This window comes from Streptomyces lancefieldiae (assembly GCF_031845825.1).
GTDB classification, from domain to species: domain Bacteria; phylum Actinomycetota; class Actinomycetes; order Streptomycetales; family Streptomycetaceae; genus Streptomyces; species Streptomyces lancefieldiae.
Genome location: NZ_JAVRFH010000048.1, coordinates 1 through 57,671, shown reverse-complemented (window position 1 = coordinate 57,671; position 57,671 = coordinate 1). Strand labels below are relative to the sequence as shown.

The window sequence follows — 57,671 nt, the reverse complement described above, 5'->3', positions numbered from 1 at the left end:
AGATGAAGGTGTGAACCCGTGACCGAAGGCAAGACCGAGACGCTGCAATACCGCTTTGACGGGCCAGAACACCTACCAGTCCTGATCCTGGGGCCGTCCCTCGGTACCACATGGCACATGTGGGACCGGCAGGTGCCCGAGCTGGCGCAGCACTGGCGGATCTTCCGTTTCGACCTGCCCGGACACGGCGGCGCCCCCGCGCACCCGGGGGGCTCCGTCGCCGAGCTCACCACGCGTCTGCTGGCCACGCTCGACGGACTCGGCGTGCAGCGCTTCGGCTACGCGGGCTGTGCGTTCGGCGGCGCCGTCGGTATCGAACTGGCCCTGCGCCACCCCGAGCGCCTCGCCTCCCTCGCGCTGATCGCCGCCTCGCCGCGTTTCGGTACGGCCGACGAGTTCCGGCAGCGCGGTGTGATCGTCCGGACGAACGGGCTCGACCCCATCGCCCGCAGCGCGCCGGAGAGATGGTTCACCGGCGGGTTCGCCGCGGCCCAGCCCGCGATCACCGAGTGGGCCGTGCAGATGGTGCGGACGACCGACCCCGGCTGCTACATCTCGGCCTGCGAGGCGCTCGCCGCCTTCGACGTACGCGGTGAACTCGGCCGCGTCGGCGTCCCGACCCTGGTCCTCGTCGGCTCCGACGACCAGGTCACCGGCCCCGCCGAGGCGCGCACCCTGGTCGCCGGCATCCCGGACGCCCGCCTCGCGGTCGTCCCCGGCGCCTCCCACCTGGTCCCCGTCGAGCAGCCCGCGGCCGTCACCGACCTGCTGGTGCGGCACTTCAGCACCGCCTGGCAGATCGCGCACGACACCTCCACGGGCCAGATCGCCGTCCCGGCCGTCCACGCCACCGCGCCCGCGGCCTCCACCGCCCCGGTCCAGCCCGCCCTGATGACCGCGCCGGTACCGCCGCAGGCCGCGCCCGTCGCCGAGATCGCCCCGGCCGTCGTTCCGGCGCCGGTACCGGGGCAGGGGCGGACCGACCCGTACGACGCGGGGCTCAAGGTGCGCCGTGAAGTGCTCGGCGACGCGCACGTCGACGGGGCGCTGGCGCAGGCGGACGAGTTCTCGGGGGACTTCCAGGAGTTCCTCACCCGGTACGCGTGGGGCGAGATCTGGGACCGGCCCGGTCTCGACCGTCGCACCCGCAGCTGCGTCGCCCTCACCGCCCTCGTCGCCGGCGGCCACCTGGAGGACCTCGCCTCCCACACCCGGGCCGCCCTGCGCAACGGTCTCACCCCGGGCGAGATCAAGGAGGTGCTGCTGCAGGCGGCCGTCTACTGCGGCGTACCCGCGGCGAACAGCGCCTTCCGGGTGGCGCAGCAGGTCATCCGCGAGGAGACCACACCGCCGGAGTGAGTCCTGTCGGCCGCGTGCCGGGGCACGGCGGCAGGATGGGGGCATGAAGCTCACCAAGAAGTCGCACGCCTGCGTCCGCCTCGAGAAGGACGGGCGGACGCTCGTCCTGGATCCCGGCGGATTCAGCGAGGAGGACTCCGCCCTCGGCGCGGACGCCATCCTCGTCACCCACGAGCACCCCGACCACTTCGACGAGCTGCGGCTGCGGGCCGGGATGGAGGCCAACCCGGCCGCCGAGATCTGGACCCTGAAGTCGGTCGCAGAAAAGATCTCGGCGGCCTTCCCGGGCCGCGTGCACACCGTCGGCCACGGCGACACCTTCACCGCCGCCGGTTTCGACGTACAGGTCCACGGCGAGCTGCACGCGGTGATCCACCCGGACATCCCGCGCGTCACCAACATCGGCTTCCTCGTGGACGGCGGGAAGGTCTTCCACCCCGGTGACGCCCTCACCGTCCCCGACCACCCGGTCGAGACGCTGATGCTCCCCGTCATGGCCCCCTGGAACAAGATCTCCGAGGTCATCGAGTACGTCCGCGAGGTCGGGCCGCAGCGCGCCTACGACATCCACGACGCGCTCCTCACCGACCTCGCCCGGCCGGTCTACGACCGTCAGATCGGCGAGCTGGGCGGCTCCGAGCACCTGCGGCTGACCCCCGGCGACTCGGCGCGTCTCTGAGGCCCCCGCCCCGGGCGGGACCGGGCTGTCAGTCCCGCCCGGTAGGTTGTGGGGCATGCGCATCGCGACCTGGAACGTGAACTCGATCACCGCCCGCCTGCCGAGGCTCCTCGCCTGGCTGGAGAGCAGCGGCACCGACGTGCTGTGCCTCCAGGAGGCCAAGGTCGCCGAGGACCAGTTCCCCTTCGACGAGCTGCGCGAGAAGGGCTACGAGGCGGCCGTGCACGCCACCGGGCGGTGGAACGGCGTCGCGGTGCTCTCCCGCGTCGGCCTGGCGGACGTGGTCAAGGGGCTCCCCGGCGATCCCGGCTACGAGGGCGTGCAGGAGCCCCGCGCCATCTCCGCCACCTGCGGCCCGGTCCGCGTCTGGTCGGTGTACGTGCCGAACGGCCGCGAGGTGGAGCACCCCCACTACGCCTACAAACTCCAGTGGTTCGAGGCGCTGCGCGCCGCCGTCGCGGGCGACGCGACCGGCAGCCGCCCGTTCGCGGTGCTGGGCGACTACAACGTCGCCCCGACGGACGACGACGTCTACGACCGCACCGCCTTCGAGGGCTCCACCCACGTCACCCCGGCCGAGCGCGCCGCCCTCACCTCCCTGCGCGAGGCCGGCCTGTCCGACGTGGTCCCGCGCCCGCTGAAGTACGACCACCCGTTCACCTACTGGGACTACCGGCAGCTCTGCTTCCCCAAGAACCGCGGCATGCGCATCGACCTGGTGTACGGCAACGCGCCCTTCGCCAAGGCGGTCACCGACTCCTACGTCGACCGCGAGGAGCGCAAGGGCAAGGGCGCCTCGGACCACGCGCCGGTCGTGGTGGACCTGGACGTGTAGGCGCTGTCCCCGCCCCGGTCCCTGCGCGCCCTGTGGTGCGTACGGCGGTACGAATGACAGTCTGGAGGTATGAACTTCCCCTTCCTGGGTAAGCGACGCGAAGATCACCGGACTCACGACGCCGAGGGCATCGGTGACCTGCTCGCCGACTGTGATCTGCTGCGCTCGCAGGCGTCGCGGGAGGGTGTCCGACTCGACGACTCCGCTCTCTCGCTGGAGCAGCTGGACCAGGTGCTGCCGCGCTGGCGGGGCGACGAGGAGATCCTGACCTGGCTCGGCAACGACGCCGGTCTGTACCTCGGCACCGTGATCGTGCGCACCGTTCCCGGCGCCGCGTGGTTCATCCGGTCCGACGGGCAGCCAGTCGTCCGGCTCTCGTCGGGCCGGGAGTTCGACGTGGTGGCGTCCGGCCACGAGTGGGCGACGGACGGCGTCCCCGAGCTCTCGCAGCTGTACGGCGAGGTCGCGGAGGTGTGACCCCTCGGCCGGGTGGTACCGGCGCGGGCCAACGCCCTCAGGCCCGGTGGGAGTTGCGGGGGACCGGGGACGGCAGCGGACTCGTCGCCGCCCGGGTCACGTCCCCGACCAGCTCGACGAGATCCGGGCCGTACGCCTGCGAGTTGACCACCTTCAGCAGCAGCACGAACGAGTTGTCGCCGTGCTTGCGCGCCAGTTTCTCGTGGTGACGGGCGAGGTAGCGGGTGGCGGCCTGGTTGGTGATCGCGCGCTGGCCGCAGAACAGGAACGCGGGCCGGGCCTCGCGCCGGTCCCCGGCGGTGAGGCGGGCCAGCAGGACGTACTCCGTGACGCCCGCGTCCATCCGGTAGCGCTCGCCGCCGATCTGGAAGGCGCCGCGGTCCGGACCCGGCTCCGGGTCGATGTTGACCCGCACCCCGGGCAGCATGGCCGCCATGTGGGCCACCATCCGGCGATTCGACCCCGGACCGCCCACGCAGAACTCCGTACGCTCGCCGAAGCCCTGGTGGACCATGTCCTGGGTGACCACCTGGACGTGCGCGCCGCAGTCCTTGACCAGTGCGGACAGCTCCAGCAGCGCGAAGACGTCGAAGCGGTGGACCGCGGGTTCCGAGGCGGCGGGGTCCCGGTTGACGACGAGCAGCGACTCGGAGCCGTCCGGCAGTCCGAAGAACGCCTGCTTGCGGCGGAGTCTGCGCTTCCAGAGATAGGTACGGGCGAGCCAGCCCAGCGTGGCGCTGATGCCCGCCGCGACCAGGCCGAGGACGATGTTGCGTACGTCGTCAGTCATGGGCGCGCATGCTAGCGGGCCCGGCGTACCGGTGTTCGACGGGCCGCGGCGAAGATGTTCCTGACGCGGCCATGACGATGAATTAAGCTGCTCGAACGGTCTTTCCCTGGAGGTGCGCATGCGTCGCCCTGTCGCACGGAAACTGACGGTCCTGGCGGTCTGGGCCGCCGTGGTGTCGGTGGGGGCGGCGGCGCCGCCGACCGCCCAGAGCAGACCCGCCGCCCCGAAGACGCCGGTCGCCGTCGGGTACGGCGGCGCGGTCGCCAGCGTCGATCCGGACGCGTCCGCCGCCGGCATCGAGGTCCTGCGGGGCGGCGGCAACGCCGTCGACGCGGCCGTCGCCACCGCCGCCGCGCTCGGCGTCACCGAGCCCTACTCCGCCGGCATCGGCGGTGGCGGTTACTTCGTCTACTACGACGCCACGTCCCGTACGGTGCGCACCGTCGACGGGCGCGAGACCGCGCCGCTGACCGCCGACGAGGGCCTCTTCACGGAGAACGGCAAGCCGCTCGCCTTCGCCGACGCCGTCACCAGCGGCCTCGCCGTCGGCACCCCGGGCACGCCCGCCACCTGGCAGACCGCCCTCGACAAGTGGGGCACCCGGAAGCTCGGCTCCGTGCTCGGGCCCGCCGAGCGCCTCGCCCGGCACGGCTTCACCGTCGACGGGACCTTCCGCTCCCAGACCGCCGCCAACGAGCAGCGGTTCCGCCACTTCCCGGACACCGCCGAGCTGTTCCTGCCGGGCGGTGAGCTCCCGGTCGTCGGTTCCACGTTCAAGAACCCGGACCTGGCGCGCACCTACAAGGAACTGGGGCGCGAGGGCGCCGGCGCGGTCTACCACGGCGAGCTCGGCGAGGACATCGTCGCCACCGTCAACAAGCCGCCCCTGGACCCCGACTCCGGCTGGAACGCCCGTCCCGGCGACCTGTCCGCCAAGGACCTCGCGGCCTACGAGGCCAAGCTCCAGGCGCCCACGAGGACCTCGTACCGCGGTCTGAACGTCTACTCCATCGCCCCCTCCTCCTCCGGCGGAACCACGGTCGGCGAGGCCCTCAACATCCTGGAGCGCACCGACCTCTCCAAGGCGAGCAAGGCCCGCTACCTGCACCGTTTCATCGAGGCGAGCCGCATCGCGTTCGCCGACCGCGGGCGCTGGGTCGGCGACCCGGCCTTCGAGGACGTACCGGCGAAGGAACTGCTGTCGCAGCGGTACGCCGACTCCCGCGCGTGCCTGATCCGGGACGACGCGGCGCTCACCAGCCCGCTCGCCCCCGGCGATCCCCGGCACCCGGCCTCCTGCGCGGGCGGCGGCACGGCGGCGCCGACGACGTACGAGGGCGAGAACACCACGCACCTGACGGTGGCCGACAAGTGGGGGAACGTCGTCGCCTACACGCTCACCATCGAGCAGACCGGCGGCAGCGGCATCACCGTGCCCGGCCGGGGCTTCCTGCTCAACAACGAGCTGACGGACTTCTCGTTCGCCCCGGCCAACCCGGCCGTCCACGACCCGAACCTGCCCGGTCCCGGCAAGCGCCCGCGGTCGTCGCTCGCGCCGACCATCGTCCTGGACCAGCACCACAAGCCGGTCGTGGCGGTCGGTTCGCCCGGCGGCGCGACCATCATCACCACCGTTCTCCAGACGCTCACCGGCTTCATCGACCGCGGACTCCCGCTCGTCGACGCGATCGCGGCGCCGCGCGCCAGCCAGCGCAACGCCGCCCAGACGGAGCTCGAACCCGGCCTCTACGACAGCGGCCTGCGGGAAGGGCTGGAAGCCCTCGGGCACTCCTTCAAGGCCAACCCCGAGATCGGCGCGGCGACCGGCGTGCAGCGGCTGCCGAACGGCAAGTGGCTGGCCGCCGCCGAGAGGGAACGGCGCGGCGGCGGCTCGGCGATGGTGGTGCGGCCCCACCGGTAGGGCCTCCGGGCAGGGCTCAACGGGCAGGGCTCAACCGGCAGGCCCCCGGCAGCGCCCGCCCGGTAGCGCGGGTCACGACTCCGGGGCGGGCTGCCGCGCCGTACGGAAGGCCAGCCGCCCGTCCTCGACGTCGACCGTCACCCGGCCGCCCTCCGTGACGCGGCCGTCGAGCAGCAGCCGGGACAGCTCGTTGTCGACCTCGCGCTGAATGGTGCGGCGCAGCGGGCGGGCACCGTACTCGGGCTGGTAGCCGCGCTCGGCGAGCCAGTCCACGGCGGCGTCGGTGAAGTCGACGGTGACGTCCTGCGCGTGCACCATGCGGCGGGTCTGCTCCAGCAGCAGGCTGGTGATCTGCCGCAGCTGCTCGCCGCTGAGCTGGCGGAAGACGACGATCTCGTCGATGCGGTTCAGGAACTCGGGCCGGAAGTGCTCACGCAGCGGGCGCAGCACCTGCTCGCGCCGGGCCTCCTCGTCCGCCTCCGAGCCGCCGGCGCCGAAGCCGATGCCCGCGCCGCGCCGGGTGATCACGTCCGAGCCCAGGTTGCTGGTCATCACGACGACGGTGTTGGTGAAGTCCACCGTCCGGCCCTGCGAGTCGGTCAGCCGGCCGTCGTCCAGGACCTGGAGCAGGATGTTGAAGACGTCCGGGTGCGCCTTCTCCACCTCGTCCAGCAGGAGCAGCGAGTACGGGTGCCGACGCACCACCTCGGTGAGCTGACCGGCCTCCTCGTGGCCGACGTAGCCGGGCGGGGCGCCGACGAGGCGGCTGACCGTGTGCCGTTCCTGGTACTCGCTCATGTCGAGCCGGACCATCCGGTCCTCGCTGCCGAAGAGCGCCTCCGCCAGGGCCCGGGCCAGCTCGGTCTTGCCGACGCCGGTCGGGCCGAGGAAGAGGAAGCTGCCGATGGGCCGGCCGGGGCTGGCGAGCCCGGCACGGGAGCGCAGCACGGCGTCGGAGACGACCCGTACGGCCTCGTCCTGGCCGACCACCCGCTCGTGCAGGTGGGACTCCAGGCCCAGCAGGCGGTCCTTCTCCTCCTGGGTGAGACTGCTGACCGGGATGCCGGTCTGCCGGGAGACCACCTCGGCGATGGACTCGGTGCCGACCACCAGGTTCAGCCCCTCGTCGGCCTCGACACCGCTGTCGGCCTCGGTGATCCGCTGCTTCAGCTCGGTGATCCGGTCGCGGAGCTGGGTCGCCTGCTCGTACTGCTCGTCCGCGACCGCCTGGTCCTTGTCCCGGATCAGCTGCTCGAGCTGGCGCTCCATGGTCCGTACGTCCGTGCCCTTGGTGCGGGCCCGCAACCGCACCCGGGCGCCGGCCTGGTCGATCAGGTCGATCGCCTTGTCCGGCAGCCGGCGGTCGGTGAGATAGCGGTCGGACATCTCCACGGCCGCCACCAGCGCCTCGTCGGTGTAGCGGACCTGGTGGTGGGCCTCGTAGCGGTCGCGCAGTCCGCGCAGGATCTCGATCGCGTCGGCGGTGGTGGGCTCCGGTACCAGGATCGGCTGGAAGCGGCGCGCGAGGGCCGCGTCCTTCTCGATCCGCCGGTATTCCTCCAGCGTGGTGGCGCCCACGATGTGCAGCTCCCCGCGGGCCAGAGCGGGCTTGAGGATGTTCCCGGCGTCCATCGAGCCGCTCTCGCCGCCGCCACCCGCGCCGACGACGGTGTGCAGCTCGTCGATGAAGATGATCAACTGGTCGGAGTGGGCGCGGATCTCACCCACGATGTTGTTCAGCCGTTCCTCGAAGTCGCCCCGGTAGCGGGTGCCCGCGACCACACCGGTCAGGTCCAGGGAGACCACCCGGCGGCCGATCAGCACGTCGGGCACGTCGCCGTCGGTGATGCGCTGCGCCAGCCCCTCCACGATGGCGGTCTTGCCGACGCCGGCGTCACCGATGAGCACGGGGTTGTTCTTGCCGCGGCGGGAGAGCACCTCGACGGTCTGCTCGATCTCCTCCTCCCGCCCGATCACCGGGTCGATCCGGCCCTGCTGCGCCAGGTCGGTGAGGTCGCGGCCGTACTTGTCCAGGGTCGGCGTGTTCGTGGCCCCGGGCCCCTCCGCGCGGCCCTTCGCGGCCTCCGGGGTCTCCGTCGGGAGCCCCGAGGGCGAGTACCGGGCGGCGTTCAGGATGTGCCCGGCGGCCGAGTCCGGGTTCGCGGCCAGGGCGCTGAGCACGTGCTCCGGGCCGATGTACCCGGTGCCGGAGGCGCGGGCCATCTCGTGCGCGTCCAGCAGGGCGCGCTTGACGGCCGGGGTCAGCGAGAGCGAGGTCGGCGGCGGGGCCTCGCCCGGCGGGTGTTGCACCGGGCCGGTCCGCTCGTCGATCTGCGACGCCAGCGAGTCGGGATCGGCGCCGGCCCGGCTGAGTAGTCCCCGGGTCGGCTCCGTGGAGAGCGCGGCCCGCAGCAGGTGCTCGGTGTCCAGGTCCCGGCTGCCGTGCTCGGCGGCGTATTGGGCGGCGCCCCGCACCAGCTCCCGGGCCGGCTGGCTGAGCAGCCTGCCGATGTCGATCTGCCTGGGCTTGGGCCCGCCGAAGAAGCGTGCCAGGAATTCCGCGAACGGGTCGCCCTCCGGGCCCATGAAGCCGCTGGTCATCGTTTCCGGTCCTCCGCTGCTTCGCTGATCGACGTGCCGGGGCCGGGTAACCCGGTCGGCGGGCGGTCATGCCCAACATGACACGTTCTGTGCCGGTGGGCATGTCCGGGAAGCCGGGCGGGCGGAGGGCTGCACGCGGGCCTCGTGCGGGCCTCGCGGAGGATCTCAGAGGCCGGCGCGCGACGTCAGGACGCGTGAGCCGGCCTCGTCGATCGCCACGGTGCGCTCCCCGCCGGCCGCGTCCTGCGGCGCCCCGCAGGCGACGGGGACGAGGCCGCCGACGCGCGCAGCCGTAGCCGTCCGACCGGGACGCCGGGCACGATCGCGTCGTTCACCGAGGCGCGGATGACGGCAGGGGAAGGGGCCGGCGGGAAGGAGGGCCGGTAGCCGAGGAGCGGCGAGCCGGCGCACGCCTCCCGCGGCACGTCGTGCGCCACCGCGTCCGGCTCCAGCAGTGACACGCCCACGTCCGCGGCCTGGCGCACGGCGGTCGGGGCGCGCGCGACGGGCCGGCCGACCGCGTGCATGGCGGCGAACGATGTGTCCGTCTTCGGTTCCACCATGCCCATGCCCATGCCCCCTTGCCCATTCCCCTTACTGAACCGGTATTTGAATTGGGGGCCGTACGGGAACCCGGTATTAGAATGACGGCATGGTACGCACCCCCCTGACCCCCGAAGAGCACGAGCGCGGCGAGCGGCTCGGGCGCCTCCTCCGCGCGGCCCGCGGTGAACGGACCATGACGGAGGTCGCCGCCGAGGCCGGCATCTCCGCCGAGACCCTGCGCAAGATCGAGACCGGCCGGGCGCCCACCCCCGCGTTCTTCACGGTGGCCGCGCTGGCCGGCGTGCTGGGGCTGTCCATGGACGAGCTGGCGGGGATGTGTGTGCCCGCCGTGGCGTGAGAGCGGTGCGACTCACCCACAGGAGTGCGAAACATGATCGACACCGCGCCCTGACGACGATGGTCTTGGCAAGCCCGTCCGGCCGGGCTTAGGTTCGTCCCTCTACGGCCCGCTCTACGGGCGTAGAGGCTCTGACGTCGTGTCGAAGGAGCAGCTCATGGCCAACGTCGTACGTGCCGCTCTCGTCCAGGCGACCTGGACCGGCGACACCGAGTCCATGGTGGCGAAACACGAGGAGCACGCCCGAGAGGCGGCCCGGCAGGGTGCCGAGGTCATCGGGTTCCAGGAGGTCTTCAACGCCCCCTACTTCTGCCAGGTCCAGGACCCCGAGCACTACCGCTGGGCGGAGCCGGTGCCCGACGGTCCGACCACCCGCCGTATGCAGGCCCTCGCGCGCGAGACCGGCATGGTGATCGTCGTCCCCGTCTTCGAGGTGGAGCAGTCCGGCTTCTACTACAACACCGCGGCCGTGATCGACGCCGACGGCACCGTCCTCGGCACGTATCGCAAGCACCACATCCCGCAGGTCAAGGGCTTCTGGGAGAAGTTCTACTTCCGCCCCGGCAACCTCGGCTGGCCCGTCTTCGACACCGCCGTCGGCAAGGTCGGCGTCTACATCTGCTACGACCGGCACTTCCCGGAGGGCTGGCGGCAACTGGGCCTCGGCGGCGCCCAGCTGGTCTACGACCCGTCCGCCACCCACCGCGGCCTCTCCGCCCACCTGTGGCGGCTGGAACAGCCCGCGGCGGCCGTCGCCAACGAGTACTTCGTCGCCGCGATCAACCGGGTCGGGCAGGAGGAGTACGGGGACAACGACTTCTACGGGACGTCGTACTTCGTGGACCCGCGCGGACAGTTCGTCGGCGAACCCGCCAGCGACACCAAGGAGGAACTCCTCGTCCGCGACCTGGACTTCGACCTCATCGAGGAAGTGCGGCAGCAGTGGGCCTTCTACCGCGACCGCCGCCCCGACGCCTACGAAGGGCTGGTGCAGCCGTGACCAAGGACCTCTTCGGCCGTCACCGCGCCGTCCTGCCCGACTGGCTCGCCCTCTACTACGAGGACCCGCTGGAGATCACGCACGGCGAGGGCCGGCACGTCTGGGACTCCGCCGGCAACAAGTACCTCGACTTCTTCGGCGGCATCCTCACCACGATGACCGCGCACGCGCTGCCCGAGGTGACCAAGGCGGTGAGCGAGCAGGCGGGGCGGATCATCCATTCCTCGACCCTCTACCTCAACCGGCCGATGGTCGAACTCGCCGAGCGCGTCGCCCAGGTGTCCGGCATCCCGGACGCCCGCGTCTTCTTCACCACCTCCGGCACCGAGGCCAACGACACCGCCCTGCTCCTCGCCACCGCCCACCGGCGCAGCAACACCATCCTGGCGATGCGCAACAGCTACCACGGCCGCTCCTTCAGCGCCGTCGGCATCACCGGCAACCGCGGCTGGTCCCCGACCTCCCTGTCCCCGCTCCAGACGCTGTACGTCCACGGCGGCGTGCGCACCCGCGGCCCGTACGCGCACCTGGACGACCGGGACTTCATCGACGCCTGCGTCGACGACCTGCGGGACCTGCTCGGCCACACCCGCGCGCCCGCCGCGCTGATCGCCGAACCCGTCCAGGGCGTCGGCGGCTTCACCTCCCCGCCCGACGGCCTGTACGCGGCCTTCCGCGAGGTGCTGCACGAGCGCGGCATCCTGTGGATCGCCGACGAGGTGCAGACCGGCTGGGGCCGCACCGGCGACCACTTCTGGGGCTGGCAGGCCCACGGACGCAGCGGACCGCCCGACATCGTGACCTTCGCCAAGGGCATCGGCAACGGCATGTCGATCGGCGGCGTCATCGCCCGCGCCGAGATCATGAACTGTCTGGACGCCAACAGCATCTCCACCTTCGGCGGCACCCAGGTCACCATGGCGGCGGGCCTCGCCAACCTCACGTATCTGCTGGAGCACGACCTCCAGGGCAACGCCCGGCGCGTCGGCGGACTGCTCCTCGAGCGGTTGCGGGCCGTCGCCGCCCAGGTGCCGCACGTGCGCGAGGTGCGCGGGCGCGGGCTGATGATCGGCATCGAGCTGACCCGGCCCGGCACCGACACGGCCGCCCCCGAGGCCGCGTCCGCCGTGCTGGAGGAGGCCCGCGCGGGCGGGCTGCTCATCGGCAAGGGCGGCGGTCACAGCACCAGTGCCCTGCGCGTCGCCCCGCCGCTGTCCCTCACCGTCGCGGAGGCCGAGGAGGGCGCCGCGATCCTCGAACGCGCGCTGCGGAGCCTGTGACCGCCGTGCGCTGAGCGGAGGAGCGCCGCCATGACCACCACCTGGGGGCCGGCCCCGTCGGTGGGACAGGTCCTCACCCCGGAGCGGGTGCTCGCCGGACGGCCCGGGTGGGGGCCGTCCGCGACCGGTCGGCCACCTGGCGCGGCCGGGCCGCGCACGACTGGTTCGCTCGCCGGTGGCGGGCCCACCGCGACCGGGCCCCGGGAACGTACGCCCCGCTGACCGTGCCCTGACAGAAGGGAACACCATGAGCAGCCGTACCGTCATCCGCGGTGGCCTCGTCGTCACCGCGTCCGACGAGATCCACGCCGACGTCCTGATCGAGGACACCCGCATCGCCGCCCTCGCCGCGACCGGCACACCGGCCGCCGAGGCCTTCACGGCCGAGCGGGTCATCGACGCGACCGGCAAGTACGTCGTCCCGGGCGGCGTCGACGGCCACACCCACATGGAGATGCCCTTCGGCGGCACCTACGCCGCGGACACCTTCGAGACCGGCACCAGGGCCGCCGCCTGGGGCGGTACGACCACGATCGTCGACTTCGCCGTCCAGGGCGTCGGCCACTCCCTGCGCGAGGGCCTGGACGCCTGGCACGCCAAGGCCGAGGGCAACTGCGCGATCGACTACGGCTTCCACATGATCGTCTCCGACGTGAACCAGGAGACGCTCAAGGAGATGGACCTGCTCGTGGAGGAGGGGGTGACCTCCTTCAAGCAGTTCATGGCGTATCCCGGCGTCTTCTACTCCGACGACGGCCAGATCCTGCGCGCCATGCAGCGCGCCGCCGGGAACGGCGGGCTGATCATGATGCACGCCGAGAACGGCATCGCCATCGACGTCCTCGTCGAACAGGCCCTCGCCCGCGGCGAAACCGACCCCCGCTACCACGGCGAGGTCCGCAAGGCCCTGCTGGAGGCCGAGGCGACCCACCGGGCCATCAGGCTCGCCCAGGTGGCCGGCGCACCGCTGTACGTCGTGCACGTCTCGGCGCAGGAGGCGGTCGCCGAGCTGACCCGGGCCCGCGACGAGGGCCTGAACGTCTTCGGGGAGACCTGCCCGCAGTACCTGTTCCTGTCCACCGACAACCTCGCCGAACCCGACTTCGAGGGCGCCAAGTACGTCTGCAGCACACCGCTGCGCCCGCGCGAGCACCAGGCGGCGCTGTGGCGGGGGCTGAGGACCAACGACCTCCAGGTGGTCTCCACCGACCACTGCCCCTTCTGCTTCAGCGGCCAGAAGGAGCTGGGCCGTGGCGACTTCTCCAAGATCCCCAACGGCATGCCGGGCGTCGAGAACCGGATGGACCTGCTCCACCAGGCCGTCGTCGACGGGCACATCAGCCGCCGCCGCTGGATCGAGATCGCCTGCGCCACCCCGGCCCGCATGTTCGGCCTGTACCCGAAGAAGGGCACCATCGCGCCGGGCGCCGACGCGGACGTGGTGGTCTACGACCCGCACGCCGAGCAGGTGATCTCGGCCGAGACCCACCACATGAACGTCGACTACTCCGCCTACGAGGGAAAGCGCGTCACCGGCCGGGTGGAGACCGTGCTCTCGCGCGGCGAGCCGGTCGTCACCGAGCGGGAGTACACCGGGCGCAAGGGGCACGGCGTCTACACCCCGCGCTCCACCTGTCAGTACCTCACCTGACCTCATCTAGGAGCGGTGCAGATGGACTTCGGACTCGTCCTGCAGACCGACCCGCCGGCCTCCCGTGTCGTCAGCCTGATGAAACGGGCCGAACGCAACGGGTTCCGGTACGGCTGGACCTTCGACTCCGCCGTGCTGTGGCAGGAGCCGTTCGTGATCTACAGCCAGATCCTGGCCAGCACCACGGAACTCAGGGTCGGCCCGATGGTCACCAACCCGGGAACCCGCACCTGGGAGGTGACCGCCTCCACCTTCGCCACCCTCAACGACATGTTCGGCAACCGCACCGTCTGCGGCATCGGCCGGGGCGACTCCGCGATGCGCGTCGCCGGCCGCGAGCCCAACACCCTGGCCCGCCTCGGCGAGGCGATCGACGCCATCCGCGACCTCGCCGAGGGACGCGAGGCGCTCGTCGACGGCAAACCGGTCCGCATCCCCTGGGTGCGTGACGGCAGCCTGCCCGTCTGGATGGCGGCGTACGGCCCCAAGGCCCTCGCCCTGGCCGGACGCAAGGCAGACGGGTTCATCCTGCAGCTGGCCGACCCCTTCCTGACGGAGTGGATGGTCAAGGCGGTACGGCAGTCCGCCGAGGAGGCGGGCCGCGACCCGTCCTCGATCACCATCTGCGTCGCCGCGCCCGCGTACGTGAGCGACGACCTCGCCCACGCCCGCGAGCAGTGCCGCTGGTTCGGCGGCATGGTCGGCAACCACGTGGCAGATCTGGTGAGCCGGTACGGCGAGCACTCCGGGCTGATGCCCGAGGCCCTCACCGCGTACGTCAAGGCCCGGCAGGGCTACGACTACAGCCACCACGGTCGCGTCGGGAACCCGTCCACCGACTTCGTGCCCGACGAGATCGTCGACCGCTTCTGCCTGCTGGGCCCGTCGGCCGCGCACATCGCCAAGCTGAAGGCACTCCGGGACGTGGGCGTCGATCAGTTCGCGGTGTACGACATGCACGACGCGAAGGAAGCGACGATCGACGCGTACGGCTCCGACATCATCCCCGCGCTCATGGCCTGACAGTTCACAGCAGAGGCGCGCCGACGGGGGAAATCGATCTGGTGCCGTCCGCCATGCTCCCCGGGTGAGAAGGCGGCACCGAGAACGGAGGTACGGGCGCGGGCCGAGGTACGGAGCTGATCACGCACAGCCTTCGTGGAACCAGGTCGACGAGCGCTCGTCGACGGCCGCTCCGGCCATGCCCCACGGCGAGGACGCACAGGGGGCGTCGGCAGCCATATCGTCCCGGTTGCGTGTCAGGGCGTGATGCCTGATGCCCGTAGCGGCAGTCACCGGCCGTGGGTCGGACGGCTGCACACCTCCAGCGGGCGTCCCTTCCTGCCGAACCGGTCCGCCCTCGCCACCGCTTTTCGTAGCACACGGAGTCCGGGATGGACCGGGGGCTGACTCCCAGTGCCCGTCGGGCGGCCGCCCCCGCCTTCGGCAGTGACATCGGAGCCCGAGGATCCTCCAGCAGACGCAACGCGTTTCGCGGCTCCTCACGGCCCTGGGCCAGCCCTGTCAGTTGCTCGACCGGGACACCGCACTCACAGATGTCGACCCGGCGTCCGCCTGCCCGGGACGCCGCGAACTCGGCGGCTGACCACGCAGAGAAGGCAGCCGCCGCTGCCGACCTGGCCGCCGAGCACGCAGGTGAGGCGGCCACCGCCGCCGCCGAGTCCACCAAGCACGCCGAGGCGGCCAAGACGGCCGCCGACGCCGCGACGGCCGCGGTCGTGAAGGCCCGCGCCACATATGACCTGGCCCGCCAGGTCGAAGCCGCCGAACTCGCCGACCGCACCACCAGCGCGATCGAGGAGGCCAAGGCCGCCAAGGTCGCTGTCGACGAGCGCAAGGCCGCTGCCCAGCAGACCGCCGAGCAGGTCAGGCAGAACGAAGAGGAGGCCGAGCGGCTCGCCGTCGAGGTGTCACAGCCGGGTGTCGACGTCGCAGTGGTGGTGCCCAAGGCGCGCAAGGTCGCCCTGCACATCGCCAAGACCCGGGGCCCCTGGAGCGCGACGGCCGCCGAGGTCGCCCTCGCCGGTTCCGACAGCGACGTCGTCGAATACGTACGGACCGGCAGGGAACTGGCCGACCAGCACGACGAAGCAGACCGTGTCGCACGCCTGGCCTGGGACTCCGAGTATCCGGCCGTCCGGTCGGCGGCACAGGCCGCGCTCGCCGGTGACGCCGCTGCCATAAGCGCCTTCCTCGAGACAGGTCAGCACCAGGCGGCTGCCTCCGACTACCGCATCAGGGTCGTCCAGCTCATGGACGGTGCTGGTCCAGAGGTCAGGAGGGAGGCCCAAGCCGCCCTGGATGCCGGTGACACCCAGGCGCTGCGCGACTTCGTCTCCACCGGCTACTACACGGCCCGCAACAGTGACGAGCGGGTTCGTGCGGTGCAGCTGATGAATGAGGGCGCTCCGGAACTGAAGGCCGCGGCCCGGGTCGCGTTGGAGGGTCCGTCGGAGCTGCTGCACGACTTCATCGAGGTCGGACAGTTCCGGGCGCAGCGCAAGGATCTGCTGGCCGCCACGCACGTCTCCCGTGTGCAGCGGTTGATCGCCGGCGCCGCAAGCGTCGCCGCGACGGCCCAGCAGAACGCTGCTCTGGCCGCCAAGGTCGCAGCCGAAGCCCGCAAGGCAGCCGCCGACGCGGAGGACTACGCCGCACAGGCCGAGGCATCCAAGAAGCAGGCCGACACGTACGCCGAGGACGCCCGCAAGTCGGCCGCCGCCGCCGAAGCATCCGCCGCTCAGGCATCGGAGTCCGCCAGGAAGGCCCGCGCGGCGGAGGCCGACGCCCACGCCGCCGCCCAGCGCGCGACCAACTCCGCGTCCCAGGCGGAGGCCTCCGCCGCCTCCGCGGCGGCGTCCGCGAACGACGCCTGGAATTCGGCCGCCGCCGCCCGCGCCTCCGCCGAAGCGGCCGGCAAGGACTCCGCAGCCGCCCAGCAAGCGGCCAAGGACGCCCTCATCGCCGCGGTGGAGAAGAAGCAGGCCGAGGAACTCGCCAAACTCAAGAACGAGGAAGCCAAGCAGTTCCGCGAAGAGATCAAGGCATTCAACGACTGGCTGCGGGAGAGCGAGGACATCGACTGGGGCGAGGTCCTGTCCGAGGGCGGCCACTTCGCCCTTGACGTCCTTGGCCTGGTTCCCGGTTTCGGGGAGGTCGCTGACGGAGCCAACTGCGCCTGGTACGGCGGCGAGGCCGGGTCTGGCGAGAAAGACGCACTGGGCGACGCCGCGCTGTCCTGCGCCGCCGCCGTACCCGGAATCGGATACGGCGCCAGTGCGGTCAAGTTCGGTAAGTGGGGTGACAAGGCGTCCGGCTTCTTCAAGTCGCTCTTCAGCAAGGGGAGCAAGGTCTTCAAGAAGTGCAACAGCTTCACACCTGAGACGCCGGTGCTGCTCGGTGACGGCCGCACCACCAAGGCGATCAAGGATCTCGAGGTCGGGGACAACGTCCTCGCGACCGACCCGGTGACGGACAGAACCGCCGCCCGCCCCGTTGACCGCCTGTTCACCACCACGGGCCTGAAGAGCCTGGTGAGCATCACGATCGATCAGGACGGGGCGGCGGGCGACGCCGTGGGCACGTTCACCGCCACGGCCGGCCACCCCATCTGGCTGGTCAACCGCAAGCACTGGGTCCACGCCGAGAATGTCGTTGAGGGCGACTCGGTACGGACGCCGGACGGTACGACGGCGACCGTGGTGGCGACCCAGAGCCGCAACGGTGTTCAGCAGGTGTTCAACCTGTCCGTGCGGGACATCCACACCTACTACGTGCTCGCCGGCCGAACCCCGGTCCTCGTGCACAACGCCACCTGCCCCGTCACCTTCGCCGACATGGGCGGTGACCACTTCGTGTCACCGGGCGGCCTCATCTACGGACCGGACAGGAAGCACGGTCACAAGATCGACCATCTCCTTAGACACACCGTGGAAGATCCGAGCAGGCTGACACATACGGTGTTCATCGAAAAGGAACCGAATAAGGTTCTTGCTCTGGTTGATGAGGCGTGGGCCAAACAGTCTGAGATAATCAACGTTCCCGGCGACATTGCCGTCATCATCCCTATGGGCAAGGTAATCGGGACCAAGGGCGAGGACCACATGAGAATCGCCATCGATCCCAATAGCGGCTTGTTCCTCAGCGCTTATCCGGTGCCGAAGCCCTAGAAATGGCGTAGCAAGGCTTGGCCGGCACTGTCAGTGTCGGCCAAGCCTTGCTACGTCCGGTCGCACATCTTCTTTGGAGAAGCAGGTCCCGCAGAGTCGCAGGGATCATTTACGGGACGGCACGGCCTCAGGAAAGGCTGAAAAATCTGGCACCTGTCACCGGGTTCGTGTATTCCTTCAGCGCCGCGCCGAAGGTCGTGGGTGAATTCGGGTGACGGTCGCTGGTCACAGCAAGGAGGTCGGTCAGGACCTCATCCACTGTGGCAACGGTGACCCTGACCTGCTCCAGATCGGCGTGAATGAAGAGCCGTTGCCAGGACGACGCGTGCGGGCCTGTGGGTGCGGGCCAATCAGGCGAGCCTGGCGTGGGGCGCTCCGTCGCGGACTCACCGCCGATCCAGTACTCCAGCTCGTACCGCGCAGAGTCGATGTCGAGGTCAGGGACCGATACGTCGTAGCGGGCCATCGCCAGGCGCATCGATTCGGCGATGGCCGCGATCAGATGCTCGGCGTTCCCCTCGTCATAGCCCCAGGCAGCCACTCCTGTCGCCCATGGCCAACAATCCGTATAGGGGTGCCTGCCCTCGTGCGCAGCCGCGTACCGCTCCGCATGTGCCTGTACCCTGCTGTCCACGTCGCCCCGCATCCGTAGCTTGCCGTCTGCCGCGCGAGCGTGGGGAATATGGCCGTGGTCCTACGGCAAGCAGCCGAGGGAAAGGCGCACCACACTCGGGAGCATTCGCCACCTGGTGTCCCATCAACCACAGAGATGGCCATCCGTTCGCGCATTCGAGACGATACCGCAAGGTCAGAGGCGTAGTGGGGGGAGCGGGTCTCGCCCATGCGGCCGGAGCGTTCATCCACGGCCGGCAAAGAGCGTCGCCGGCAACCGCTGACCGCGGCCCGCTGCCGAAGGGTCACGCCGTCCTGGTCGGCGGGCCGCAGGCGTGCATGAGCGCCTGCCCCCGCGTGAGCGCCTGCGGCACCGCCCACCTGTCGGGCCGTGCTATCGGGCCGTGCCGAAGTCCTGCGTCCAGTAGGAGTCGGGCTGGGCGAGGCCGACACCTATCTCCTTGAAGTCGCAGTTGAGTATGTTCTCCCGGTGGCCGGGGCTGGACATCCAGCCCGCCATCACCTTCTCGGGTGTGGAATAGCCGTAGGCGACGTTCTCGCCGTAGGCGCTCCAGTGGTAGCCGGCGCTCGTGATGCGGTCGTCGGGGGAGGATCCGTCCGAGCCGGAGTGCGACATGGTGCGGGTTGCCGCCATGTCCTCGCTGTGGGCCTGCGCGGCCTTGGTCAGGGCGGCGTTCACCGTCACCGGGGAGCAACCGGCCTTGCTGCGCTCGGCGTTGACGAGTTCCACGACCTTGGCCACGTCACCGGAGGCCGGGGCGGTGGCCGTCGGGGTACTCGGTGGGACCGGGGCCGCGGAGGCGGAGGCGGAGGCCGAGGGCTTCACGGCGGGGCGGGAGGCCCCGGCGGTGGGCCTGGCAGAACCGGTGGACGGCTTGGCGGAGCCGGTGGACGGCTTGGCGGCGGTGGGCTTGGGGGCTGTCGTCCTCGGCTTGTGCGACGGCCTGCCGCCCCGGTGCTCGGGAGCGCGGGACTTCCCGGCGCTCGCGGTGGCGGTCGGTGTGGACGACGGTGCCGCCGAGGGCTCACCGCTCTGCCGACTGCTCCACTCGCGGTACCAGTCGGCGTCCGCCCACCTGTCCTTGGCCGCGACCGAGGCGGCGGTGGTCCGCAGCCCCTCCTCCTCGCCGCCGGGCCAGTCGGCACAGGCCAGGGCGACGGAGGGTATGCCTATGGCGCCCACGGCCAGTGCCGCGACGACCGGCCGCCGGTAGTGCTGCTTGTGGCGATGCTTTCCCATGCGTGACCTCACTCGCTTGCGACATCCTGCGGTTCGATCATTCTTGGGACGAGCCGACCCGGAGGGCAAAGGGCCTTCGTACTACCGCGCTTAGTAGACCTGCGCGACCCTTGCGCCGGGCGGACGGGCGTGCCGACCCGACGCGCTCGGGTAGTCCGGGCGGCGCTGCCGCCCCGTCAGATGGCCGCCGTCCGCACAGAACCGCCGACTCTCCCGTGAGGCCCGGACCGCCACCCGTACCGGCGTCGCCCCCGCCCGTGGCAAGCCGGACAAAGTCCTATATGTCGCCGGGGAAGGTTCTACTAAGGTACCCGCATAGATCAGTAAGTGACGTGACGGATGTCACGGAACTATGCATTCCGGATCGGCGTCCGCCGGGTCGGGTGTCAGGCCTGCCCGTCCGCCAGGGCGGCCACCGCTTCCTTGGCCGCCTTGATGGCGCCCTTGTTGATCTCGTCCGTACTGGGTGCCTTCTTGGACTCGAAGTCACTGCCGTTGTACGTGATCATCACCAGGGCGTTGGACGCGCGGACCAGCACGGTGCCCTCGCGCGTCTGCTGCTTGTCCTCGGTGGTGAGGTTCACGACGGAGTAGGCCGCGTCGCCGAGCCCGGGGACCTCGCCTCCGCCGCTCCGGTCGGCGACCCGCTCCTTGTACGACTTCTGCGCCGCCTCCTCCGACTCCATCACCTCGAAGGAGACGTCGAGCCAGCGGTAGTCGTATCCCTTGAGCGCGTTCCAGGAACAGGTGCGGCGCGCCTTGGCGTCGGTCGACGGGATCTCCTTGCCGGCCGCCTTGGCGCCCGGCACCAGTGAGGTGACCGTCTTCCCGGCCAGGCTCCCGCACGGTGCCGGGGCGGCGGCGTACGTCTTCGTCGCCGCCTGTGTCGCCGGTGCGGAGGCGGACCGGCCGGTGGTGTCGGGCGGCGTCCCGTCCTTCGCGGCGGGTGACGAGTCGGGGCCGGACGACAGTGCCCAGCCCGCCGTGGCGAGCACGGCGACGGGGGCCAGGCGCGCGGTCAGGGCGAGCGGCAGGGGAAGAGAACGCACGGCGCACTTCTCGTGAGGACGGTGCGGAGGAGGCCCGCACTGCGGACGGGACGCCAGTCTCACATGACTCACCGTGAGGCGGAAGGGCGAACTCGGTGCGTGCCCGCACGGTGACGCAGGCGAACCACGGCCTGCCGTGCGAACGGCCCCCCACCGGACGGGGAGTGCGCCGCCGGGTGGACGCGCATGCGGGAAGTCGGCGGCGCCGCGCACGCGTCGGGACCGGCGGCGCCGCGCGGCCGTCAGGGCACTCGCGCCGTCCACTCGGGTGAGCCGAACTTGGTCCGCGCCAACTCCCGGGCCCGGGCGAGCTCGTCGTCGGTCACCTTCCCCCGGGTCAGCCCGTACCGGCCGCCGAAGGAGGCGATCATCCGCTCGATCACGGCCTCGCGTGCCAGCCCGGTCTGCCGGCGCAGCGGGTCCACCCGCTTCTTCGCGCTCTTGATGCCCTTGTCGGACAGCTTCTCCCGCCCGATGCGCAGCACCTCGAGCATCTTGTCGGCGTCGATGTCGTACGACATGGTCACGTGGTGCAGCACGGCGCCCGGGCCGCCGTCGTGGCCGACCAGGCGCTTCTGCGCGGCGCCCGCGATCTTGCCCTGGTCGGTGGCGATGTCGTTCAGCGGCTGGTACCAGGCGCGGATCCCCATCTCGCCGAGGGCGCCCAGCACCCAGTCGTCGAGGTACGCGTAGCTGTCCTGGAAGGAGAGCCCCTGCACCAGCGCCTCCGGCACGGACAGCGAGTAGGTGATCGTGTTGCCGGGTTCCACGAACATGGCGCCGCCGCCGGAGATCCGGCGCACCACCTCGACGCCGTGGCGCGCGGCGCCCTCGGCGTCCACCTCGTTGCGCAGCGACTGGAAGCTGCCGATGATGACCGCCGGGGCACCCCACTCCCACACCCGCAGCGTCGGAGGACGCCGGCCCGCGGCGACCTCGGCGGTCAGGACCTCGTCCAACGCCATGTGCAGGGCCGGGGACTCGGGCCCCCCGTGGATCAGCTGCCAGTCGTAGTCCGTCCAGTCCGTGGCGTGCGCGAGGGCGCGCCGCACGGCGATGCCGACGCCCTCCGAGGTCAGCCCGTACATCACGGTGCCCTCGGGCAACGCCGCGTCGATCCGCGCGGCGAGTCCCGCCGCGTCGGTGTCCGCCGGGGCGCCCTCCAGCGCGCGGTTCACGGCGTCCAGCGCCTCGTCCGGTTCCAGGAAGAAGTCGCCCGCCACGCGTACGTGCCGCAGCACACCGCCCTCTTCCGCCACGTCCACGACGACCAGCTTGCCGCCGGGGACCTTGTACTCACCGTGCACCGATCCGCCTCCGTTCCCGTTCAGGAGCGGCAACAGCGACGGCGAGGACGGTGTTCCCGGGGCGAGGTGCCGCCGCCGTGCGCGGCTGTGCCGTCACGGCGGCGGTACGCCTTCGGGGGGTCAGCGGTAGCCCGGCGCGGTCACCTCGCACCCTGTGCCCAGGGTGTCCCCCGGGATGCCGCCCACTCCCGGGTCGGCGACCAGAGTACGGCGCCACCGCCGGAGCCTGTGCCCGCACCTCCGCCGTCCCAGGGGCCGGAAGGGGTCCACCGGCCGGGCCCTCGGACTGCGCCGTCACCGCCGGCCGCGGCCGACCGGTGATCGTGATCCGTCCGCTGGAAACCGACCGTGTAGGCCCGGGTGAACGAACCGCTCGCCGACGTCACCGTGATGGTGCGGGTGGTGAACCGGGACGAGGACGACGAGACGGTGGAACTGCCGTCGGTGACCTTCACCCGGGCGCCGGACCCGGCCGCCACGGCGCCGACGGCCGGGATCCTCGCACGCTTCGGCCAGTCCACGACGTACGTGGTCACGTTCGGATCGAACCCGTCGAGCGGAACGCCCCCGACGGTGATCGCGGAGGCATCGGCGACACTGGCCTTCGTGGCGTCCGCGAAGTCGGTCACCGTGACCGACCCGTCGGCGTTGACGACCACGTCGGCCGCTATCGCCGCCGCCAGGTTGATCCGCTGCCAGCTCGGCCCGTCGGCCCCGAGGTCGAGCGGGTACCCGGAGTCCGTCGCCGTCTGCTCCAGGATCTGTGTGCGCTGCTCGGCGGTGAGGTCGGGGAAGGCCGTGATCAGCAGCGCCGCCGCGTCGGACGGTGCTTCCAGAGCCTGCCCGGCCTTGCCGACCCGCGAGAACCCGTAGGTGAGGCGCTGTGTGTAGAGGTCGACGCTCTGTGCTGTGCTCAGACCGGCGTAGGGGTCGCCCGCGCAGGCCGTGAGTGTGCCGCCGAAGCCCTCCTTCTCGCACCGCGCCAGCAGCACGTTCTCGATCTCGGTGTGGGCCTGGGTCAGCAGCTTCGCGAACTCGGGGTCCGCCCAGCGGTGTGCCACGGTGGCCTGGGCGGTGATGCGGCCGCCCATGACGTCGAGCGGGTAGTGGAACCCGAGGACGATGCGGTTGTCCCCGTACTCCGAGGTGCGCGCGAGGATCGACGGTGCCAGCTCCGGCAGCAGCGTGGCGAGGATCGTCCCGGCCTCGTAGCCGCCGTAGGTGTGGCCGCTCGGGTACGAGCCCTGGGTGGCGAGGCCGCTGTACGAGCTGTCCGGCGACTCGTAGATGTCGCCGCCGTCGGCGGCGAACCCGAGCCGCACGTACGGGCGCAGGTACTTGTAGTGGTTCTTCGCCGCGTCATGGGTGTCGAGGTTCTTGGTGACACGGGAGAACAGGGCGCTGGTTTTGGGAAGTTCGCCTCCGTCGAGTGCGGCGCGGTAGATCGCGCCGAGCCGGGAGCCGAGGCCGTCGGCCATCGTGACGGTGGCGCTGTTCGTCGCGTCCACCTCGGCCCGGTCGACCTGTGCCGGCGTCGCCGCGTTGTTGACGCCCACGGTGATCTCGTCGTTCTCGGCGGCGAGCGGGCTGCCCGCGGGGGCCTCGCTGTTGGCGCCGAGGGTGCCGGAGCCGAGGTCGTCGAAACCACCGAGGAGCTGGTTGAAGTAGTCGGTTCCGTCGTCGGTCGTCGGCCAGGCGTCCGACGCGTACGTCGCGTTGAGCGTGTCTTCCGGGAAGGGGGACGGCTCGTAGACCGCCGGGTCAGTGTCGGTGGAGGTGGTGGAGGTCGTGGTCGTGGATGTGGTCGTCGCGCCGGAGTCGTCCGAGGTTCCGGCCAGGGTGACCGCGGTCACGGTGGCGGTGTGGGTCCTCGCGCTGCTCGCGGTCGTGAGCAGTGCCGTGTCCGTGGTGGCGGGTACGTGCGCGGTGGTCCCGTCGCCGAGGGTCACGGTGTGGCCGACGACCGGGAAGCCGCCGTCGCCGGCGGAGCGCCAGGTCACCCGGACCCGCTTGCCGTCGGTGACCACACCCGTCACGGTCGGCGCCTGGGGCCGGCTGTCGCCGGTGACCGCGGGCCGCGTGGCGGCACTCGGGGCCGAGATCCCGACCGAGTTCACCGCTCGGACGCGCGCCGTGTACGACGTGCCGTCCTCCAGCATGGTGAACACCGTGCTCCGGCTGTCCGGATCGGCGATCTCGACCTGACGGCCGCCGCTGAGGGTGATCTCGTAGCCGGTGACCGGCGAGCCGCCGTCGTCCTCGGGCGCGGACCAGGCGACCTTCACGCTCGTGCCGGACGGGGTCGCCGACACCGCGTCGGGCGCGGTCGGCACCGTCCTGCGCTTCGTGGTGAGAGCGGACACGGCGCCGTCGAGGGCGTCGTACCGCGCCGTGAGGGTCCTGTCCGTCGCCACGTCGTCCGCGACGGCGGTCTTCGCGGCGGCGAGCGCGTCGGTGAGCGCCTTCCAGGAGGCCTCCGTGTAACGCTCGTTGGCGAGGACGGACGCGGTGGTGACCAGGTTCTCCAGCTTCCGTCTCGGGAGGGGGACGAGCTGGTTGGCGGCGAGGGTGAGGCTCCGGGTCCGCAGGTCGGCCTCGACCTGCGTCGCGTCGTCGGCGCCGACGAGGTCGCGGGCGGCGGCGAGTTCGCGCCGGAACACCCCGAAGTCGATCGTGCCGTACCGGTCCGCGTCACCGGAGAGGCCCTCGTACTGGTCGATCGCCTTCCGCAGGGCGGACAGGTCCGTCTCGGCGGGCGCCTCGACGCGGCCGAAGGTGATCCGTCCGAGGTTGGCGACGTACGGGTGCGAGGAGTCCGCGTGGGTCGTCAGCCGCAGGTGGACGGAGTGCGTGCCGGTGATCGCCTCCGGCAGGGTCAGGCTGGTCGTCCCTCCTGACGACCACGCGCTGCCCGTGACCGGCAGCGGGACGGTCGCGTACGGGGTGCCGGGGTTGTCGGTGTCGAAGGAGTCCAGATGGAGCTGGACGGCGGAACCGGTGCCGCAGCGAGCGGAGTTGTTGACGTAGGTGAGCGTGACGGTGTTCTTCGGGGAGTCGCCGAAATCGATGTCCCCGTAGGCGAGCCAGGCCCCGTCGTAGGTGCCGCCGAGGCTGGTGGAGGAACCCGCGTCGCTCCAGGTGGCCTTCTCGCTCTTGAGCCCGCCGCCGCTGTTGGCCTCGAACGCCGTGGCGTCGAACACCACCGGGGCGCCCGCCTCCCGCGTCAGGGTGAGCGAGTGGACGTTGGCGACGTAGGGCTGGGCGTCGGTCTGGGTGCTGGAGACGAAGGCGGCGTACACGTCCTGGACGCCGTCGAAGACGTCCGGGTCGAGCCGTACGCTCGTGGTGGCGATGGTTCCCCAGCCGGAGCCGGTGTGCGGGAGGGGGATGTCGACGGTCGTCGGGCCGTTCCTCGAACCCAGGCGCAGTTCGATGTGCGAGTCCGGCGCCGCGCGGGAGCGGGGCTTGTCGTAGCTGACGGTGACGGTGTCGGCGCCGTCACCGAGGTCGGTGCCCCGCCACTCGGCCCACGCCCCGTTCGTCACGTTCTCGAAGATGCCGCCCGAGAGCTTCAGCGGGAGCGAACCGCCGCCGGTCGCCGCGGTGTTGGCCGTGGTCAGCGTGGCGAGCGTCGTGGTCGGGGAGGACGAGGGGGCCGCCTCGGGCGAGAACTGGTACCAGTCGAAGTTCGACACCCACTGCCGGCCGGAGGGGGCGTGGAACACGAACGTCGCGCTCGACGCGTCCAACAGGGCGTCCGGATCGGTGACGGCCGCCCGCACCGTGGTGTAGTACTGCCAGCCGCCGGTCCCGGGCAGGGAGACGGTGCCGACGACGGGGCCGTCGGCGTCTCCGGCGTGAATGTCGACGCTGCTCGGTTCCGCGGTCGTGGCCGGCGAGTTGGCGTACCGGACGGAGATGCTGCGCGGGGCGACCCCGCCGAAGTCGAGACCGGTGAACTGCTCCCACGACCCCTCGGTGACGCCGCCGAGGTCGCCGTCCGAGTAGTACGCCTCCTTGACGAGGCTGGGGCCCTCCATACGGTCGGGGTCCTCGGCCTGGAGGACGGCGTATCCGCCCTCGTCGAGGGTGAGCGCGTCGATGGCGGACTGCAGCGCGTCGTGCGCGGCCATGAGCGTGCCCGTCGCCGAGGCGGGGTCCGCGAGGACGGTCCGTGCGCGTTCCAACGCCGACCGGAACAGGCCGTAGGAGCCGTCGGAGTAGTTGCCCTCGCGCACCAGGGACGCCTCGTCGGCGAGGGCGTCGAGGGCCCGACGGTGCGGCGCCGCGGCGGAGAGGACGAGCGGGTCGGTCATCGAGACCCCGGTGCCGCTCACCGTCGAGGCCGGTACGCCGTGGGCGAAGGCCCGGTCGCGGAAGGTGATGCCGAACCGCGCGTCGGTCTCCGCGGTGCCGGTGAGCTTCAGCGACGCCGTGCGCGAGCCGGTGACCCGCAGGTCCGCCGTGACGCCGTCCGGGAGGCCGGTCACGCTGGCCGCGCCGGTCCGGGTGAGGCTGGTCCCCTTGCGGGCGGCGAACGACGCCTTCCCGGACAGGGTGAGCTCGACACTGCCGTCGACGGTGCCGTCCGATGCCGTGGCGACGGTGTCCGGGCGGGCGGAGACGACGGTCCTGCCCTTGCCCGCCCCGGTGTCACCGGTGCCGTCGTCGCCCGAGTCGGTGTTCAGCGAGTACGCGGGCTCGGTGCCGGCGCCCCAGGACGACGGCTTCGCACCCATGCCGAACTTCAGGGTCCCGCCGCCGATGATCTGCGAGTAGTCGAGCCACGTGTTCGTGAACCGCTTGCCGTTGAGCGTCGCGCGCTGCACGTAGTAGTCGCTCGGCGACACCCCGTCGGCCCGCACCGTGAACCGGGCGCCGTTGGCGTAGCGGATCGTCGTCGAGTCGAAGAACGGGCTGCCGATCTGGAACTGGCTGGAGCCCGCGGTCACCGGGAACAGCCCGAGGGCGGCGGCGACGAACATGGTCGACATGGTGCCGGCGTCGTTGTCCATGGTCGGCAGGAAGCCGTCCGGGGCGAGCTCGTAGACCTTGGTCCTCACCGGCGGCCTGAACTCGCCGCCGGAGCTGGGCGCTTCGCCCGTGGAACCCGTCGCGATGTAACGGTTCCAGGTCTCGCCGGTGTAGATGGCCCGCACCCACTTCTGCGTCAGGCTCGGCTCACCGACGTAGTTGAAGAGGTAGGGGGCCTGGAGGTCGATCTCGTTCGCGTTGGAGTGCAGCATGGTCGAGCCGTCGTCGGCGTCGGAGTCCTCGCCGAACATGTGCCTGATCGCGGCCCGGCCGGCCTTCTCGCCGCCCATGGCCTCGATGAGGCCGCCCATGTCGTACGCGTCGTACCAGTGGTACTGCCAGAGGGTGCCCTGGTAGAGCTTGGCCTCCTCGAACTTCTCGTAGTCGGCCTTCTGCCAGTCGCCGTCGCCGTCGCGCGGGGTGAGCAGACCGACCTCGGTGCCGTCGGCCGCGGTCCAGGCGCCGGGCTTGACCAGGTTGTCGATCGCCATGGTCGCCTGCTCGCGCAGCTTCTTCGCGTCCGCGTCCTCGCCGAGCGCGTCGGCGATGACGGAGAGCGCCCACTGGTCGTAGCCGCGCTGGACCGTCGTACCGGGGTCACCCGCGATGTAGCCCTGCCGCAGCTGCGTCCCCGTGTAGTGGCCGGTGTACGACTTCAGCGCCGGGTACGCCTCGTCGAGCCGGTCGAAGTTCCGGAACCCCTTCGACAGGGCGTCGGCGATCACCACGGCCGAGCGTTCCCAGCGCACGGTCGGGACCGAGTGGGTGAGGCTGCCGAGGCTCTTGCCGGAGGCGTGCGCGTCGGCGAAGAGGATGACGGCGGACTGCACCATGTCCCGGTAGGTGGCCGGGTCGATGTAGGCCTCGACGGAGTACTTGCGGAAGTCGTCCCACGTGGACCAGCCGTCGTAGTAGGTGAAGCCGTTCGCCTTGTGCACCGCGCCGTCGACGCCGCGGTAGGTTCCGCTGGTGCTCGTGGCGTTCACCGGCAGCGCGTACATGCGGTACAGGTGCGTGTAGAACTGCTTGGTGAGGGTCGAGTCCGGGTCGGCCTTCCTGGAGGCCTCCACGGCGACGGCGCCGAGCGTGCTGTTCCAGTCCGCCTTCGTCTGCGCGCGCACCTCGTCGAACGTGCGGCCCGCCACCTCGTTGCGCTGGTCGGTAGCGGCCTGTTCCGCGCTGATCGGCGACAGCGTGACACGCAGTTCGATGTCGTCACCGTCGGCCTGGTCGAACCCGAGGACGGCGCCGGTGTCGGTGCCGTCCTGGGAGGTCGCGTCGCTCAGCCTGCCGTCGTCGCCCCAGCTTCGCAGGGAGGTCACGGGGACGTTCGTGGTGGCGTGGTAGTACAGCCGGTACGAGGCGCCGTTGAACGAGCCCGCGACCAGCCCGCTGACCGCGGTGGTCCCGTCCGCCAGCTTCTTCACGTCCATCGTCGCGCGGGTGCGGCTCGTGAAGTTGTTCGCGAGGTCGAGGACGAGCTGGGGCTGCGATCCGGCGGGGAAGCTGTACCGTTCGAGCGCCGTGCGCGTCGTCGCGGTCGTCTCGGCGTCGATGGTCCCGGGGGCCCGTGTCACCGACGTCCCGGTCCCGGAGAGGGCCCCGAGTCCCACCCGGTAGTAGCCGGGCGTCGCGGTCTCGTCGTCGTGGCTGTACGGGTGCGCGTACGTGCTGGTGGCCGGCCGGCTGTCGTACCGCACGGACGTCGGGACGACCAGCAGGTCGCCGCCGCCGCCCGAACCGCCCACGCCGTCGAGGTTCGTGGCGGTGAAACCTGCGATGTGGTCCTCGTTGTAGTCGTACCCGGAGTGGTTGCGGCCCGGCGTGGTCATCGGGTTGACCTTGGCCAGGCTGTGCGGCGCCTGGGCACCGGGCAGGTCGTTGCCGTCGTCACCGGCGGTCGACACGAACGGATCGACGAGCTTCGTGTAGTCCGTTGCACCGGACGTCCCCGCGGACGTCGCCGTGACGGGCACGGCCGCGGCGGTGCCGCCGCCCGTCAACACGGCAAGGCCGAGCGCCCCGGCGAGCACGGCGGCGACCGTGGCGCGCAGGGCTCGGGGTCCGGCCGACCGTGTCGGTCTTGTGGATCTTCCAGGTATCACGGGCACGGAACCTCTCCAGCGTCGCGGGACACGCGCACGATCCGGCCGGCGTCCTCCCGACAACGTTGTCCATGCCTCGTGAACAACGTTGTCGGTCGGAAGCCCGAAGCGTGCGGCCTCGGGGTGAAACGGCAGTGGGCGCACGGAACCACGCCCGCCGCGTTCACGATCTCCGGCATCACATACGGGGAAGTCATACAACGGGGAAACGGAGTTCGTACATAGGGTTCACCCGACCGCGAGCGACACGAACGCCGGCCGTTCACCTCTGGGGAGGTCAGCGGCTGATGCCGTCCAGCTCGGTCAAGTCCTCGGGAGAGAGGGGGAGTCCCGCGCCGACGACGTTCTCGCGCAGGTGTGCCGTCGATGAGGTGCCGGGGATGAGCAGGATGTTCGGTGATCGCTGCAGCAGCCAGGCCAGTGCGACGGACATCGGTGTGGCCTCCAGTCGGGCGGCGACCGCCGAGAGCGCCGAGGACTGGAGCGGGGTGAAGCCCCCGAGGGGGAAGAAGGGCACGTACGCGACGTCGTCGGTGGCGAGCCGGTCGATGAGCTTGTCGTCGTGGCGGTGGGCGAGGTTGTACATGTTCTGCACGCACACGATCGGCGCGATGCTCTGGGCCTCGGTGACCTGCTCCTCGGTGGCGTTGCTGACCCCGAGGTGGCGGATCAGGCCCTGCTGCTGCAGTTCGACGAGCGCCCCGAACGCCTCGGCGACCGAGCCGGGTTGGGGGCCCTCGGCGTTGCCGAGTCGGAGGTTGACCAGGTCGAGTACGTCGAGCCGGAGGGAGGTGAGGTTGTCGTGGACCTGGCGGCGCAGATCCTCGGGTCGCCGGGCCGGGGGCCAGCCGCCCTGTTCGTCGCGGGTCGCGCCCACCTTGGTCACGATGTGCAGCGACTCGGTATAGGGATGCAGTGCCTCGCGGATCAACTCGTTGGTGACGCGGGGCCCGTAGGCGTCGCTGGTGTCGATGTGGGTGATGCCGAGGTCGACCGCCTCACGCAGAACGGCGAGGGCCCCCTCGCGATCGGCGGGCGGCCCCATGACCCACGGGCCGGCCAGTTGCATGGCGCCGTAGCCGAACCGGGTGACGGTCAGGTCCCCCAGCTCCCGGGTGCCGCCGGGAAGGGAGAGGGCGGGTGTGCTCATCTTGCTGCCTTTCGTCGTGCCCCTTGGGGGGTGGCGCCTGCTGTCTTCCTGCATCAGCATGGGAGAGAAACTTCCCGTCAGGAAGTAGGCACTCAGAAGTGCGTAACCCACCCATCGGTGAGAGGTGCGATCAGTGACGACGATGAAGGCGGCCCAGAAGAGGGCTCAGGCCAAGGTGGAGTACAACGCGTTTCTGGCGGGGTGCCCCAGCCGGCAGCTGCTCGACCGGATCTCGGACAAGTGGGTCGTCCTCGTCCTGTGTGCGCTGGGCGGCGACAACGGCCCTGGCCGGCCCGGTGCGGCACACCCAGACCCGCCGAAGGCGATGCGGTACTCCGAGATCGCCCGGCTTCTGGCCGGGGTCAGCCAGAAGATGCTGACCCAGACGCTACGGTCGCTGGAGCGCGATGGCCTGCTCACCCGTGCCGTGACGCCGACCGTCCCCGTCACCGTCTCCTACGAGCTGACCGACCTGGGTCTCTCGCTCCACCACATGACGCGCGGGCTCAGGAACTGGGCGCAGACGCACATGGGCGAGGTCCTCGCGCACCGCGAGAACTACGACGCTCGCCCCTCCTGACGCCGCACATCCGACCGTTCCACAGCTCCTTGTTCTCGGCGCCGCACCCTCAACCGCGAAGAGGCTACGGCTGACCGGCCCGGCAGGCCCGCGAGCCCGGCCGAGGCGGCCGGGCAGCGCGCAAGGTCTGAGCATCCCCGTCGACCTGACGGAAGCGGACCGACACGGCTGACGCCGGCCCGGCCCGGGCTGACGACTCAGGGGCGTGGTGCGCCGTCCTGAGCGGTGGTGAGGTGGTCGAGGTCTTCGGCGGCCTTGGCCAGCAGGTCCAGCATGGCGAGCTCGGCGCGTGCCGGGTCCCGGTCCCGGACGGCGTCGAGGACGGCACGGTGGCTGGGGACGGGGTCGTCGGCGTCGGTGTGCGCGTGGACCATGCGGTCGCGTTCCCTGAGGCCGGGCTCCAGGTCCATCCTGTGGAGCATCTCGTTGCCGGTGGCGGCCAGCAGTGCCCGGTGGAAGGCCGCGTCCGCTTCGGCGGCCGCGGTGGAGTCCACCTGGGCTCTGCGCATGGCGTCGAGGGCGCTCTCCAGGGCGGCCAGATCGGCGTCACCGTGGTGCAGGGAGGCCCGGTGTGCCGCGGCGGGCTCGACGACGGAGCGTACGTCGGCGAGGTCGCGCAGCAACTGGGTGCCGTCGCCCGTTTCCATCCGCCAGCGGATCACGTCGGCGTCGAGCAGATTCCAGTGCGTCCGCTCCCTGACGTACGGGTCGATGCCGTTCCTCGACGATCTTCTCCCGCTGGGGTCTACGAGTCTGCCGCTCGTCATTATTTATGAAGACATATTGACGCCGTGTGAAGGCGCCCCGACGATGAACCCCATCACGAGCCGCGACGCTGGAGCCCGCCCGTGAGGATGTCGACGAGGACGCGGTGACGGCACGGGGCGTGCATGCGCAGATCGGAGCGGGGCAGGGTGATCGATAGCCTTCCGGGGGAGCGGGAGACGGAGACGCCTGGCACAGACTCCCCGGGTTCTCCCCAGGACCCGTCCTGAGCGCCCGTCGTCGTCCGGGCCGGTACACGTAAACAGCGAGGTGAGAGGCCCTATGTTCACCACCCGTCCCACCCTCCAGGGCACCTTCGGCATGGTGTCCTCCACCCACTGGCTCGCCTCGCAGTCCGCCATGGCGGTCCTGGAGGACGGGGGCAACGCCTACGACGCCGCCGTGGCCGGAGCCTTCGTGCTGCACGTCGTGGAGCCGCACCTCAACGGGCCCGCCGGGGAGGTGCCGATCCTGCTCGCGCCGGCGGGCGGCGAGGTACGGGTGCTGTGCGGGCAGGGGGTGGCACCGGCCGGGGCGACGGTCGCGCACTACACGGGTCTCGGTCTGGAGCTCGTCCCCGGCACCGGGCCGCTCGCCGCCGCCGTGCCCGGAGCCTTCGACGCCTGGATGCTCCTGCTGCGCGACCACGGGACCAAGCACCTCGCCGACGTGCTGAAGTACGCCATCGGCTACGCCGCGCACGGGCACGCGCCCGTGGAGCGCGTCACGGAGACCGTCGAGACCGTGCGGGAGCTGTTCGAGACGGAGTGGACGTCCTCGGCCGAGGTCTACCTGCCTGCCGGCCGCCCGCCCCGCCCCGGAGAGCTCTTCCGCAACCCCGCCCTCGCCGCCACCTGGCAGCGGCTGCTCGCCGAGGTCGCCGGGGCGGGGGGCCGGGAGGCGGAGATAGAGGCGGCCCGGGAGGTGTGGCGCGCCGGATTCGTCGCCGAGGCCCTGGTCCGGCAGGCCGGCCGGCCCACCCTGGACACCAGCGGTGAGCACCACACCGGCACCCTGACCGCCGCCGACCTCGCCGGCTGGTCCGCGTCCTACGAGGCTCCGGCGACCTACGACTGGAACGGCTGGACCGTGTGCAAGGCGGGCCCGTGGAGCCAGGGCCCCGTCCTGCTCCAGCAGCTCGCGCTGCTCCCGCCCGAGCTGCCCGCCCACGGCTCCGCCGACTACGTCCACCTGCTGGTCGAGGGCTGCAAGCTCGCCATGGCCGACCGGGAGGCCTGGTACGGGGACGCGGACGGCGCGGCCCGGGTGCCGCTCGACGACCTGCTCTCGGCCGAGTACAACGCGGCGCGGCGGGAGCTCGTCGGCGACAAGGCGTCCTTCGACGTGCGGCCCGGGAGCCCGGGCGGGCGCACTCCGCGGCTCAGCGCCCACGCGCGCGTGGCGGCCGTGGAGGGAGAGGGCTTCGACGCGCTCGGGATCGGCGAGCCGACGGTCGCCAAGGGCCCGACGTCGCCGGTGCCGGGCGAACCGGAGGTCGCCGCCGACGGCGGCACCCGCGGCGACACCTGCCACCTCGACATCGTGGACCGCTGGGGCAACATGGTCTCGGCCACGCCCAGCGGCGGCTGGCTCCAGTCCAACCCCGTCGTCCCCGAACTGGGCTTCCCGCTCGGCACCGGCTGCAGATGACCTGGCTGGAGGAGGGCCTGCCGAACTCGCTCACCCCGGGGCGTCGGCCGCGCACCACGCTCACCCCCTCCATCGCCCTGCGCGACGGCGTGCCCGTCATGGCCTTCGGCACGCCCGGCGGTGACCAGCAGGACCAGTGGCAGCTGCACTTCTTTCTGGCGGTCGCGCTCCGTGCGCGCGTGCGCGGCGGCCTCGACCTCCAGGGCGCGATCGACGCCCCGAACTGGCACAATGACAGCTTTCCCGGTTCCTTCTTCCCGCGCGGCATGCGGGCCGGCAGCGTCACCGTGGAGTCCCGCATGCAGGGGGAGGTGGTCGAGGAGCTGCGTCGCCGCGGACACGACGTGACGGTCGGCGGGGCGTGGTCGGAGGGGCGGCTGTGCGCCGTCGCGAGGGACCCGGGGACGGGCGTACTGTCGGCGGCGGCCAACCCGCGCGGCATGCAGGGGTACGCGGTCGGCCGCTGACCCCGGGGCCGCGTGGCCGCCGACCCCGAGAACCTCGTGTTCACGCCTGTTCCACCCGGAGTACACCACCCGGGTGGGGATTGTCAGGGGGGCGTGCTCTCATGGACTCATGATCGAGGACAACGAAACCATCGACGAGTTTCTCGCCCGGCACGCCGACGACGTGGAGGAGGCCGTCCGCAAGGCGGCCGCCCAGGAGATCATGCCGCGCTGGCGACGGCTCGCGGCACACGAGGTCGACCAGAAGTCAGGCCCGCACGACCTGGTGACCGACGCCGACCGCAAGGCCGAGCAGTACCTCACCGAGGCCCTGGTCGCCCTGCTGCCCGGCTCGGTCGTGGTCGGCGAGGAGGCCGTGCACGCCAACCCCCCGTCGTACGAGGCGATACGGGGCGAGGCGCCGGTCTGGATCGTCGATCCCGTCGACGGGACGCGGCAGTTCGTGCACGGCGACCCGGGTTTCTGCACGCTGGTCGCGCTCGCCCGGCACGGAGTCGTGCACGCCTCCTGGACGTACGCCCCCGCCCGTGACCAACTCGCCACGGCGGTACGGGGCCGGGGCGCCTTCCTGGACGGCGAGCGGCTGTACGCCGGCCCGCCCGAGCCCGGCCGCGACCTGCGGGTCGCCACGTCCCACCCGGACTACACGACGGACGAGCAGAAGCGCGCCCTGCTCTGCCTGCGCACCCCCGGCGTGGCACCGCGCGCCTGCGGCTCGGCCGGCCTGGAGTACCTCGCCGTCGCCCGCGGCGAGGCGGACGCCACGGCTTTCTCCTGGGAGGCCGCCTGGGACCACGCCGCGGGGCTCCTCCTGGTCGAGGAGGCGGGCGGTACCCACCTGACCCGTACGGGTGAGCCCTTCCGCATCACGGGCGACAACGACCTGCCGTTCACCGCGGCCCGCGACGCGGCCACGGCCCGCCGGGTGGTGGCACTGCTGTCGGGCGAAGCCTGATACCCCACCGGCCCCGTGCAGCCGGGCCCACCGGCCCCGTGCGACCGGGCCCCGCGACCGCGGGCTGTCGGACCCCGGGCATATCCTGAAGCCCAGTGGCCACCGGCTGACGAAGGGGTCCGACTGTGCCGTCGATGCTCGATGCGGTCGTGGTGGGGGCGGGGCCGAACGGACTGACCGCCGCCGTGGAGCTGGCCCGCCGCGGCTTCTCGGTCGCCGTGTTCGAGGCCCGGGAGACCGTCGGAGGCGGGGCGCGCACGGAGGAGCTGACCCTGCCGGGCTTCCGGCACGATCCGTGCTCCGCCGCGCACCCGCTCGCGATCAACTCACCCGCGTTCCGCGCCCTTCCCCTGGAGCGGTACGGACTTCAGTGGCTGCACGCCGGGCTGCCCATGGCGCACCCCTTCCCCGACGGCTCGGCCGCCGTGCTGGCCCGGTCGGTCGGCGAGACGGCCGCCTCGTTCGGGCCGCGCGACGCGGGCACGTACCGCAGGCTGGTCGAGCGCTTCCTTCCCCGGTGGGACACCCTGGCCCGTGACTTCATGTCCCTGCCGCTCAGCGCGCTGCCCCGCGACCCGGTGACCCTCGCCCGTTTCGGACTGGTGGGCCTGCCCCCGTCGACCTGGCTGATGCGCCGCTTCCGCGACGAGAAGGCCAAGACCCTCTTCGCCGGCCTCGTCGCGCACGTCATGGCACCGCTCGGCGGCTTCGCCACCGGGGCCATCGGCCTGGTCTTCGCCCTCGCCGCGCACGCCCGCGGCTGGCCCGTGGCCCGCGGCGGCTCCCAGGCCATCTCGGACGCCCTCACCGCGTACCTGAAGGACCTCGGCGGCACCGTCCACACCGACTACGAGGTCAAACGCCTCGACGACCTGCCGCCCGCGCGCGCCTACGTCTTCGACACCTCGCCCACGGCCCTGGCCCGCATCGCCGGCCTCGGCAGCCACTACGACAACTACCGCTACGGACCCGGTGTCTTCAAGATCGACTACGCGCTGGACGGTCCGGTCCCGTGGACCGCGCGAGAACCCCGCACCGCGGGCACCGTGCAGATCGGCGCCGACAGCGCGGAGATCGGCGCCGCGCTGAACGCGGCCTCCCGCGAGGGCCGCGCCCCCGAGGCGCCGTTCCTCATCACCGTGCAGCCCAGCGTCGCCGACCCCACCCGGGCCCCGGCCGGCCGGCACGTCTTCTGGGCGTACGGACACGTCCCCAACGGCTGGACCGGCGATCTCACCGACGCCATAGAACGCCAACTGGAGCGCTTCGCCCCCGGCTTCCGCGACCGCGTCCTCGCCCGCGCCACCGCCGGTCCGCCCGAGCTCGCCGCCCGCAACGCCAACTACGTCGGCGGCGACATCGCCTCCGGTGCGGTCTCCGGCCTCCAGCTCCTGCTGCGGCCCAAGCTGTCCCTGTTCCCGTACGCCACCCCGCACCCGGCCGTCTTCATCTGCTCGTCGGCCACCCCACCCGGTCCCGGAGTGCACGGCATGTCGGGGCACAACGCGGCGAAGGCCGTCTGGCGAAGGCTGAGGCAGACATGACCACCATCACGCTCTCCCTCGGCGACATCACGCGCGAGAGCGCCGACGCCATCGTCAACGCGGCCAACTCCTCCCTGCTCGGCGGAGGCGGCGTGGACGGTGCCATCCACCGGCGCGGCGGCCCGGCGATCCTGGCGGAGTGCCGCAGACTCCGCGCCGGCCACCTCGGCAAGGGCCTCCCCACCGGCCGGGCGGTCGCCACCACCGCGGGCGACCTGGACGCGCGCTGGGTGATCCACACGGTGGGCCCCGTGTATCACGTGTCGGGTGGTGATCCGTCGCTCCTCGCCTCCTGCTACCGCGAGTCGCTTCGCGTGGCCGACGAGCTGAGTGCCCGGACGGTCGCGTTCCCGGCGATCTCCACCGGCGTGTACCGGTGGCCGATGGACGACGCGGCCCGGATCGCGGTGGAGACGGTACGGAACACGCCGACGGCGGTCGAAGAAGTGCGGTTCGTCCTCTTCGACGACCGGGCCTACGAGGCGTTCGCCCGGCACCTCGACTGACCCCGACCGACCGGGACCCCCGACCGGCCGACCGGAACCCCCGACCGGCCGACCGGCCGCCTCGACCGGCCGGAACCCTCGACCGGGAGCTATCCGGCGACGACCGCGATCACGACGGCGACGATGGTGATGATCACCAGCAGCCCTCCGAGGCCGACGAGGATCAGCGCCCCGAGGCTGGAGACGAAGGTGCCCGCGGCCTTCCAGCCCCGCGGGGTCAACCCGGCGACGCGGCGTGCGGGCGTGGGGTCCGTGGTCGGCCGGGCCTCCGCGCGGACCTGCCGCTCGAGGTCCCGACCCTGGTACCAGTAGTCGGAGACGAGCGCGGCCCAGCCGTCCGGGAGGTGGGACGTGTCCGGGCCGGGCGGCCAGGGGACGGCCGCGCGTTCCTCGGCGAGGGCGCGCAGATCGGCGGGGCCCGGACGATGTGCCGGATCGAGTTCCAGACACGCCCGTACGACCGGGAGCAGGGAGTCGGGGACGCCGTCCAGGTCGACCTTTCCGCGTGAGACCAGCGCCAGCAGGCGCACGGGGTCGCCGATCTCCGCGTACGGGGGCCTGCCCGTGGCCAGGGTGCAGAGGGTGACGCCGAGGGCGTACATGTCGCCCGCCGGTGTGGCCGGCTCCCCTCGGGCCTGTTCGGGCGCGATGTAGGCGATGGTTCCGAGCGTCACCTTGGTGCGGGTGAGGTCGGTGGCGTGCGAGATGCCGAAGTCGATGAGCCGCACTCCGTCGGACGACAGCAGGATGTTCTGCGGCTTCAGGTCGCGGTGCACCACTCCCGCGGCGTGCAGGGCGTCCAGGGCCGTGGCGCAGTCACGGGCGATCCGGGTGACGGCCGCGGGGTCGGCGGGTCCGCGGCGCGCGACGAGTTCGCCCAGTGAGGGGGCCGCGACGTACTCCGTGGCCAGCCACGGCCGGGCGGCGTGGGGATCCGCGTCGAGGACGCGGGCGGTGTGCGCCGCGGCCACCCGCTGCGCCACCGTGACCTCGCGGGCGAAGCGCACCCGGTCCGCCTCGGTCACCGTGCCCTCCGCGAGCAGCGTCTTGACCGCGGCGAGCCCACCGCCGTCGGGCCGGGCCGCGAGGTAGACCCGGCCCATGCCGCCCGCCGCGAGGCGCCCGAGGAGCCGGTACGGACCGAGGAAGGCGGGGTCGGACCGGTGCAGCGGGCCCAGGTTCACGCCGGTGCCAGGCACAGCAGCCGCCCCCGCTCCGGAAACTTGTAGTGCACGGGCGTCTGCGCCGGGCAGCCCGCGTCGGAGGGGCCGTACGCGACGACGCGCAGCACCCCTCGCCCGGCCGGTGCGGAGTCCGAGCAGTTCACCGTGGTGGCGAAGACGGGGTCATTGACCAGCGGCGTCACCTCGACGACGCCTTCGGCGAGGGGCTCGGCACCCAGTACGCACTCTCCCTGGTGGAAGACCCGTTCGAGGCAGAGACTTGCCGTGCCCGACGAGCTGGTCCGCATCCAGGTCACCGCGCCGTACGGGCCGCCGCAGCGGTCCACGAGCCCGTCCCGGTCCATGGCGGCCACACGCCAGCGCGCGTCCCGCATGGTGCAGTTGGTCTGCGTCGGTGTGCCGGGCAGCCACCGTCCACCGGGGTCGAGGTCGAGGGGCACGCAGGCGCCCACGCCGATCGCGTCGAAGGCGCCACCACTCTTGTCCGACTGATCGTCCTGCCCGTACTTGAGGTAGGCGTACCCCAACACACCGATGATCGCCAGCAGCACGGTGGCCATCACGCCCTGCACCGAGCGCACGAAGAAGCGTTCGCCCGCACCGGGGCGTCGCTTCGTGGGGGCGTCGCCCTCCTCCGGGGACTCTTCGTCGGTCGGGTCACCCGGGCCGGTGGTGGCGGCCCAGGGAGCGTCCTCGTCCGGGAGTACGGCGGTCGGGGCCGGGGCCGGGGCCGGGGCGGGAAGCGGCCGGGTGGCCATGGTGTGGCCGCCGTCGGCCAGGCGCACGGTGTCCTTGTCGTCGCCCACCCACAGGGCGGCGCGGGGATCGGCGGCCAGTTCGCGGCCCTGACGTGCGTGACCTTCGATGATCCGCGTCCAGGGCGCGGGCAGCCAGCCGCCGGCTTCCGGTGCCGTCGGCATCTCGGCCAGGTCGAAGGTGAAACGCTCCAGCAGTTCCGTGACCTGCGGCCGGGCGCCCGGGTCCAGGGCCAGGCACTCCCGGACCACCGAGCTGAGATCGTCGGGCAGTCCCGTCAGATCGACCTGTGCCTCAGCGACGTACGTCAGCAGCGGCAGCATCTCGATGTCGGGCGGATACGGGGCTCGGCCGACGGCGAGGTGGAACAGGGTGGCGCCGAGCGAGTAGATGTCGGACGCGGCGGTGGACGGCTCGCCCCGCGCCTGCTCGGGCGAGGTGAACGCCACCGTACCCAGGGTGAGTTGGGTGCGCGTCAGATCCGCCGCGTGCGAGATCCCGAAGTCGATCAACCGGGGGCCGCCGAGGGGCAGCAGCAGGTTCTGCGGCTTCACGTCCCGGTGCACGATGCCGCTGCCGTGCAACTCCGCCACCGCCTCCAGGGCCCCGCGCGTCACCCATCGTGCCGCGGCTCCGTTCAACGGCCCGGCGCGGTGCACCAGTTCCGCCAGAGAGGGAGCGGGGACGTACTCGGTGGCCATCCACGGCCGTTCCGCCTCGGCGTCCGCTCCCAGGACCCGTGCGGTGCGCAACCCCTGGACGCGTCGGGCCACCTTCACCTCGCGGGCGAAGCGCCTGCGGTCGGTGGGGCTGATCTCACCCTCCGCCAAGAGGGTCTTGACGGCCACCAGCGAGCCGTCCCCGAGTGAGCGCCCGAGGTAGACGCGCCCCATGCCGCCCGCACCCAGCCGACCGATCAGGGGAAAGTTCCCCAGCCGTTCCGGGTCGTCCTCTTCCAGCGGCTGAATATCCGCCCCGCTCGCCGACACGTACTCGTCCCCCCGCCGTGCGTCACTGCCCGTGGCATGAGCATGAATGACTCGGAGTCTAGCGCCGGCGCGCCCTGCCGTTCGACGCGTCGACGCAGCCGAAGGCCGTCTTCCTCCGGCCACCTGGCCTTGACGTTTCAATTGCAACTGATGTGCAATAACTCCGCATCGACAACAAGCGTGGGGGAGACATGGCAACCCGTCGGGCGGCATGCCGTCGGATACGAAGTGCCGCCGCGGCGGCGGCGTTTGTCGTCGGCGTCGGCGCCTGCTCCGCCCCCGGGGACGGCGGAACGGGCGGGGGCGCCAAGGCGGCCGAGTCCGTCGTGATCGGGGTGGGTTCCGAGCCGGACACCCTCAGCCCGCTGCTCGGCTACGGCAAGGACGGCAACTCCAAGATCTTCGACGGACTGCTCGCCCGCGACACCGACCTGAGGCTGAAACCCGCGCTCGCCACCGCGCTGCCCGAGGTCGCCGCCGACGGACGGACGTACACGTACACCCTGCGCGACGGCGTGAAGTTCAGCGACGGCGAGCCACTGACGGCCCAGGACGTGGTCTACACGTACCGGACCGTCCTCGACGCGAAGACCAACAACACCGCCCGCAGTGAACTCGACGCCATCGAGGACGTCCGCGCCGACGGCGACGACACCGTCGTCTTCAGGCTCAAGTACCCCTACGCGGCCTTCGCCGCCCGCACGGTGCTGCCCATCGTCCCCGAGCACGTCGCGGGCGGGCAGGACCCCAACACCGGCGACTTCAACACCAGGCCCGTCGGCACCGGTCCGTACGTCCTCACGAACTGGAGCAAGGGAGAGAAACTCACCTTCAAGGCCAACCCGCACTACTGGGGCGGCAGGCCCACGGTGAAGTCGTTCACCATGGCGGTCATCGCCGACGACAACGTACGCGCCACCCGGCTGCGCTCCGGCGACCTCGACGGCGCCGTCCTGCCGCCCAACCTCGCCGCCACCTTCGCGAAGGACGAGGGCCGTCGCACCTACGAGGCCAGGTCCTACGACTTCCGGGCCGTCACCCTGCCCACCGCGGGCAAGGTCACCGGCGACCGCGCGATCCGGCGGGCCCTGGACGCCGCCGTCGACCGCCAGGCCATGGTCGACAAGATCCTCGACGGCGCCGGCCGCCCGGCGTACGGGCCACTGCCGGTCGACGACCCCTGGTACCGGCGCGCCGTCGAGCGCCCGCACGACCTCGCCGGGGCCGGGCGGATCCTGGACGAGGCGGGCTGGAAGCCCGGCGCCGGCGGCGTCCGTGCCAAGGACGGACAGCGGGCCTCCTTCACGCTGTACTACCCCTCCGGCGACAAGGTCCGCCAGGACCACGCGCTCGCCTACGCCTCCGACGCCAAGAAGGCCGGCATCGAGGTGAAGGTGGAGGGCGCCACCTGGGAGGTCATCGAGCCGCGCATGGGGCGCGACGCGGTCCTCGCGGGCCTCGGCAGCGTCGGCGACCCCGACTTCGGCCTCTACACCCTGCTGCACTCCTCGCTCGCCGGCGACGGCTTCAACAACATGGCCCACTACGCCAACCCCGTGGTGGACGAGGCGCTCGACACCGGACGCCGCAGCCAGGACCCGAAGAGGCGCGCGGCCGCCTACGACGAGATCCAGCAGGCCCTGGTCGACAACCCCGGCTACACCTTCCTCACCCACATCGACCACCTCTACGTCCTCGCCGACCGCTGGGACGGGCTGACCACGCAACTGGAGCCGCACGAGCACGGATTCGCCAGCGGTCCCTGGTGGAACATCGAGGACTGGCAGCCGAAGCGATGACCCGGTCCCGTTCCCCCCGGCGGCTGCCCTGGGGAGCGATGGCACGGCTGGCCGGACGGCGGGCGCTGTTCGCCGTCCCCGCCGTCCTCGTCGTCACGTTCGGCGTCTTCGCCATCGCCGCCGCCTCCCCCTTCGACCCCGTCAAGGCGTACGCCGGCACCGCCGCGCTCGGCGCCGACCAGGAGACCCTGGACCGGCTGCGGGACAACCTCGGTGTGGACCAGTCCTTCGTCGTCCGCTGGTGGAACTGGCTGACCTCCGCGCTCACCGGCGACCTCGGCCACTCCGGCGTGCTGCGCCAGCCGGTGACCCAGGTGATCGGTGAGCGCCTCGTCTGGTCCGCGCTGCTGTGCGCCGTCGCCTTCGCCGTCGCCGTCACGGCCGGCACGCTCCTCGGTGTGCTGGCCGCCCGCCGTCCGGGATCGATGCTCGACCGGGCGGTCACCTCGCTCGCGTACACCCTGGAGGCCGCGCCGGTCTTCTGGATCGCGCTGCTCGCCGTGTGGCTGTTCGCCCTCCAGTGGGACCTCCTGCCGGCGGGCGGCCTGACCGACACCGCCAGCGAACAGGTCACCCCGGGGCAGCTCGCGCGTCACATCCTGCTGCCCGCCGGTGTCCTCGCGGTCTCCCAGCTGCCCTGGTTCATCCTCTACGTGCGCCAAGGCGTCGGCGACGCCCTCGCGGAGGACCCGGTGCGCGGCGCGCGGGCCCGCGGCATCGGCGAGGGCACCGTCCTGTTCGGGCACGCCCTGCGCTCGGGGCTGCTGCCGGTGCTCACCCTGATCGGCTCCCGCGTGCCGGAACTCATCACCGGAGCCCTGCTGGTGGAGAGCGTCTTCAGCTGGCCCGGCATCGCCGCTGCCACCGTCGAGGCGGCCACCGCCGTCGACTTCCCGCTGCTGGCCGCCCTGACCACCCTCGCCACCGCCGCCGTACTCGTCGGCAACCTGCTCGCCGACCTCCTCTACGGACTGTTCGACCCGAGGGTGAAGCACAGTGAGATGTGATGTCCATGGCTGAGACCGCCACCGAGAAGACGCGGTCCCCGGAGCGACCCGGTCCGGCCTGGCGCTCGCACGGCGGCGACCGCCGCTCCACCCGCACCCTGCGCCTGCGCACCTCCGCCGTGCTGCTGACCGTGACGGTCCTCGCCGTGCTGCTCGTACCTCCGCTCGTGCAGCTCGACCAGCAGGCCGTCGACCTCGCCGCCAAGCTGCGAGCGCCCAGCCGCGAGCACCCGTTCGGCACCGACGACGTCGGCCGGGACCTGCTGCTGCGCTGCGTGTACGGCCTGCGCGTCTCCCTGCTCGTGGGCGTGGCGGCGGCGCTGACGGCGACGGTCGTCGGCACCGCCGTCGGTGCCACCGCCGGGGCGCTGGGCGGCCGGGTCGACCGCGTCGTGATGCGGGCCGTCGACACCATCGCCTCCGTGCCCCACCTGCTGCTGGGCATCTTCGTCGTCGCCATGTTCCGTCCGGGCGTCTGGCCGGTGGTGGTCTCCGTCGCGCTCACCCACTGGCTGTCGACCGCCCGCATCGTCCGCGCCGAGGTGCTGTCGTTGCGCTCGCGTCCCTACGTCGACGCGGCCGTCCTGGGCGGCGCGTCCCGGTGGCGGGTGGCCGTACGGCATCTGCTGCCGGGCGTGCTGCCCCAGGCCGCGCTGGCCGCCGTACTGATGGTGCCGCACGCCATGTGGCACGAGTCGGCGCTGTCCTTCCTCGGGCTGGGGCTGCCCACCCACACGGCGAGCCTCGGCAACCTGATCCAGGAAGCGCGGGGGTCCCTGCTCGCCGGGCAGTGGTGGCCGACCCTCTTCCCCGGCCTGTTCATCATCGTGCCCACCCTCGCCGTCGCCGGACTCGCGGGTGCCTGGCGGGAGCGGATCAACCCCCGCCGCCGATCGGAGCTGATGCTGTGACCGAGCGAGCCCCCGTGCTGTCGGTGCGTGGTCTGTCGGTGCGTTTCCGCATGCCGGGCGGGCGGGGCGTCGCCGCCGTCACCGACGCCCACTTCGACGTGGCGGCCGGCGAATGCCTCGCCCTGATCGGCGAGAGCGGCTGCGGCAAGTCCGTCCTCGCCTCCGCCCTGCTCGGGCTGCTGCCCGGCAACGCGCAGACCGCGGGCGGCGCGCTCCTCGGCGACCTGGACCTGCTCGCCGCCGACGAGCGGACCTTCGCCCGCACCGTACGGGGCCGGCTGATCGGCCTCGTCCCGCAGAGCCCCGCCGCCCACCTCACCCCGGTCCGCACCATCCGATCCCAGCTCGAGGAGACGGTCGCGCAACTCGCCGGGGTCCGCGGCCGCGCGGCCCTGCGCGAGGCCGCGGAGGCCGCCGCCGAGCGCGCCGCGTTCCCCGTGGACCACCTCGACCACCACCCGCACGAACTCTCCGGCGGCCTCGCCCAGCGTGCCGCCACCGCCCTCGCCCTCGTCGGCGACGCCCCGCTGCTGCTCGCCGACGAGCCGACCACCGGGCTCGACCGGCACCTGGTGGAACACACCGTCGACGAGTTGCGCCGACACGTCGACAACACGGCGGACGGGGAGAGCCGCGCCCTGCTGATGATCACCCACGACCTGGCCGCCGCCGAGCGCGTCGCCGACCGGATCGCCGTGATGTACGCGGGCCGGATCGTCGAACTCGCCGACGCCGCGGACTTCTTCGGCACCCCCGGCCCCCGCCACCCCTACAGCAGGGGCCTCCTCGAGGCCCTGCCCGACCGCGCCTTCACCCCCATCCCCGGCCTGCCGCCCGAACTCGGTGCCCTCCCCGACGGCTGCGCCTTCGCCGCGCGCTGCGACCGGGCGAGCGACGCCTGCGCCGTACTGCCCCCACTGGCCGGCACCGTCGCCTGTCACCACCCGCACGCCACGCCCACGGAGGCCGCCGACCGTGCTTGAACTGCGCACCGTCACCGCCGGCTACGCCGCGCACGCGCCCGTGTTCCGGGACGTCTCCCTGTCCGTCGCGCCGGGTGAGGCCGTCGGGCTGCTCGGGCCGAGCGGCTGCGGCAAGTCCACCCTCGCCCGCGTCGCGGCCCTGCTGCACCGGCCCGACGCCGGCGCCCTGGTACTCGACGGCACCCCCGTACGACGCTGGCGCCACCGCGCCCCCCGTGAGCAGCGCACCGCCTTCGGCGTCGTCTTCCAGCAGGCCCGCCTGTCCGCGGACCCCCGGCTGTCGCTCGCCGACCTGATCGCCGAACCGCTGCGCGCCACCGGCCGGCGCACGGACGTCGCCGACCGGGTCGCCGAACTGGCCGCCACCGTCGGGCTGACCGACGACCTGCTGACCAGGCGCCCGCACGAGGTCAGCGACGGCCAGTTGCAGCGCGCCTGCCTCGCCCGCGCCCTCGTCCTGCGCCCGCGCTGGCTGGTGTGCGACGAGATGACGGCGATGCTGGACGCCTCGACGACCGCCGCCCTGGTCCGGGTGGTGGAGGACTACCGTGCCGAGACCGGCGCGGGGTTGCTGGCCGTCGGCCACGACCGCGTCCTCCTCGACCGCTGGTGCGACCGCACCGTCGAGTGGGCCTCCGTGGCCTGAGGGACGGAGCGCCGACCCCGTCCCCCGGGCACGTCAGCGCGTGCTCCACTTCTGGTTGTCCTGGCCGTTGCACTCCCAGAGCTGGAGCCTGGCGCCGTTGCCCGTGTTCTCGTTGACGACGTCCACGCACTTGTTGGCCTGCACGTTGACCAGGTCCCGGGGGCCGGCCAGGATGAACTGCTGTGCCGGGTTGCCGCTGCACACCGCCACCTGGACCACCGTTCCGTTGGCCGTGCCGCCCCAGGTCGCGTCCATGCACAGGCCCAACGACCGGATCGTGCCGTCGGGACGGAAGTCCCACTTCTGCCAGTTCTTGCCGTTGCAGTCCGCGATCTGCAGTGGCGCACCGTCCCTCCACTTGTGGCCCGCCACCTCGATGCAGCGGTTCGACGCGTGACCGTAGATGGTCGTGCCGGGGGCGACGGTCTCCGGCGCCTCGACGTCCGGCTTCTCCTCGCCGCCCCCGCCCGACGTCTCCTTCTCGGGCTGCTGGGGCTTCCCGGGCTTCTCGGGAGCCGGCGCCTCCGCGCCGCCGTCGCCCTCCGGTTCCCGCGTGACCGGCGGCTGCTCCGGGAGCGCCTGGGCGGGGGCCGACCCGGCGGTGCTGGGAAGGACCTCCGGGGTGACGCCGGGACTGGGCGCAAGCGCGCTGCCCGCCTGTTGGACCTGTTCGGTGGCGCTGGTACGGACCTGCGGCTTGTAGGCGATCCAGATCATGACGAACGCGAGGGTCAGCGCCACCGCGATCCCCAGGAACGTCGCCAGCCAGCGCGGCAGGAACCCGCGCTGCACATAGGTGCCGTCGACGTCGGTCGGATCGACCCCGGAACGCCGCACCACCAGCTTGTACGGCCGCTCCTCCTTCGCGCCGAACCAGATGACCTGCTTCGGTTTGAGCGTCGTCTCCACGAACGCCGCACGCCCAGGCTCGATCTGCACGTTCGACGGGCGGATCTCGTACGACAGGTGGTCACCGGTGTCGTTGCCCGCGATCGACGCCGTCACCTTCGTGTTGCCGAGGTTGTCCACGGCCAGCCTGGGCCGCCCCCTGAACCGCCCCTTCACCGTCGGGGGCACCAACTCCGCCCGCACCTCGGTGAACGGGGTGATCGTGAGGTTCCCCTCCGGAACCGTCACCGCGTCCGGATGCTCCGTCGGCGTGATCCGCACCGCGTACGGGTTCGGTCCCGCCGTCGCGTCCGGCGTACGCGGCGGCGCGAAGGTCAGCTCCACGGTGCCGGTGGTGCCGGGATACAGGCGCAGGGTCTGCGGTTCGACCGTCGTCCAGGGAGCCACGTCCCCGACCGGCTCGAACCGGTACTCGTCCACCACGTCGCCGGTGTTGCGCACCCTCAGCCGTACGCGGGTACTGCTGCCGGGGTCCACGGTCGCGGACGCGGGCTCGACGGAAGTCCACAGGTTCACAAGGGGACGTTACTGGGTGATCGTGTCCCCGTCAGGAGCCTTTGGGGCAGTCCTGGGTGCCTCAAAGGCCCCGTTCACATGACCGTCCGTCCCGAAGGCGGCCATGTTCACCAGGAACCAACAAAGTCCGACGGGGTAATTGCTTCGGTTGTGTTCGAGTCCTAGTGTGGCCCTGACCCAGTAGTCGCCGCGTCACCGGCAGTTGTGAACCGTCTCCATGGCAACTGCCCTCACAGCACCGTGCGTTGAGCCGCCCCCGAAGCCCATGGAAGGCCACGGTCATGCCGCACTCGCCCGTGTCACCCGCCGAATCCCCGGCCCGCCCGCCCCGCCCGCTCGTCAGCCGCCGCCGCCTCCTGGAGGGCGGGGCCGCCGTCCTCGGCGCCCTCGCCCTCTCCTCTTCCCCCGTCGCCGCGCACGCGGCCGGCCGGCGGGCGGCTGCCGACGAGCCCCCGGAGTGGAACGACTTCGGGGTCTTCCGGCTCGGCACCGAGCCGCCGCACACCACGCTCATGCCGTACGCGGACGTGAGAGCGGCCCTCGCCGGCGACCGCACCCGGTCGCCCTACCGGCTGAGCCTGGACGGCACCTGGAAGTTCGCGTACGCCGACCGCCCCGAGGACCGGGACGCCGACTTCCACCGCACCGACGTGGACGACGGCGACTGGGACACCATCCCGGTCCCGTCGGTGTGGCAGACGCACGGCCACGACTTCCCGATCTACCTGAACATCACCTACCCCTACGGGGGCCCCAACGGCCTCGGCGAGGCCCCGCAGCCGCCCGCCGCGCCGACCCGCTACAACCCGGTGGGGCAGTACCGGCGCACCTTCACCGTCCCGCGCGACTGGTCGGGCCGGCGGACGTTCCTCCACTTCGAGGGCGTCAAGTCCGCCCATTACGTGTGGATCAACGGCGAACTCGTCGGCTACGACGAGGACTCCTACACCCCGTCCGAGTACGACATCACCGACCACCTCGAGCCGGGCACCAACCAGATCGCGGTGGAGGTGTACCGCTACTCCGACGGCGACTGGCTGGAGGACCAGGACATGATCCGGCTGAGCGGCATCTTCCGCTCGGTCCACCTCTACTCCACCCCGGCCGTCCACCTGCGCGACTTCAAGCTGGACACCCCGCTGAACGACACGTACACCGCCGCCGAACTCGCGGTCACCGCGAGCGTGCGGGCGTACGGTGACGGCGGCACCGGACGCCACACCGTCGAGACCCAGCTCTACGACGCCCGCGGCCACGCCGTCTGGGCCCGGCCACTGGAGCAGGCCGCCGACGTCGGCACGGCCGGCGCCGGCCAGGACGTCACCGTACGGGCCGCGAAGGCGGTGCCGAGGCCCAGGCTGTGGTCGGCCGAGCACCCGGACCTCTACACCGCCGTGCTGCGCCTGCGGGACCCGGCGGGCAAGGTGATCGAGACCCTGTCCCACCGGGTGGGCTTCCGCGAGTTCGCGCTCAAGGACGGCCTGATGCGGATCAACGGCAGACCGGTCTCCTTCCGCGGCACCAACCGCCACGAGATGCACCCCTCCCGGGGCACCGCGCTCACCCGCGAGGACATGGCCGAGGACATCAGGATCATCAAGCGGATGAACATGAACAGCGTCCGCACCTCGCACTACCCGAACAACCCCCTGTGGTACGAACTCGCCGACGAGTACGGCCTCTACCTCGTCGACGAGACCAACCTCGAGACCCACGGCATCCGCGACGAGTACCCCGGCGACCACCCCGACTGGACCGAGGCCTGTGTGGCCCGCGCCCAGAACATGGTCCACCGCGACAAGAACCACGCCTCGGTCGTCATCTGGTCGCTCGGCAACGAGGCCGGCGGCGGCAGCACCTTCACCGCCATGCACGACTGGATCCGCTCCTACGACCCCACCCGCGTCATCCAGTACGAGGGAGACGACCGCCCCGGGATCAGCGACATCCGCTCGGAGATGTACGACAGCCCGCAGCGCGTCGAGCAGCGCGCGAAGGACACCTCCGACACCCGGCCGTACGTCATGATCGAGTACGCCCACTCGATGGGGAACTCCACCGGCAACTTCAAGAAGTACTGGGACGTCGTGCGTCGCCACGACGTGCTCCAGGGCGGCTGGATCTGGGACTTCGTCGACCAGTCCCTGTACACGCCCGTCCCCGCCCGCACCCTGCTGACCGAGTCGGGGCCGGCCGGGCTGCGCGGCGAGATCCTCGCCACCCGCGGCACCCTCGACCGCGACAAGGGCCTGTCCGGCATCACGGTCTTCGAGCGCGACGACAGCCTCGACCTCACGGGCTCCCTGACCCTGGAGGCCTGGATCACCCCGCACGTGACGGGCTACCACCAGCCCATCCTCGCCAAGGGCGACACCCAGTACGCGCTGAAGCAGACCGACCGGAAACTGGAGTTCTTCATCCACTCCGACGGCCAGTGGATCACCGCGAGCTGGGCCGTGCCCGACGACTGGACCGGCCGGGAGCACCACGTCGCGGGGGTCTTCGACGCGGACGCCGGGACGCTGACCCTGTACGTCGACGGCGCGGCGAGGGCGACCCGCACCACCACCCGGCGGCCCAGCAGCAACACCGCGCCCCTCGCGCTCGCCACGGACGCCGACGCCCAGACCCGGGAGTTCAGCGGCACCATTCGCCGCGCCCGCGTCTACGCCCGCGCCCTCAAAGCCGCCGAACTGGCCTCGGACGGCCGCGGCCCCGGTGACGACGGCGTGCGGTTCTGGTTCGACGCCGCGACCGTGAAGACCTCGACGAAACGGCCCAAGGACAGGACGTTCCTCGCCTACGGCGGCGACTGGGGCGACAACCCCAACGACGGCGCCTTCGTCGCGGACGGCATCGTCACCGCCGACCGCGGACACACCGGCAAGGCCGCCGAGGTGAAGCGCGTCTACCAGGCGATCAACGCGGCCCGCGGCTCCGGCGGCGGCCCCGGTTCCGTCACCCTCACCAACGAGTTCCTCTTCACCGACCTCCGCGAGTTCGACGGCCGGTGGGAGCTGGTCGCCGACGGCAAGGTCGTACAGCGCGGAAAGCTGACCCGGGACCAGCTGGACGTGGCGCCACTGGCCGGCAAGGACATCACCGTCCCCGTCCGGCTGCCGGGCGACCCGGAACCGGGCACGGAGTACTTCCTGGAACTGTCCTTCACCACCAAGGAGTCCACGCCGTGGGCCAAGGCGGGCTTCGAGGTGGCCCGGCAGCAGCTCCCCGTCGAGGCCGGCAGCCCCGACGTGACGCCCGTACGCCTGGACAGCGTCCCGGCCCTGCGCCACGACGACCGCGACGAGGACGTCAGGGTCACCGGCAGCGGGTTCTCGGTGACGGTCGACAAAGGCACCGGCACCATCACCTCCTACGAGGCGAACGGCACCCGGCTGATCACGTCCGGACCCGTGCCCAACTTCTGGCGGGCACCCACCGACAACGACAAGGGCAACGGCCAGCACACCCGCAACCAGACCTGGCGCGACGCCGGCGCCCGCCGCGAGGTCACGGACGTCGCCGTGCGCCCCATGGGCGACCGGGCCGTCGAGATCAAGGTGACCGGCACGCTGCCCACCAGGGTCGAGTCGACGTACACCACCACCTACACGGTGTTCGGCAACGGCGAGATCAAGGTCGACAACAGCCTGCACCCGGGCGCGGCGAACCTGCCCTACATCCCCGAGGTCGGCACGATGCTGTTCCTGCCCGGCCGCCTGGACCGCCTGCACTACTACGGCCGCGGCCCCGAGGAGAACCACTGGGACCGCAACACCGGAACCGACGTCGGCCTCTACTCCGGGACCGTCGCCGAGCAGTGGACCCCCTACATCCGCCCGCAGGAGAACGGCAACAAGACGGACGTCCGCTGGATCGCCCTCACCGACCGGCACGGCGTGGGCCTGCTCGCCTCCGGTGAACCCCTGCTGGAGGCCAACGCCTCCCACTTCATGCCGGAGGACCTGTCGGTCGGCGTGCGGCACGACTACCAGCTGACGCCGAGGGACGAGGTCGTCCTGCGGCTGAACCACCGCCAGATGGGCGTCGGCGGCGACAACAGCTGGGGCGCGCACACCCACGACGAGTTCAAGCTCTTCGCCGACCGGGACTACTCCTACACCTACCGGCTGCGCCCGCTCACCGACGTCCGTGACGCGATGTCGGCCTCGCGGCGGCCCACGGCGACCGACTAGTACCGCCCGGACCCTCCGCCCCCGACCCGTCGCCGCGTGTGCGGCGGCGGGTCATGCCGTCGCGTCGCTGATCCCCAGCCGCAGGTGCTCCACGTGGTACACGGCCTGGTCGAGCAGCTCGGCGACGTGATGGTCGTGCAGGGCGTACACCACCGAGCGGCCCCGGCGCTCGCCGACCACCAGGCCCAGGTTGCGCAGCAGCCGCAGCTGGTGGGAGCAGGCCGACTGCTCCATGCCGACCTCCGCCGCCAACTCGGTGGCGGGAAGAGGTCCTTCGCGCAGCCGCGCGAGGATCAGCAGCCGGGACGGGGTGGACAGGGCCTGGAGCGTGGTGGCGACCTTGGCGACGTTGTCCGCGTCCAGGCGCACGCGCGCGGCGGCGTCCTGCGCGGTGATGGCGGCTCCGTGACCCATGCGGTCATCTTACGCATCCCACCCGGACGCATGAACGGATGAAAGAATGAATGAGTCTTCATGTGTTCCTGTATGGTGTGCCCCGTGTCCACCACCCTCGCTTCCGTCCCCGCGGCGGCGCCCACCCTTCCGGCGCCCCGCCGCCGCACCCGCGTCCTCGCCCTGCCCGAGGCCCGCTGGGCGCTCGCCTCTCTCGTCGCGTTCCTGCTCGCGCTGCCCCTCGACCTCGGCGGCGCCCCCGCCTGGGCGTACGGCCCGCTGTACGCCGTCGCCTACGCCGCCGGCGGCTGGGAGCCGGCGCTGGAGGGCCTGCGGGCGCTGCGCGAGAAGACCCTGGACGTCGACCTGCTGATGATCGTCGCGGCACTGGGCGCGGCGTCCATCGGGCAGGTCCTCGACGGCGCCCTGCTCATCGTCATCTTCGCCACCTCCGGTGCCCTGGAGGCCCTGGCCACCGCCCGCACCGCCGACTCCGTACGCGGCCTGCTCGACCTCGCGCCCACCACCGCGACCCGGGTGACCGAGAACCGCGAGGAGACCGTCCCGACCGCCGACCTCGCCGTCGGCGACGTGCTCCTGGTCCGGCCGGGGGAGCGGATCGGTGCCGACGGCACGGTCGTCGACGGCGCCGGCGAGGTCGACCAGGCCACCATCACCGGCGAGTCCGTCCCCGTCCTCAAGCGCCCCGGCGACGACGTCTTCGCCGGCACCCTCAACGGCACCGGTGCCCTGCGCGTCCGCGTCGCACGCGACCCGGCCGACTCGGTGATCGCCCGGATCGTCACCCTGGTCGAGGAGGCGTCCCGCACCAAGGCGCCGACGCAGCTCTTCATCGAGAAGATCGAGCAGCGCTACTCGGTCGGCGTGGTGGCCGCCACCCTCGCGGTCTTCGGCATCCCCCTGGCCTTCGGCGCCGACCTCACGGACGCCCTGCTGCGCGCCATGACGTTCATGATCGTCGCCTCGCCCTGCGCGGTCGTCCTCGCGACGATGCCGCCACTGCTCTCCGCCATCGCCAACGCCGGCCGGCACGGCGTCCTGGTGAAGTCGGCGGTCGCGATGGAACGCCTCGGCGAGATCGACGCCGCCGCCCTCGACAAGACCGGCACCCTGACCGAGGGCACCCCCGAGGTGACCGCCGTACGCCCGCTGCCCGCCTCCGGCCTCGACGCCGACGCCCTCCTCGCGCTCGCCGCCGCGGCCGAGCACCCCAGTGAGCACCCCCTGGCCCGCGCCATCGTGTCCGCCGCCCGCACGCGCGGCCTGCACATCGCACCCGCGGAGGACTTCACGGCGACCCCCGGCCGCGGGGTGACGGCCGTGGTCGGGGGCCGCAAGGTGCACGTCGGCCGCGCGGAGACGCCCGAGGGCGCCGAGACCACCGTCCAGGTCACCCGCGACGGCACCCCCGTCGGCACCCTCGCCCTCACCGACCGCCTCCGCGCGGACGCCGCCCCGGCGACCGCCGCGCTCACCGCCCTCACCGGCACCGCCCCCACCCTGCTCACCGGCGACAACGCGTCCGCCGCCGCCAGGGTGGCCGCCGCGACCGGCATCACCGACGTCCGCGCGGACCTGCTGCCCGAGGACAAGGTCGAGGCCGTACGGGACAGGGAGCGGGCCGGCCGCAAGGTGCTCTTCGTCGGCGACGGCGTCAACGACGCGCCCGCGCTCGCCGCCGCACACGCCGGCGTCGCCATGGGCCGGGCCGGCTCCGACCTGGCCCTGGAGACGGCCGACGCGGTCGTGGTGCGCGACGAACTGGTGGCCGTACCCGCCGTCGTACGCCTGTCCCGGCGCGCACGCCGGCTGGTGCTGCAGAACCTGGTCGTCGCGGGTACGTTCATCACCGCGCTCGTCCTGTGGGACCTGATCGGGCATCTCCCGCTGCCCCTCGGCGTCGCCGGCCACGAGGGCTCGACCGTACTGGTCGGCCTCAACGGCCTGCGGCTGCTGCGCGAGTCCGCCTGGCGATCCGGACCGCCCCAGGAAGCGTGACGTCGATGTCGGATTCCCGCCAGCCCTCACCCGGCCGGCGGGTCATCCTGGACGCATGCACATGGGGATGCACACCGACACCGAGCGCTGCGTGCGCGCCGTCCGGTCGAAGGACGCGCGGTTCGACGGCTGGTTCTTCACGGCCGTCCTGACCACCGGGATCTACTGCCGGCCCAGCTGTCCGGTGGTGCCGCCCAAGCCCGAGAACATGACCTTCCACCCGAGCGCCGCGGCCTGCCAGCAGGCCGGGTTCCGGGCGTGCAAACGCTGCCGCCCCGACACCAGCCCCGGCTCGCCGGAGTGGAACCGGCGCGCCGACCTCACGGCCCGCGCCATGCGGCTGATCGCCGACGGCGTCGTGGACCGCGCGGGCGTGCCCGGCCTCGCCGCCCGCCTCGGCTACAGCACCCGGCAGGTCGAACGCCAGCTGCTCGCCGAGCTGGGCGCGGGCCCGCTCGCACTCGCCCGCGCGCAGCGCGCCCAGACCGCCCGCCTGCTCATCGAGACGACCCCGCTGCCGATGGCGGACATCGCCTTCGCGGCCGGCTTCGCCTCCATCCGCACCTTCAACGACACGGTCCGCGAGGTCTTCGCGCTCTCCCCGAGCGAGCTGCGCGCCCGCACCCCGAAGGGCCGGGGCACCGGCACCACCCCGGGCGCCCTGTCCCTGCGCCTCCCGTTCCGCGCCCCCCTCAACCCCGACAACCTCTTCGGCCACCTCGCCGCCACCGCCGTACCCGGCGTGGAGGAGTGGAGGGACGGCGCGTACCGGCGCACCCTGCGCCTCCCGTACGGTCACGGCATCGTGGCCCTCACCCCGAACCCCGACCACATCGCCTGCCGCCTCACCCTCAGCGACCTGCGCGACCTGACCGTCGCCATCAGCCGCTGCCGCCGCCTGCTCGACCTGGACGCCGACCCGACGGCGATCGACGACCAGCTGCGCGCCGACCCGCTGCTCGCGCCGCTGGTCGACAAGGCACCCGGCCGACGCGTCCCGCGCACGGTCGACGAGGCGGAGTTCGCCGTACGGGCCGTGCTCGGCCAGCAGGTCTCCACCGCCGCCGCCCGCACCCACGCCGCCCGCCTGGTCACGGCACACGGCGACCCGGTCGACGACCCCGAGGCCGGTCTGACCCACCTCTTCCCGCAGGCGACGGCGCTGGCGGAGGTGGACCCGCAGACCCTGGCGATGCCCCGCACCCGCCGCACCACCCTGACGACCCTGGTGTCCCACCTGGCCGACGGCTCGCTCAACCTCGGCGTCGAGTGCGACTGGGCCGAGACCCGTGCCCGGCTCCTCGCCCTCCCCGGCTTCGGCCCCTGGACCGCCGACGTCGTCGCGATGCGCGCCCTCGGCGACCCCGACGCCTTCCTCCCCACCGACCTCGGCATCCGCCGGGCCGCCGCGGAACTGGGCCTGCCTTCGACACCGGCGGCGCTCACCGCCCGCGCGGCCACCTGGCGGCCCTGGCGGGCGTACGCGGTCCAGTACCTCTGGGCGACCGACAGCCACCCGATCAACTTCCTGCCCGTGTGAGGAAAACCCCGTGGGAACCGTGAAACAGCACACCGTGATCGACAGCCCGTACGGCGCGCTCACCCTCGTCGCCGAGGACGGCGTCCTGTGCGGCCTCTACATGACCGACCAGCGCCACCGCCCGCCGGAGGAGAGCTTCGGCGCGGCCGACGACGGGCCGTTCGCGCAGGCGGAGGAGCAACTGAGGGCATACTTCGACGGCGACCTGAAGGAGTTCACCCTCGACCTGTGCCTGAACGGCACCCCCTTCCAACGCACGGTCTGGGACCAGCTGCGCCGCATCCCGTACGGCGAGACCCGCACCTACGGCGAACTCGCCGACGCCCTCGGCAACCCGGCCGCCTCGCGCGCCGTCGGCCTCGCCAACGGCCGCAACCCGATCGGCATCATCGTCCCCTGCCACCGCGTCATCGGCGCGAGCGGCAGCCTCACCGGCTACGGCGGCGGCCTGGAGCGCAAGCAGCGCCTGCTGGACTTCGAGCGGGGTGCGGCGGGGTCGGCGCTGTTCTGAGCCGCCGCGGAGAGCCACGCGGGGGCGGCGTCACTGTGCGGCCCGCCCTCCGCAGGACTCCTTCCAGGAACGGTCTCCCAGGCCTCCGCTCCCCGGGGCGGCTCAGCCCAGCCCGCGCAGCAGCGCGGGCAGGGCGGTGCCGATGGGTTCGCGGACGACCTCGTCCGCCAGGTCGTCGTACGGCGTCGGCTCCGCGTTGACGACGACCAGGCGGGCGCCGTGGTCGGCGGCGACCCCGGCCAGCCCGGCGGCGGGGTGGACCTGGAGGCTGGTGCCGACGGCGACGAACACCTGGCACGCCTTGCTGATCGCGACGGCCTCGCCGAGGACCACCGGGTCGAGCTGCTCCCCGAACATCACGGTCGCCGACTTCAGGATGCCGCCGCACTCCAGGCACGGCGGATCGTCCTCACCGGCTTCGACGCGGGCGAGCGCGTCCTCCATCGGCCCCCGGGCACGGCAGCCGGTGCACACATAGCTCCGCGCGGTGCCGTGCAGTTCGAGCACCTTGCGGGCGGGGAGCCCGGCGAGCTGGTGCAGGCCGTCCACGTTCTGCGTGATCACCCGGACCGGCACCCCGGACCGCTCCAGCTCGGCCACCGCACGGTGCGCGGCGTTCGGTTCGGCCCGCAGCGTCCGGTTGTCGCGCCGCATCCGCCAGGACCGGCGCCGGATCTCCGGATCGCTCATGTAGTACGTGTAGGTGACGAGCTTCTCGGCCTCCGGATCGCGCCGCCACAGGCCGTTCGGCCCGCGGTAGTCGGGGATGCCGGAGTCGGTCGACACGCCGGCGCCGCTCAGGATGGCCACGAGGGGCTTGCGGGTCATGCGGTCGAGGGTAGGACGCCGGTGTGTGCGGCGAACGGTTATCGGTCCACCCGGACACCGTTCTCCAGCTCGGCCGTGCCCGAGCCCTCCGCCAGCACGTCCAGCGCGACCAGGACCCGGCCGAGCAACGCGCCGGACAGGTGGTCGCCCAGTTCCTCGCGCGGCACCAGCCGCCAGGACAGCAGCTCCTCCTCCTGCAACCGGATCGCCTTGAGGTCGTCCTCGGACAGGACCCCGCCGTCGTACAGGTACGCCACGATCGGCGGCCGTCCCGTCCCGGGCGCCCAGTCCACCGTCAGCAGCCGGCCGGGCCGGACGTCGAGCCCGATCTCCTCGACGGTCTCCCGCCACGCGCCCTGCCGCGGGGTCTCCCCGTCGTCGGACTCGATCGTGCCGCCGGGCAGAGCCCACCCCTCGCGGTAGTTGGGCTCCACGAGCAGCACCCTTCCCTCGGCGTCCCGGAAGACCGAGGCGGCAGCGGTGAGGACGCGGGGGAGACCGGCGATGTAGGCGGCGTAGTCATCAGTGGTCATCCCGGAAGCGTAACGAGACCCCGGCGTTCCACCCTGCGGGCAGGGGCATGACGGCGTGGCCGTCCTCCGGTTAAGGTCGCAGCGGCGCGACTGCCTTGACATGCGCAAGGCTCGGAGAGCAAGGGGAGAGCAAGGTGGCTGACGCTGCAGTGGACGGGGCCCGCCGGGTGCTCGTGGCCGCGGACAAGTTCAAGGGGTCGCTGACGGCCGTCGAGGTCGCCGAGCGGGTGACGGCGGGGCTGCGCCGTGTCGTCCCGGACCTCGGCGTCGAGGCGCTGCCCGTGGCCGACGGCGGGGACGGCACCGTCGCCGCCGCGGTCGCGGCCGGGTTCGAGCGCCGGGAGGTACGGGTCGCCGGGCCCCTCGGCGACGAGGTGACGGCCTCGTTCGCGCTGCGCGAGGGCACCGCGGTCGTGGAGATGGCCGAGGCCAGTGGCCTGCAGCGGCTGCCGGCCGGCGTCCTCGCCCCGCTGACCGCGTCCACGTACGGCTCCGGTGAGCTGCTGCGGGCCGCGCTGGATGCGGGTGCGCGGACGATCGTGTTCGGGGTCGGCGGCAGCGCGACCACGGACGGCGGCGCCGGGATGCTGTCCGCGCTGGGCGCGCGGTTCGTGGGCCGGGACGGGGAGCCGGTCGCACCGGGCGGGGGCGGCCTCGCCGACCTGGCCTCGGCCGACCTGTCGGGCCTCGACCCGCGGCTCGCCGGCATCGAGCTGGTGCTCGCCAGCGACGTCGACAACCCGCTGACCGGACCGAAGGGGGCCCCGGCGGTCTACGGCCCGCAGAAGGGTGCCTCCCCGGACGACGTGGAGGCCCTGGACGCGGCCCTCGCGCACTTCGCGAAGGTGCTGGAGGAGACCGTGGGCGCGCGGGCCGCCGAGTACGCCGCCTCGCCGGGCGCCGGTGCCGCGGGCGGCATCGGGTTCGGCGCGATGCTGCTGGGCGCGCGGTTCCGGCCCGGCATCGAGGTGATGCTGGACGTGCTCGGCTTCGCGCCGGCGCTGGAGCGGGCGGACCTGGTGATCACCGGGGAGGGCTCGCTGGACGAGCAGACGCTGCACGGGAAGGCGCCGGCGGGCGTGGCCGCGGCGGCGCGGGCCGCGGGCAAGGAGGTCGTCGCGGTGTGCGGGCGGCTGGCGCTGCCGGCGGAGGCGCTGGGGCGGGCCGGGATCCGGCGGGCGTACCCGCTGACGGCCGTCGAGCCGGACGTGGCGAAGTGCATCGCGGATGCGGGGCGCATTCTGGAGCGGGTCGCGGAGGACATCGCGCGGGACTTCCT

At 72.2% G+C, this 57,671-nt stretch carries 40 protein-coding genes and 2 pseudogenes; 26 read left to right on the top strand and 16 right to left on the bottom strand.

All coding sequences use genetic code 11. The features are described 5' to 3' along the window. Positions 1–18: 18 nt before the first annotated feature. The 4 genes from pcaDC (at position 19) to RM812_RS32555 (ending at position 3,350) form a co-directional block, all read left to right on the top strand. Positions 19–1,359 (top strand): bifunctional 3-oxoadipate enol-lactonase/4-carboxymuconolactone decarboxylase PcaDC, encoded by a 1,341-nt coding sequence (gene pcaDC, locus RM812_RS32570; RefSeq protein ID WP_311580798.1) that lies wholly within the window; start codon positions 19–21, stop codon positions 1,357–1,359. A gap of 43 nt (positions 1,360–1,402) precedes the next feature. Next, on the top strand, positions 1,403–2,038 hold the full coding sequence (locus RM812_RS32565; RefSeq protein ID WP_311580794.1) for an MBL fold metallo-hydrolase: 636 nt from the start codon (positions 1,403–1,405) through the stop codon (positions 2,036–2,038). 55 nt (positions 2,039–2,093) lie between these two features. Continuing rightward, positions 2,094–2,873, top strand: coding sequence for an exodeoxyribonuclease III (locus RM812_RS32560; RefSeq protein WP_311580792.1), 780 nt, complete (start codon positions 2,094–2,096; stop codon positions 2,871–2,873). A 69-nt stretch (positions 2,874–2,942) separates the two neighbouring features. Beyond that, positions 2,943–3,350, top strand: a complete 408-nt coding sequence (locus tag RM812_RS32555; RefSeq protein WP_311580788.1) for a DUF6278 family protein — start codon at positions 2,943–2,945, stop codon at positions 3,348–3,350. A gap of 37 nt (positions 3,351–3,387) precedes the next feature. Here RM812_RS32555 and RM812_RS32550 read toward each other — a convergent pair whose 3' ends face one another. Continuing rightward, positions 3,388–4,140, bottom strand: coding sequence for a hypothetical protein (locus tag RM812_RS32550; RefSeq protein WP_311580785.1), 753 nt, complete (start codon positions 4,138–4,140; stop codon positions 3,388–3,390). A 118-nt stretch (positions 4,141–4,258) separates the two neighbouring features. Between RM812_RS32550 and ggt the strand changes: the two genes are divergently transcribed. Further along, a complete protein-coding gene (gene ggt, locus RM812_RS32545) occupies positions 4,259–6,061 on the top strand; it encodes a gamma-glutamyltransferase (protein WP_311580782.1) in 1,803 nt (600 codons plus the stop codon). Between the two features lie 72 nt (positions 6,062–6,133). Here the strand turns inward: ggt and RM812_RS32540 are convergent, their stop codons facing one another. After that, a complete protein-coding gene (locus tag RM812_RS32540; RefSeq protein WP_311580779.1) occupies positions 6,134–8,662 on the bottom strand; it encodes an ATP-dependent Clp protease ATP-binding subunit in 2,529 nt (842 codons plus the stop codon). Positions 8,663–8,875: 213 nt separating this feature from the next. Next, positions 8,876–9,225: pseudogene (locus RM812_RS32535) on the bottom strand (type I methionyl aminopeptidase); the annotation flags it as partial. Positions 9,226–9,314: 89 nt separating this feature from the next. On the opposite strand from RM812_RS32535, the gene RM812_RS32530 reads away from it, so the two are divergent. The 6 genes from RM812_RS32530 to RM812_RS32505 all read left to right on the top strand — a co-directional run bounded on the left by RM812_RS32530 (position 9,315) and on the right by RM812_RS32505 (position 17,687). Continuing rightward, a complete protein-coding gene (locus RM812_RS32530) occupies positions 9,315–9,566 on the top strand; it encodes a helix-turn-helix domain-containing protein (RefSeq protein ID WP_311580776.1) in 252 nt (83 codons plus the stop codon). A 157-nt stretch (positions 9,567–9,723) separates the two neighbouring features. Then, the gene (locus RM812_RS32525; RefSeq protein WP_311580773.1) at positions 9,724–10,566 is read left to right on the top strand and encodes a nitrilase-related carbon-nitrogen hydrolase; all 843 of its coding nucleotides are present in this window, start codon (positions 9,724–9,726) and stop codon (positions 10,564–10,566) included. Beyond that, positions 10,563–11,846, top strand: a complete 1,284-nt coding sequence (locus tag RM812_RS32520) for an aspartate aminotransferase family protein (RefSeq protein WP_311580771.1) — start codon at positions 10,563–10,565, stop codon at positions 11,844–11,846. Before RM812_RS32525 ends, RM812_RS32520 begins: the two co-directional genes overlap by 4 nt. Positions 11,847–12,093: 247 nt before the next feature. After that, positions 12,094–13,497, top strand: coding sequence for a dihydropyrimidinase (hydA, locus tag RM812_RS32515; protein WP_311580769.1), 1,404 nt, complete (start codon positions 12,094–12,096; stop codon positions 13,495–13,497). Positions 13,498–13,518: 21 nt separating this feature from the next. After that, complete coding sequence (locus RM812_RS32510; protein WP_311580765.1) at positions 13,519–14,520, top strand: TIGR03842 family LLM class F420-dependent oxidoreductase; 1,002 nt, start codon at positions 13,519–13,521, stop codon at positions 14,518–14,520. 533 nt (positions 14,521–15,053) lie between these two features. Further along, on the top strand, positions 15,054–17,687 hold the full coding sequence (locus RM812_RS32505; RefSeq protein WP_311580762.1) for a polymorphic toxin-type HINT domain-containing protein: 2,634 nt from the start codon (positions 15,054–15,056) through the stop codon (positions 17,685–17,687). A gap of 127 nt (positions 17,688–17,814) precedes the next feature. Here the strand turns inward: RM812_RS32505 and RM812_RS32500 are convergent, their stop codons facing one another. The 6 genes from RM812_RS32500 to RM812_RS32475 all read right to left on the bottom strand — a co-directional run bounded on the left by RM812_RS32500 (position 17,815) and on the right by RM812_RS32475 (position 30,205). Then, a complete protein-coding gene (locus RM812_RS32500) occupies positions 17,815–18,228 on the bottom strand; it encodes a hypothetical protein (protein ID WP_311580759.1) in 414 nt (137 codons plus the stop codon). Between the two features lie 465 nt (positions 18,229–18,693). Beyond that, positions 18,694–19,560 carry a CAP domain-containing protein gene (locus RM812_RS32495; RefSeq protein ID WP_311580756.1) on the bottom strand — a complete coding sequence of 289 codons (867 nt, stop codon included), beginning with the start codon at positions 19,558–19,560 and terminating at the stop codon, positions 18,694–18,696. A gap of 386 nt (positions 19,561–19,946) precedes the next feature. Then, positions 19,947–20,609, bottom strand: a complete 663-nt coding sequence (locus tag RM812_RS32490) for a hypothetical protein (RefSeq protein WP_311580753.1) — start codon at positions 20,607–20,609, stop codon at positions 19,947–19,949. Between the two features lie 242 nt (positions 20,610–20,851). Then, on the bottom strand, positions 20,852–21,916 hold the full coding sequence (locus RM812_RS32485) for a lipoate--protein ligase family protein (RefSeq protein WP_311580751.1): 1,065 nt from the start codon (positions 21,914–21,916) through the stop codon (positions 20,852–20,854). 140 nt (positions 21,917–22,056) lie between these two features. Then, the gene (locus tag RM812_RS32480; protein ID WP_449657853.1) at positions 22,057–29,061 is read right to left on the bottom strand and encodes a GH92 family glycosyl hydrolase; all 7,005 of its coding nucleotides are present in this window, start codon (positions 29,059–29,061) and stop codon (positions 22,057–22,059) included. Between the two features lie 271 nt (positions 29,062–29,332). Further along, on the bottom strand, positions 29,333–30,205 hold the full coding sequence (locus RM812_RS32475; protein WP_311580745.1) for an aldo/keto reductase family oxidoreductase: 873 nt from the start codon (positions 30,203–30,205) through the stop codon (positions 29,333–29,335). A gap of 142 nt (positions 30,206–30,347) precedes the next feature. On the opposite strand from RM812_RS32475, the gene RM812_RS32470 reads away from it, so the two are divergent. Next, positions 30,348–30,785 (top strand): winged helix-turn-helix transcriptional regulator, encoded by a 438-nt coding sequence (locus RM812_RS32470; RefSeq protein WP_394816545.1) that lies wholly within the window; start codon positions 30,348–30,350, stop codon positions 30,783–30,785. Positions 30,786–30,982: 197 nt separating this feature from the next. Here the strand turns inward: RM812_RS32470 and RM812_RS32465 are convergent, their stop codons facing one another. After that, positions 30,983–31,552 carry a FadR/GntR family transcriptional regulator gene (locus RM812_RS32465; protein WP_311580739.1) on the bottom strand — a complete coding sequence of 190 codons (570 nt, stop codon included), beginning with the start codon at positions 31,550–31,552 and terminating at the stop codon, positions 30,983–30,985. Positions 31,553–31,832: 280 nt separating this feature from the next. On the opposite strand from RM812_RS32465, the pseudogene RM812_RS32460 reads away from it, so the two are divergent. The 4 genes and pseudogenes from RM812_RS32460 (at position 31,833) to RM812_RS32445 (ending at position 36,672) form a co-directional block, all read left to right on the top strand. Next, positions 31,833–33,667 (top strand): annotated as a pseudogene (locus RM812_RS32460) (gamma-glutamyltransferase family protein). Positions 33,668–33,776: 109 nt separating this feature from the next. Further along, positions 33,777–34,622, top strand: coding sequence for an inositol monophosphatase family protein (locus tag RM812_RS32455; RefSeq protein WP_311580736.1), 846 nt, complete (start codon positions 33,777–33,779; stop codon positions 34,620–34,622). A 134-nt stretch (positions 34,623–34,756) separates the two neighbouring features. Further along, positions 34,757–36,166, top strand: coding sequence for a phytoene desaturase family protein (locus tag RM812_RS32450; RefSeq protein WP_311580733.1), 1,410 nt, complete (start codon positions 34,757–34,759; stop codon positions 36,164–36,166). Continuing rightward, positions 36,163–36,672 carry an O-acetyl-ADP-ribose deacetylase gene (locus RM812_RS32445; protein WP_311580729.1) on the top strand — a complete coding sequence of 170 codons (510 nt, stop codon included), beginning with the start codon at positions 36,163–36,165 and terminating at the stop codon, positions 36,670–36,672. Before RM812_RS32450 ends, RM812_RS32445 begins: the two co-directional genes overlap by 4 nt. A gap of 89 nt (positions 36,673–36,761) precedes the next feature. On the opposite strand, the gene RM812_RS32440 is transcribed toward RM812_RS32445, so the two are convergent. Both RM812_RS32440 and RM812_RS32435 read right to left on the bottom strand, forming a co-directional pair. Beyond that, positions 36,762–37,871 (bottom strand): serine/threonine-protein kinase, encoded by a 1,110-nt coding sequence (locus RM812_RS32440; RefSeq protein ID WP_311580727.1) that lies wholly within the window; start codon positions 37,869–37,871, stop codon positions 36,762–36,764. Then, positions 37,853–39,601 carry a serine/threonine protein kinase gene (locus tag RM812_RS32435; RefSeq protein WP_311580724.1) on the bottom strand — a complete coding sequence of 583 codons (1,749 nt, stop codon included), beginning with the start codon at positions 39,599–39,601 and terminating at the stop codon, positions 37,853–37,855. Before RM812_RS32435 ends, RM812_RS32440 begins: the two co-directional genes overlap by 19 nt. A 191-nt stretch (positions 39,602–39,792) precedes the next feature. On the opposite strand from RM812_RS32435, the gene RM812_RS32430 reads away from it, so the two are divergent. The 5 genes from RM812_RS32430 to RM812_RS32410 are packed head-to-tail and all read left to right on the top strand — an operon-like array spanning position 39,793 to position 44,947. Next, positions 39,793–41,400: an ABC transporter substrate-binding protein gene (locus tag RM812_RS32430; RefSeq protein WP_311580721.1), complete on the top strand. Its 1,608-nt coding sequence runs from the start codon at positions 39,793–39,795 to the stop codon at positions 41,398–41,400. A gap of 38 nt (positions 41,401–41,438) precedes the next feature. Beyond that, positions 41,439–42,407, top strand: coding sequence for an ABC transporter permease (locus RM812_RS32425; RefSeq protein ID WP_311580813.1), 969 nt, complete (start codon positions 41,439–41,441; stop codon positions 42,405–42,407). A gap of 5 nt (positions 42,408–42,412) precedes the next feature. Then, a complete protein-coding gene (locus tag RM812_RS32420; RefSeq protein WP_311580717.1) occupies positions 42,413–43,318 on the top strand; it encodes an ABC transporter permease in 906 nt (301 codons plus the stop codon). Continuing rightward, positions 43,315–44,301 (top strand): ABC transporter ATP-binding protein, encoded by a 987-nt coding sequence (locus tag RM812_RS32415; RefSeq protein WP_311580715.1) that lies wholly within the window; start codon positions 43,315–43,317, stop codon positions 44,299–44,301. The genes RM812_RS32420 and RM812_RS32415 overlap by 4 nt, the downstream gene beginning before the upstream one ends. Next, on the top strand, positions 44,294–44,947 hold the full coding sequence (locus RM812_RS32410) for an ABC transporter ATP-binding protein (protein WP_311580712.1): 654 nt from the start codon (positions 44,294–44,296) through the stop codon (positions 44,945–44,947). The genes RM812_RS32415 and RM812_RS32410 overlap by 8 nt, the downstream gene beginning before the upstream one ends. Before the next feature lie 33 nt (positions 44,948–44,980). Here the strand turns inward: RM812_RS32410 and RM812_RS32405 are convergent, their stop codons facing one another. Further along, complete coding sequence (locus RM812_RS32405; RefSeq protein WP_311580709.1) at positions 44,981–46,372, bottom strand: ricin-type beta-trefoil lectin domain protein; 1,392 nt, start codon at positions 46,370–46,372, stop codon at positions 44,981–44,983. Positions 46,373–46,653: 281 nt separating this feature from the next. Between RM812_RS32405 and RM812_RS32400 the strand changes: the two genes are divergently transcribed. Further along, positions 46,654–50,568 carry a glycoside hydrolase family 2 TIM barrel-domain containing protein gene (locus RM812_RS32400; RefSeq protein WP_311580706.1) on the top strand — a complete coding sequence of 1,305 codons (3,915 nt, stop codon included), beginning with the start codon at positions 46,654–46,656 and terminating at the stop codon, positions 50,566–50,568. A 51-nt stretch (positions 50,569–50,619) separates the two neighbouring features. Here the strand turns inward: RM812_RS32400 and RM812_RS32395 are convergent, their stop codons facing one another. After that, a complete protein-coding gene (locus tag RM812_RS32395) occupies positions 50,620–50,982 on the bottom strand; it encodes an ArsR/SmtB family transcription factor (RefSeq protein ID WP_311580703.1) in 363 nt (120 codons plus the stop codon). A gap of 72 nt (positions 50,983–51,054) precedes the next feature. Between RM812_RS32395 and RM812_RS32390 the strand changes: the two genes are divergently transcribed. Genes RM812_RS32390 through RM812_RS32380 form a run of 3 tightly spaced genes read left to right on the top strand, consistent with a single transcriptional unit; the run spans position 51,055 to position 55,031 of the window. Then, entirely contained in the window at positions 51,055–52,980 is a 1,926-nt protein-coding gene (locus RM812_RS32390; RefSeq protein WP_311580810.1) for a heavy metal translocating P-type ATPase, read from the top strand. Between the two features lie 55 nt (positions 52,981–53,035). After that, positions 53,036–54,520: an AlkA N-terminal domain-containing protein gene (locus tag RM812_RS32385; protein ID WP_311580701.1), complete on the top strand. Its 1,485-nt coding sequence runs from the start codon at positions 53,036–53,038 to the stop codon at positions 54,518–54,520. Positions 54,521–54,539: 19 nt separating this feature from the next. Further along, positions 54,540–55,031 carry a methylated-DNA--[protein]-cysteine S-methyltransferase gene (locus RM812_RS32380; RefSeq protein ID WP_311580807.1) on the top strand — a complete coding sequence of 164 codons (492 nt, stop codon included), beginning with the start codon at positions 54,540–54,542 and terminating at the stop codon, positions 55,029–55,031. Between the two features lie 102 nt (positions 55,032–55,133). Here the strand turns inward: RM812_RS32380 and RM812_RS32375 are convergent, their stop codons facing one another. Both RM812_RS32375 and RM812_RS32370 read right to left on the bottom strand, forming a co-directional pair. Continuing rightward, positions 55,134–55,859 carry an SIR2 family NAD-dependent protein deacylase gene (locus tag RM812_RS32375; RefSeq protein ID WP_311580696.1) on the bottom strand — a complete coding sequence of 242 codons (726 nt, stop codon included), beginning with the start codon at positions 55,857–55,859 and terminating at the stop codon, positions 55,134–55,136. 38 nt (positions 55,860–55,897) lie between these two features. After that, complete coding sequence (locus RM812_RS32370; protein ID WP_311580694.1) at positions 55,898–56,392, bottom strand: NUDIX hydrolase; 495 nt, start codon at positions 56,390–56,392, stop codon at positions 55,898–55,900. Positions 56,393–56,541: 149 nt separating this feature from the next. Between RM812_RS32370 and RM812_RS32365 the strand changes: the two genes are divergently transcribed. Further along, a partial coding sequence (locus RM812_RS32365) for a glycerate kinase (protein ID WP_311580804.1) occupies positions 56,542–57,671 on the top strand: 1,130 nt, incomplete at its 3' end.

Coding starts and splice junctions, on each gene's coding strand:
- RM812_RS32420 (WP_311580717.1), top strand. CDS start 42,413: ATGGCTGAGACCGCCACCGAGAAGACGCGGTCCCCGGAGCGACCCGGT.
- ggt (WP_311580782.1), top strand. CDS start 4,259: ATGCGTCGCCCTGTCGCACGGAAACTGACGGTCCTGGCGGTCTGGGCC.
- RM812_RS32375 (WP_311580696.1), bottom strand. CDS start 55,859: ATGACCCGCAAGCCCCTCGTGGCCATCCTGAGCGGCGCCGGCGTGTCG.
- RM812_RS32540 (WP_311580779.1), bottom strand. CDS start 8,662: ATGACCAGCGGCTTCATGGGCCCGGAGGGCGACCCGTTCGCGGAATTC.
- RM812_RS32550 (WP_311580785.1), bottom strand. CDS start 4,140: ATGACTGACGACGTACGCAACATCGTCCTCGGCCTGGTCGCGGCGGGC.
- RM812_RS32445 (WP_311580729.1), top strand. CDS start 36,163: ATGACCACCATCACGCTCTCCCTCGGCGACATCACGCGCGAGAGCGCC.
- RM812_RS32400 (WP_311580706.1), top strand. CDS start 46,654: ATGCCGCACTCGCCCGTGTCACCCGCCGAATCCCCGGCCCGCCCGCCC.
- RM812_RS32555 (WP_311580788.1), top strand. CDS start 2,943: ATGAACTTCCCCTTCCTGGGTAAGCGACGCGAAGATCACCGGACTCAC.
- RM812_RS32385 (WP_311580701.1), top strand. CDS start 53,036: ATGCACATGGGGATGCACACCGACACCGAGCGCTGCGTGCGCGCCGTC.
- RM812_RS32425 (WP_311580813.1), top strand. CDS start 41,439: ATGGCACGGCTGGCCGGACGGCGGGCGCTGTTCGCCGTCCCCGCCGTC.
- RM812_RS32565 (WP_311580794.1), top strand. CDS start 1,403: ATGAAGCTCACCAAGAAGTCGCACGCCTGCGTCCGCCTCGAGAAGGAC.
- RM812_RS32390 (WP_311580810.1), top strand. CDS start 51,055: ATGGTGTGCCCCGTGTCCACCACCCTCGCTTCCGTCCCCGCGGCGGCG.
- RM812_RS32495 (WP_311580756.1), bottom strand. CDS start 19,560: ATGGGAAAGCATCGCCACAAGCAGCACTACCGGCGGCCGGTCGTCGCG.
- RM812_RS32395 (WP_311580703.1), bottom strand. CDS start 50,982: ATGGGTCACGGAGCCGCCATCACCGCGCAGGACGCCGCCGCGCGCGTG.
- hydA (WP_311580769.1), top strand. CDS start 12,094: ATGAGCAGCCGTACCGTCATCCGCGGTGGCCTCGTCGTCACCGCGTCC.
- RM812_RS32525 (WP_311580773.1), top strand. CDS start 9,724: ATGGCCAACGTCGTACGTGCCGCTCTCGTCCAGGCGACCTGGACCGGC.
- RM812_RS32450 (WP_311580733.1), top strand. CDS start 34,757: ATGCTCGATGCGGTCGTGGTGGGGGCGGGGCCGAACGGACTGACCGCC.
- RM812_RS32475 (WP_311580745.1), bottom strand. CDS start 30,205: ATGAGCACACCCGCCCTCTCCCTTCCCGGCGGCACCCGGGAGCTGGGG.
- RM812_RS32505 (WP_311580762.1), top strand. CDS start 15,054: ATGTCGACCCGGCGTCCGCCTGCCCGGGACGCCGCGAACTCGGCGGCT.
- RM812_RS32455 (WP_311580736.1), top strand. CDS start 33,777: ATGATCGAGGACAACGAAACCATCGACGAGTTTCTCGCCCGGCACGCC.
- RM812_RS32510 (WP_311580765.1), top strand. CDS start 13,519: ATGGACTTCGGACTCGTCCTGCAGACCGACCCGCCGGCCTCCCGTGTC.
- RM812_RS32470 (WP_394816545.1), top strand. CDS start 30,348: ATGAAGGCGGCCCAGAAGAGGGCTCAGGCCAAGGTGGAGTACAACGCG.
- RM812_RS32560 (WP_311580792.1), top strand. CDS start 2,094: ATGCGCATCGCGACCTGGAACGTGAACTCGATCACCGCCCGCCTGCCG.
- RM812_RS32465 (WP_311580739.1), bottom strand. CDS start 31,552: ATGACGAGCGGCAGACTCGTAGACCCCAGCGGGAGAAGATCGTCGAGG.
- RM812_RS32370 (WP_311580694.1), bottom strand. CDS start 56,392: ATGACCACTGATGACTACGCCGCCTACATCGCCGGTCTCCCCCGCGTC.
- RM812_RS32430 (WP_311580721.1), top strand. CDS start 39,793: ATGGCAACCCGTCGGGCGGCATGCCGTCGGATACGAAGTGCCGCCGCG.
- RM812_RS32530 (WP_311580776.1), top strand. CDS start 9,315: ATGGTACGCACCCCCCTGACCCCCGAAGAGCACGAGCGCGGCGAGCGG.